The sequence below is a fragment of the Serratia sp. 22278 genome, from assembly GCF_052045405.1.
GTDB lineage: Bacteria > Pseudomonadota > Gammaproteobacteria > Enterobacterales > Enterobacteriaceae > Serratia > Serratia marcescens.
The window spans coordinates 723122-779845 of sequence record NZ_JBQEOW010000001.1; the positions used below are offsets into that span (position 1 = coordinate 723122).

56 protein-coding genes, 1 tRNA gene, 1 other RNA gene and 1 other annotated feature (2 of these 59 only partly in view) are annotated in these 56724 nt (G+C 59.1%); of the genes, 37 read left to right on the forward strand and 21 right to left on the reverse strand.

The window, feature by feature from the left end; genetic code table 11:
- Positions 1-464, forward strand: partial view of an ABC transporter substrate-binding protein gene (locus ACTJJ6_RS03640; RefSeq protein ID WP_028128169.1) — the 3' portion only. The gene continues 670 nt to the left of window position 1, outside the view; the window shows 464 of its 1134 coding nt (coding positions 671-1134); its start codon lies beyond the left edge, outside the window; its stop codon occupies positions 462-464.
- Between the two features lie 37 nt (positions 465-501).
- Here the strand turns inward: ACTJJ6_RS03640 and ACTJJ6_RS03645 are convergent, their stop codons facing one another.
- Positions 502-1188 carry a MarC family NAAT transporter gene (locus tag ACTJJ6_RS03645; protein WP_016927970.1) on the reverse strand — a complete coding sequence of 229 codons (687 nt, stop codon included), beginning with the start codon at positions 1186-1188 and terminating at the stop codon, positions 502-504.
- A 107-nt stretch (positions 1189-1295) separates the two neighbouring features.
- Positions 1296-1493 (reverse strand): hypothetical protein, encoded by a 198-nt coding sequence (locus ACTJJ6_RS03650; RefSeq protein WP_050072186.1) that lies wholly within the window; start codon positions 1491-1493, stop codon positions 1296-1298.
- Between the two features lie 246 nt (positions 1494-1739).
- Here ACTJJ6_RS03650 and ACTJJ6_RS03655 point away from each other — a divergent pair, with 246 nt between their 5' ends.
- From ACTJJ6_RS03655 to ihfA, 9 genes are all read left to right on the forward strand, one after another.
- Positions 1740-2363, forward strand: a complete 624-nt coding sequence (locus ACTJJ6_RS03655; protein WP_143778918.1) for a hypothetical protein — start codon at positions 1740-1742, stop codon at positions 2361-2363.
- Positions 2364-2581: 218 nt separating this feature from the next.
- On the forward strand, positions 2582-4510 hold the full coding sequence (thrS, locus tag ACTJJ6_RS03660; protein ID WP_025159696.1) for a threonine--tRNA ligase: 1929 nt from the start codon (positions 2582-2584) through the stop codon (positions 4508-4510).
- 3 nt (positions 4511-4513) lie between these two features.
- Positions 4514-5065 carry a translation initiation factor IF-3 gene (infC, locus tag ACTJJ6_RS03665; RefSeq protein WP_048233542.1) on the forward strand — a complete coding sequence of 184 codons (552 nt, stop codon included), beginning with the start codon at positions 4514-4516 and terminating at the stop codon, positions 5063-5065.
- 98 nt (positions 5066-5163) lie between these two features.
- Entirely contained in the window at positions 5164-5361 is a 198-nt protein-coding gene (gene rpmI / locus ACTJJ6_RS03670; RefSeq protein ID WP_004931418.1) for a 50S ribosomal protein L35, read from the forward strand.
- Positions 5362-5404: 43 nt separating this feature from the next.
- Positions 5405-5761, forward strand: coding sequence for a 50S ribosomal protein L20 (gene rplT / locus ACTJJ6_RS03675; RefSeq protein WP_004931417.1), 357 nt, complete (start codon positions 5405-5407; stop codon positions 5759-5761).
- Positions 5762-5874: 113 nt separating this feature from the next.
- Positions 5875-5997: a sequence feature (Phe leader region), on the forward strand.
- A complete protein-coding gene (pheM, locus tag ACTJJ6_RS03680) occupies positions 5879-5923 on the forward strand; it encodes a pheST operon leader peptide PheM (RefSeq protein WP_121626058.1) in 45 nt (14 codons plus the stop codon). Its footprint overlaps the feature before it by 45 nt.
- Positions 5998-6183: 186 nt before the next feature.
- Positions 6184-7167: a phenylalanine--tRNA ligase subunit alpha gene (pheS, locus tag ACTJJ6_RS03685; protein ID WP_004931416.1), complete on the forward strand. Its 984-nt coding sequence runs from the start codon at positions 6184-6186 to the stop codon at positions 7165-7167.
- 14 nt (positions 7168-7181) lie between these two features.
- Entirely contained in the window at positions 7182-9569 is a 2388-nt protein-coding gene (gene pheT, locus ACTJJ6_RS03690; protein WP_016927965.1) for a phenylalanine--tRNA ligase subunit beta, read from the forward strand.
- Between the two features lie 4 nt (positions 9570-9573).
- Positions 9574-9870 carry an integration host factor subunit alpha gene (gene ihfA / locus ACTJJ6_RS03695; protein ID WP_004931414.1) on the forward strand — a complete coding sequence of 99 codons (297 nt, stop codon included), beginning with the start codon at positions 9574-9576 and terminating at the stop codon, positions 9868-9870.
- 187 nt (positions 9871-10057) lie between these two features.
- Here ihfA and ACTJJ6_RS03700 read toward each other — a convergent pair whose 3' ends face one another.
- Positions 10058-10189: a hypothetical protein gene (locus ACTJJ6_RS03700; protein WP_016927963.1), complete on the reverse strand. Its 132-nt coding sequence runs from the start codon at positions 10187-10189 to the stop codon at positions 10058-10060.
- A 232-nt stretch (positions 10190-10421) separates the two neighbouring features.
- On the opposite strand from ACTJJ6_RS03700, the gene ACTJJ6_RS03705 reads away from it, so the two are divergent.
- From ACTJJ6_RS03705 to ACTJJ6_RS03775, 15 genes are all read left to right on the forward strand, one after another.
- Positions 10422-10838 carry a DUF2502 domain-containing protein gene (locus ACTJJ6_RS03705; protein ID WP_261459490.1) on the forward strand — a complete coding sequence of 139 codons (417 nt, stop codon included), beginning with the start codon at positions 10422-10424 and terminating at the stop codon, positions 10836-10838.
- 179 nt (positions 10839-11017) lie between these two features.
- On the forward strand, positions 11018-12025 hold the full coding sequence (btuC, locus tag ACTJJ6_RS03710; protein WP_016927961.1) for a vitamin B12 ABC transporter permease BtuC: 1008 nt from the start codon (positions 11018-11020) through the stop codon (positions 12023-12025).
- Between the two features lie 45 nt (positions 12026-12070).
- Positions 12071-12622: a glutathione peroxidase gene (locus ACTJJ6_RS03715; protein WP_004931411.1), complete on the forward strand. Its 552-nt coding sequence runs from the start codon at positions 12071-12073 to the stop codon at positions 12620-12622.
- Positions 12623-12627: 5 nt separating this feature from the next.
- Positions 12628-13383 carry a vitamin B12 ABC transporter ATP-binding protein BtuD gene (gene btuD, locus ACTJJ6_RS03720; RefSeq protein WP_049300235.1) on the forward strand — a complete coding sequence of 252 codons (756 nt, stop codon included), beginning with the start codon at positions 12628-12630 and terminating at the stop codon, positions 13381-13383.
- Positions 13384-13779: 396 nt separating this feature from the next.
- Entirely contained in the window at positions 13780-14934 is a 1155-nt protein-coding gene (arnB, locus tag ACTJJ6_RS03725) for a UDP-4-amino-4-deoxy-L-arabinose aminotransferase (protein ID WP_440802130.1), read from the forward strand.
- Entirely contained in the window at positions 14921-15901 is a 981-nt protein-coding gene (gene arnC / locus ACTJJ6_RS03730) for an undecaprenyl-phosphate 4-deoxy-4-formamido-L-arabinose transferase (protein WP_015377702.1), read from the forward strand. The genes arnB and arnC overlap by 14 nt, the downstream gene beginning before the upstream one ends.
- Complete coding sequence (gene arnA / locus ACTJJ6_RS03735; protein ID WP_033641428.1) at positions 15901-17883, forward strand: bifunctional UDP-4-amino-4-deoxy-L-arabinose formyltransferase/UDP-glucuronic acid oxidase ArnA; 1983 nt, start codon at positions 15901-15903, stop codon at positions 17881-17883. The genes arnC and arnA overlap by 1 nt, the downstream gene beginning before the upstream one ends.
- Positions 17880-18785: a 4-deoxy-4-formamido-L-arabinose-phosphoundecaprenol deformylase gene (arnD, locus tag ACTJJ6_RS03740; RefSeq protein WP_016927957.1), complete on the forward strand. Its 906-nt coding sequence runs from the start codon at positions 17880-17882 to the stop codon at positions 18783-18785. The genes arnA and arnD overlap by 4 nt, the downstream gene beginning before the upstream one ends.
- The gene (gene arnT / locus ACTJJ6_RS03745) at positions 18782-20446 is read left to right on the forward strand and encodes a lipid IV(A) 4-amino-4-deoxy-L-arabinosyltransferase (RefSeq protein WP_193842729.1); all 1665 of its coding nucleotides are present in this window, start codon (positions 18782-18784) and stop codon (positions 20444-20446) included. Before arnD ends, arnT begins: the two co-directional genes overlap by 4 nt.
- Positions 20443-20787, forward strand: coding sequence for a 4-amino-4-deoxy-L-arabinose-phosphoundecaprenol flippase subunit ArnE (gene arnE / locus ACTJJ6_RS03750; RefSeq protein ID WP_004931404.1), 345 nt, complete (start codon positions 20443-20445; stop codon positions 20785-20787). The genes arnT and arnE overlap by 4 nt, the downstream gene beginning before the upstream one ends.
- Entirely contained in the window at positions 20784-21176 is a 393-nt protein-coding gene (arnF, locus tag ACTJJ6_RS03755; protein WP_016927955.1) for a 4-amino-4-deoxy-L-arabinose-phosphoundecaprenol flippase subunit ArnF, read from the forward strand. Before arnE ends, arnF begins: the two co-directional genes overlap by 4 nt.
- A gap of 171 nt (positions 21177-21347) precedes the next feature.
- Positions 21348-21812, forward strand: coding sequence for an NlpC/P60 family protein (locus ACTJJ6_RS03760; RefSeq protein WP_016927954.1), 465 nt, complete (start codon positions 21348-21350; stop codon positions 21810-21812).
- A 59-nt stretch (positions 21813-21871) separates the two neighbouring features.
- Positions 21872-22885, forward strand: a complete 1014-nt coding sequence (locus ACTJJ6_RS03765) for a lipoate--protein ligase A (RefSeq protein WP_033640505.1) — start codon at positions 21872-21874, stop codon at positions 22883-22885.
- 514 nt (positions 22886-23399) lie between these two features.
- Positions 23400-24131: an EAL domain-containing protein gene (locus tag ACTJJ6_RS03770; RefSeq protein ID WP_048323176.1), complete on the forward strand. Its 732-nt coding sequence runs from the start codon at positions 23400-23402 to the stop codon at positions 24129-24131.
- A gap of 256 nt (positions 24132-24387) precedes the next feature.
- Positions 24388-25830: a protein adenylyltransferase SelO gene (locus ACTJJ6_RS03775; RefSeq protein WP_049300237.1), complete on the forward strand. Its 1443-nt coding sequence runs from the start codon at positions 24388-24390 to the stop codon at positions 25828-25830.
- 33 nt (positions 25831-25863) lie between these two features.
- Here ACTJJ6_RS03775 and ACTJJ6_RS03780 read toward each other — a convergent pair whose 3' ends face one another.
- From ACTJJ6_RS03780 to ppsR, 9 genes are all read right to left on the reverse strand, one after another.
- Entirely contained in the window at positions 25864-26649 is a 786-nt protein-coding gene (locus ACTJJ6_RS03780; RefSeq protein ID WP_016927949.1) for a heme ABC transporter ATP-binding protein, read from the reverse strand.
- Positions 26642-27646 carry a FecCD family ABC transporter permease gene (locus ACTJJ6_RS03785; protein ID WP_016927948.1) on the reverse strand — a complete coding sequence of 335 codons (1005 nt, stop codon included), beginning with the start codon at positions 27644-27646 and terminating at the stop codon, positions 26642-26644. Before ACTJJ6_RS03785 ends, ACTJJ6_RS03780 begins: the two co-directional genes overlap by 8 nt.
- Positions 27646-28476: a heme/hemin ABC transporter substrate-binding protein gene (locus ACTJJ6_RS03790; RefSeq protein WP_049300238.1), complete on the reverse strand. Its 831-nt coding sequence runs from the start codon at positions 28474-28476 to the stop codon at positions 27646-27648. Before ACTJJ6_RS03790 ends, ACTJJ6_RS03785 begins: the two co-directional genes overlap by 1 nt.
- Entirely contained in the window at positions 28473-29510 is a 1038-nt protein-coding gene (locus ACTJJ6_RS03795) for a hemin-degrading factor (RefSeq protein ID WP_049300239.1), read from the reverse strand. Before ACTJJ6_RS03795 ends, ACTJJ6_RS03790 begins: the two co-directional genes overlap by 4 nt.
- A 66-nt stretch (positions 29511-29576) precedes the next feature.
- Positions 29577-31649 (reverse strand): TonB-dependent hemoglobin/transferrin/lactoferrin family receptor, encoded by a 2073-nt coding sequence (locus tag ACTJJ6_RS03800; RefSeq protein ID WP_440802137.1) that lies wholly within the window; start codon positions 31647-31649, stop codon positions 29577-29579.
- Positions 31650-31743: 94 nt separating this feature from the next.
- Positions 31744-31926 carry a hemin uptake protein HemP gene (gene hemP, locus ACTJJ6_RS03805; protein ID WP_016927944.1) on the reverse strand — a complete coding sequence of 61 codons (183 nt, stop codon included), beginning with the start codon at positions 31924-31926 and terminating at the stop codon, positions 31744-31746.
- Between the two features lie 171 nt (positions 31927-32097).
- Positions 32098-32583: a glutathione peroxidase gene (locus ACTJJ6_RS03810; protein ID WP_015377714.1), complete on the reverse strand. Its 486-nt coding sequence runs from the start codon at positions 32581-32583 to the stop codon at positions 32098-32100.
- A gap of 105 nt (positions 32584-32688) precedes the next feature.
- The gene (locus tag ACTJJ6_RS03815; RefSeq protein ID WP_440802142.1) at positions 32689-33735 is read right to left on the reverse strand and encodes a 3-deoxy-7-phosphoheptulonate synthase; all 1047 of its coding nucleotides are present in this window, start codon (positions 33733-33735) and stop codon (positions 32689-32691) included.
- 196 nt (positions 33736-33931) lie between these two features.
- The gene (gene ppsR / locus ACTJJ6_RS03820; protein WP_161544659.1) at positions 33932-34792 is read right to left on the reverse strand and encodes a posphoenolpyruvate synthetase regulatory kinase/phosphorylase PpsR; all 861 of its coding nucleotides are present in this window, start codon (positions 34790-34792) and stop codon (positions 33932-33934) included.
- 460 nt (positions 34793-35252) lie between these two features.
- Between ppsR and ppsA the strand changes: the two genes are divergently transcribed.
- Positions 35253-37631, forward strand: coding sequence for a phosphoenolpyruvate synthase (ppsA, locus tag ACTJJ6_RS03825; protein WP_028128172.1), 2379 nt, complete (start codon positions 35253-35255; stop codon positions 37629-37631).
- Between the two features lie 109 nt (positions 37632-37740).
- Here ppsA and rprA read toward each other — a convergent pair.
- Both rprA and ydiK read right to left on the reverse strand, forming a co-directional pair.
- Positions 37741-37850: antisense sRNA RprA (gene rprA / locus ACTJJ6_RS03830), an RNA gene on the reverse strand.
- 258 nt (positions 37851-38108) lie between these two features.
- Positions 38109-39209, reverse strand: coding sequence for an AI-2E family transporter YdiK (ydiK, locus tag ACTJJ6_RS03835; protein WP_049191420.1), 1101 nt, complete (start codon positions 39207-39209; stop codon positions 38109-38111).
- Between the two features lie 245 nt (positions 39210-39454).
- Here ydiK and ydiJ point away from each other — a divergent pair, with 245 nt between their 5' ends.
- Together ydiJ and menI are read left to right on the forward strand one after the other, a co-directional pair.
- Positions 39455-42511 carry a D-2-hydroxyglutarate dehydrogenase YdiJ gene (gene ydiJ / locus ACTJJ6_RS03840; RefSeq protein WP_028128173.1) on the forward strand — a complete coding sequence of 1019 codons (3057 nt, stop codon included), beginning with the start codon at positions 39455-39457 and terminating at the stop codon, positions 42509-42511.
- Entirely contained in the window at positions 42508-42924 is a 417-nt protein-coding gene (gene menI, locus ACTJJ6_RS03845; RefSeq protein ID WP_016927938.1) for a 1,4-dihydroxy-2-naphthoyl-CoA hydrolase, read from the forward strand. Before ydiJ ends, menI begins: the two co-directional genes overlap by 4 nt.
- 45 nt (positions 42925-42969) lie before the next feature.
- On the opposite strand, the gene ACTJJ6_RS03850 is transcribed toward menI, so the two are convergent.
- Positions 42970-43374 (reverse strand): hypothetical protein, encoded by a 405-nt coding sequence (locus ACTJJ6_RS03850; protein ID WP_004931369.1) that lies wholly within the window; start codon positions 43372-43374, stop codon positions 42970-42972.
- 526 nt (positions 43375-43900) lie between these two features.
- On the opposite strand from ACTJJ6_RS03850, the gene sufA reads away from it, so the two are divergent.
- The 7 genes from sufA (at position 43901) to ACTJJ6_RS03885 (ending at position 50819) form a co-directional block, all read left to right on the forward strand.
- Positions 43901-44272, forward strand: a complete 372-nt coding sequence (gene sufA, locus ACTJJ6_RS03855) for a Fe-S cluster assembly scaffold SufA (protein WP_004931368.1) — start codon at positions 43901-43903, stop codon at positions 44270-44272.
- Positions 44273-44286: 14 nt separating this feature from the next.
- Positions 44287-45783, forward strand: coding sequence for a Fe-S cluster assembly protein SufB (gene sufB, locus ACTJJ6_RS03860; RefSeq protein ID WP_025302644.1), 1497 nt, complete (start codon positions 44287-44289; stop codon positions 45781-45783).
- 43 nt (positions 45784-45826) lie between these two features.
- Positions 45827-46573 carry a Fe-S cluster assembly ATPase SufC gene (sufC, locus tag ACTJJ6_RS03865; RefSeq protein WP_016927936.1) on the forward strand — a complete coding sequence of 249 codons (747 nt, stop codon included), beginning with the start codon at positions 45827-45829 and terminating at the stop codon, positions 46571-46573.
- Complete coding sequence (gene sufD / locus ACTJJ6_RS03870) at positions 46548-47834, forward strand: Fe-S cluster assembly protein SufD (protein WP_049300241.1); 1287 nt, start codon at positions 46548-46550, stop codon at positions 47832-47834. The genes sufC and sufD overlap by 26 nt, the downstream gene beginning before the upstream one ends.
- Positions 47831-49057: a cysteine desulfurase SufS gene (gene sufS / locus ACTJJ6_RS03875; protein WP_176063286.1), complete on the forward strand. Its 1227-nt coding sequence runs from the start codon at positions 47831-47833 to the stop codon at positions 49055-49057. The genes sufD and sufS overlap by 4 nt, the downstream gene beginning before the upstream one ends.
- A 35-nt stretch (positions 49058-49092) precedes the next feature.
- Positions 49093-49509: a cysteine desulfuration protein SufE gene (gene sufE, locus ACTJJ6_RS03880; RefSeq protein WP_337055351.1), complete on the forward strand. Its 417-nt coding sequence runs from the start codon at positions 49093-49095 to the stop codon at positions 49507-49509.
- Positions 49510-49805: 296 nt separating this feature from the next.
- Entirely contained in the window at positions 49806-50819 is a 1014-nt protein-coding gene (locus ACTJJ6_RS03885) for a L,D-transpeptidase family protein (protein ID WP_004931356.1), read from the forward strand.
- A 143-nt stretch (positions 50820-50962) separates the two neighbouring features.
- Here the strand turns inward: ACTJJ6_RS03885 and ACTJJ6_RS03890 are convergent, their stop codons facing one another.
- The 5 genes from ACTJJ6_RS03890 to ACTJJ6_RS03910 all read right to left on the reverse strand — a co-directional run bounded on the left by ACTJJ6_RS03890 (position 50963) and on the right by ACTJJ6_RS03910 (position 55375).
- Positions 50963-51199 (reverse strand): major outer membrane lipoprotein, encoded by a 237-nt coding sequence (locus tag ACTJJ6_RS03890; RefSeq protein ID WP_004931354.1) that lies wholly within the window; start codon positions 51197-51199, stop codon positions 50963-50965.
- A gap of 308 nt (positions 51200-51507) precedes the next feature.
- Positions 51508-52920, reverse strand: coding sequence for a pyruvate kinase PykF (gene pykF / locus ACTJJ6_RS03895; RefSeq protein WP_049300243.1), 1413 nt, complete (start codon positions 52918-52920; stop codon positions 51508-51510).
- 393 nt (positions 52921-53313) lie between these two features.
- Positions 53314-53619: a hypothetical protein gene (locus ACTJJ6_RS03900; RefSeq protein WP_016927932.1), complete on the reverse strand. Its 306-nt coding sequence runs from the start codon at positions 53617-53619 to the stop codon at positions 53314-53316.
- Between the two features lie 121 nt (positions 53620-53740).
- A tRNA-Val gene (locus ACTJJ6_RS03905) sits at positions 53741-53817 on the reverse strand.
- Between the two features lie 181 nt (positions 53818-53998).
- Positions 53999-55375 (reverse strand): MATE family efflux transporter, encoded by a 1377-nt coding sequence (locus tag ACTJJ6_RS03910; protein WP_049300311.1) that lies wholly within the window; start codon positions 55373-55375, stop codon positions 53999-54001.
- A 239-nt stretch (positions 55376-55614) separates the two neighbouring features.
- On the opposite strand from ACTJJ6_RS03910, the gene ACTJJ6_RS03915 reads away from it, so the two are divergent.
- Complete coding sequence (locus tag ACTJJ6_RS03915; protein WP_016927930.1) at positions 55615-56265, forward strand: riboflavin synthase; 651 nt, start codon at positions 55615-55617, stop codon at positions 56263-56265.
- A 54-nt stretch (positions 56266-56319) separates the two neighbouring features.
- Entirely contained in the window at positions 56320-56613 is a 294-nt protein-coding gene (locus ACTJJ6_RS03920; protein ID WP_016927929.1) for an I78 family peptidase inhibitor, read from the forward strand.
- Positions 56614-56685: 72 nt separating this feature from the next.
- On the opposite strand, the gene cfa is transcribed toward ACTJJ6_RS03920, so the two are convergent.
- Positions 56686-56724: the end of a cyclopropane fatty acyl phospholipid synthase gene (gene cfa, locus ACTJJ6_RS03925; protein ID WP_004931341.1), read on the reverse strand. 1113 nt of this gene lie beyond the right edge of the window; only the last 39 of its 1152 coding nucleotides appear in the window; its start codon lies beyond the right edge, outside the window; its stop codon occupies positions 56686-56688.

A 56724-nucleotide genomic window follows, 5' to 3' on the forward strand; every position in this document is an offset into this window, starting at 1 on the left:
ACGTCGGCTGGGGCGCGTTGGTCGAGGCGGTCGGCGCGCGCAACATCGGCTCTGCGCTGTTGCCGGGCGCGACCGGCGACGTGGCGCTGGAAAAAGTGATCGCCATGAAACCGGACGCCTACATTGTTTCCGGCTCACAGTGGGCCAGCAAGACCAATGCCGCGGTGCCGTTCGGCTATGGCGTGACGCAGCAACAGGTGGATGAGGCCTTCAACCGCATGAAACAGCGCCCGGGGTTCTCACAGGTGTCGGCGGTGAAGGAAGGGCGGTTCTACGGCATCTACCATAACTTCTACAACCACCCGTACAACATCGTGGGGCTGGAGTATCTGGCGAAGTTTATCTATCCGGCGCAGTTCCCGGATCTGGATCCGGCCAAGACCTACAGCGAGATCCTCAGTCGCTTTACCGAAGTGCCGGAAGGCAAGGGCATTTTGGGCGCGCAGGCGCCGGCGGGGAAATAACGGCAACGGGCGCGACGATCGCGCCCGTTTTGTATGATCAGGCGGCCGGCGTATAGGTGGAGATGATCTCCAGCACGCCGTTGATAATGAACTGTACGCCCATGCACACCAGCAGGAACCCCATCAGGCGCGAGATCGCCTCGATGCCGCTTTTCCCCACCAACCGCATGATGGCGCCGGAACTGAGCAGGCAGGCCCACAGGATCACCGCGACCGTCAGGAAGATGGCGACCGGCGCCACGGCCAACACCCAGGGTTCAAAACCCAGCGAGTTCGCTTTGACGCTCGACGCCGAGCTGATGATCATCGCGATGGTGCCCGGCCCGGCGGTGCTCGGCATGGCCAACGGCACGAAGGCGATGTTGGCCGATGTCTTGTGGCGCAGCTCGTGCGACTTGCTCTCCACCTCCGGCGCGTCTTCGGGGCTCTGCTGCGGGAACAGCATGCGAAAACCGATGAAGGCGACGATCAGGCCGCCGGCGATGCGCAGGCCGGGGATCGAAATGCCGAAGGTGTTCATCACCACCTGCCCGGCGTAAAACGCCACCGTCATGATGCAGAACACATAAACTGAGGCCATCAGCGACTGCTGATTGCGCTCTTCGCGCGTCATATTGCCGGACAAGCCGAGCAGCAACGCCACCGTGGTCAGCGGGTTGGCCAGCGGCAACAGCAGCACCAAACCCAGTCCGATGGCCTGGAATAACTGCAAAATACCCGTCATAAAGTAGACTCCCTGTGCAACGTTCAGGCCGCCAAGCGGCGGCCCATGAGCTAAACAGCCTAGCCTGCCGCGTGCCTGGCGGCAATGGGGATAGCTCGTAACGTTAATTAACCGTCGGCCGGCGTTTCATCATTGCCGTTGCACTCGCCGGCGAGCTCAGGTTCATCCTCACATCCCAACGGCGCTTCGTTGACCGCAATCGCCCGCGGCGCCGAACGCACGCCAAAATGCATCAGCCCATGCAGCATCGCCAATACCGCGCATGCCACGACGAGGACCGCAAGTAACCGGTTCATGTTCTGCATAAGTCTCGATTGGAACGGACAGCTTTCAGGATAGCGGCTGGCGGCAGAACGCGCCACGCGAGGCGGCGGCATCACCGACAACGGCGACAAAATGGCCTGCGCTCAGAAAAAATGCGCAGTTTTTGTGTTTTATGGCCTTTTTCGCCGCAGTTGACCGGTAAAGGCCGACGTTGCGCACCAATTGCTACACCCCACAGGCTCAGCTGCCTACCATAGGCGCGCTTTAAAACGATAACGAGATTGATTATGCAAGACGAACTGAAACTTTTACTGGGGAAAATCAGCGCATTCGCGCTTTCCGCCGCCTTCATGGCGGCATTGGTCGGCCTGGTGTTTATCGATGTGCACTGGTTGCATAACTTCGTGCATGAAACCTCGCTGACCGAAGCGGCGCAGGAACTGTTGCTGCTCGCCATCTCCGGCGGTTTTTTCGCCGCGGCCCGGCGGCAGATGGAACGCCGCTCCGCCTGGATGCTGGTCGGCGGTTTCTTTCTCTGCATGCTGATCCGCGAGATGGACTTCGCTTTCGATGCGTTGTGGCACGGCGCCTGGGTGTGGTTCGCGCTGGCGGTCGCCTTGGCCTGCCTGTGGCATGCGGCACGGCATATTGCGGCTACGGTGCGCGGCCTGGCCTATTTCGCGACGCATCCCGGCTACGGCATGATGTGCGCCGGCCTGCTGTGCATTCTGGTGTTCTCACGCCTGTTCGGCATGAGCGCGCTGTGGCAAACGCTGATGCTGGACGGCTACAACCGGGTGGTGAAAAACATGGTGGAAGAGGGCTGCGAACTGCTGGGCTATGGCCTGTGCCTGTTGGCCACTCTCAGCTACATGAGAGGCGTTTTTGCGCCGGATGAAGCGAAAGTGTGAGGGCGGCGGCGCTTTATTTATCCGGAACAATTTTAGTGATACTATTCGCTTAGCCGAATGCGGCTGAGAAGGTATGCGTTCCATTCTGTATACCCAGTGAGGTTTCAATCTGGCAATTGTGGGCGAGATCTGAAACCTGGCTGACCAAACCCAAAACCCAATTTTCGTACTGCATGTGATCTGTCGTGTGGGTCACCACTGTAGATAAGGAATTATTAATGCCTGTTATTACTCTTCCTGACGGTAGTCAGCGTCATTTCGACCACCCCGTTTCCCCGATGGATGTCGCGCGCGATATCGGCCCTGGCCTGGCGAAAGCCTGTATCGCCGGCCGCGTCAACGGCGAACTGGTTGATGCCGGCGATCTGATAGAATCGGATGCGCAGCTGGCCATCATCACCATCAAAGACGAAGACGGTCTGGAAATCATGCGCCACTCCTGCGCGCACCTGCTGGGTCATGCGATCAAGCAGCTGTGGCCGGATACCAAAATGGCGATCGGTCCGGTGATCGACAACGGTTTCTATTATGACGTGGATATCGACCGCACCCTGACGCAGGAAGACCTGGATCTGCTGGAAAAGCGGATGCATGAGTTGGCCGATAAGGATTACGACGTCATCAAGAAGAAGGTCAGCTGGCAAGAAGCCCGCGACACCTTCGCCGAGCGCGGCGAAATCTACAAAGTGGCGATCCTGGATGAGAACATCAGCCATGACGATCGTCCTGGCCTGTATCACCACGAAGAATACGTCGACATGTGCCGCGGTCCGCACGTGCCGAACATGCGTTTCTGCCACCATTTCAAGCTGCAGAAAACCTCCGGCGCTTACTGGCGCGGCGACAGCAAAAACAAAATGCTGCAGCGTATCTACGGTACCGCCTGGGCAGACAAGAAGCAGCTGAACGCCTACCTGCAACGTCTGGAAGAAGCGGCCAAGCGCGATCACCGCAAGATCGGCAAACAGCTCGACCTGTATCACATGCAGGAAGAAGCGCCGGGCATGGTGTTCTGGCACAACGACGGTTGGACTATCTTCCGCGAGCTGGAAGCCTTCGTGCGCATGAAGCTCAAAGAGTACCAGTACCAGGAAGTGAAAGGTCCGTTCATGATGGACCGTGTGCTGTGGGAAAAAACCGGCCACTGGGAAAACTACAAAGACGCCATGTTCACCACCGCGTCGGAAAACCGCGAATACTGCATCAAGCCGATGAACTGCCCGGGCCACGTGCAGATCTTCAACCAGGGCCTGAAGTCGTACCGCGATTTGCCGCTGCGCATGGGCGAATTCGGCAGCTGCCACCGCAACGAGCCGTCGGGTTCCCTGCACGGCCTGATGCGCGTGCGCGGCTTCACACAGGATGACGCCCACATCTTCTGTACCGAAGAGCAGGTGCGCGCCGAAGTGAACGAATGCATCCGCATGGTGTATGACGTGTACGGCACTTTCGGTTTCGACAAGATCGCCGTCAAGCTGTCGACTCGCCCGGAAAAACGCATCGGCACCGACGACATGTGGACCCGGGCGGAAGAAGACCTGGCCGCCGCGCTGACCGAGAACGGCATTCCGTTCGAATACCAGCCGGGCGAGGGCGCTTTCTACGGACCGAAAATTGAATTTACCCTGCATGATTGTTTGGATCGCGCATGGCAATGTGGTACCGTGCAGCTCGATTTCTTCTTGCCGGGCCGTTTGGGCGCATCGTACGTTGGCGAAAACAACGATCGCGTCGTGCCGGTAATGATTCACCGCGCCATTTTGGGCTCCATGGAACGCTTCATCGGTATCCTGACCGAAGAATACGCCGGGTTCTACCCGACCTGGATCGCTCCGGTGCAGGTGGTGGTGATGAATATCACCGACAGCCAGTCTGATTATGTCCAGCAATTGACCAAAAAACTGCAGGATGCAGGCATTCGCGTGAAAGCGGACTTGAGAAATGAGAAGATTGGCTTTAAAATTCGCGAACATACTTTACGTCGAGTCCCTTACATGTTGGTGTGCGGCGACAAAGAGGTCGAAGCAGGCAAAGTTGCCGTTCGTACCCGCCGTGGCAAAGACCTGGGAAGCCTGGACGTAAACGAAGTCGTAGACAAGCTGCTGAAAGAGATTCGCAGCCGTAGTCTTCATCAACTGGAGGAATAAAGTATTAAAGGCGGAAAACGAGTTCAACCGGCGCGTCCTAATCGCATTAACAGAGAAATTCGCGCGCAAGAAGTTCGCCTAACCGGCGTCGATGGCGAGCAGATTGGTATTGTCAGTCTGAATGAAGCTCTTGAAAAAGCTGAGGAAGCGGGCGTTGATTTAGTAGAAATCAGCCCAAATGCCGAACCGCCAGTTTGCCGAATCATGGATTACGGCAAATTCCTCTACGAGAAGAGCAAGTCGACGAAAGAACAGAAGAAGAAGCAAAAAGTTATTCAGGTCAAGGAAATCAAATTCCGTCCTGGCACCGATGATGGCGACTATCAGGTCAAACTACGCAACCTGATTCGCTTTCTGGAAGATGGCGATAAAGCCAAAATCACCCTGCGTTTCCGCGGGCGTGAGATGGCGCACCAGCAGATCGGTATGGAAGTGCTTAACCGCGTCCGTAAAGACCTGTGTGAAGATATGGATCTGGCAGTGGTCGAATCCTTCCCTACGAAGATCGAAGGCCGCCAGATGATTATGGTGCTCGCTCCTAAGAAGAAACAGTAAGGCTTACAAGTAATGGAACCCGCGCGGCGCTTGCGCTGTGTGGGTTTTATTCGCCCAACTGATTCGTTGTTTAACAATGCGAAGTGGATTTAATTAAAATGCCAAAGATTAAAACTGTACGTGGTGCAGCCAAGCGCTTCAAAAAAACCGGCAGCGGTGGTTTTAAGCGTAAACATGCCAACCTGCGTCATATTCTGACCAAAAAAGCAACCAAGCGTAAACGTCACCTGCGTCCGAAAGGCATGGTGTCTAAAAACGATCTGGTCCTGGTTACCGCGTGCCTGCCGTACGCATAAGCCATTTTTTTTGAATTTAGAATAAGACTTTAGGAGAGAGCATATGGCTCGCGTAAAACGTGGTGTAATTGCACGCGCACGTCACAAGAAAATCATGAAGCAGGCGAAAGGTTACTACGGTGCCCGTTCGCGCGTATATCGTGTTGCCTTCCAGGCAGTAATCAAAGCAGGTCAGTACGCTTACCGTGACCGTCGTCAACGTAAGCGTCAGTTCCGTCAGCTGTGGATTGCACGTATCAACGCAGCTGCTCGTCAGAACGGTCTGTCTTACAGCAAGTTCATCAACGGCCTGAAAAAAGCGTCGATCGAAATTGACCGTAAGATCCTGGCTGACATCGCAGTCTTCGACAAAGTGGCCTTCGGCGCACTGGTTGAGAAAGCGAAAGCAGCTCTGGCGTAAGTCAGTTGAAGAGGGAGCTTGCTCCCTCTTTTAATCTTTGTTTTCAGCGACAAATATTGACTTTTATTGCCCGCCGCTATATCACTGGTGGACAATCATCGACAAGGTACCGCAATCATGCACGCAGCTATTTTTCGTTTCTTTTTTTACTTTAGCGCCTGATTTCAGGAGGCTTCGCGCGTAAGAAAAGAAACGAAAAGTAGCGCCTAAGCCTCCCTCGTGGAGGCTTTTTTGTTTTTGGCCATCGCCTCGCCTTGCACACTGCTGCGGCGAGGGGGCAGACACTCAGCCGGCCCTGTGCCGCGCAGGTGAGTCGCCTGGTCGACAACGCATTGAAAAGTCTTTGAAGATTGCTCAAAGGCGTGTTCGAATAATAGATAACAATTACTTAGGGCCATCCCGGCCAGAGGAAGAGGAAAGCAATGCCACATCTCGCAGAGCTGGTTGCCAATGCCAAGGCAGCCGTAGAAGATGCCCAGGATGTTGCCGCGTTAGATTTGGTGCGCGTCGAATATTTTGGCAAGAAAGGTCATTTCACCTTGCAGATGCAGTCTCTGCGTGACGTACCGGCGGAAGACCGTCCGGCGGCCGGCGCGGTGATCAACCAGGCCAAGCAAGAAGTGCAGGACGCCCTGAACGCGCGTAAGAATGCGCTGGAAAGCGCCGCGCTGAACGCGCGCCTGGCGGCTGAAACCATCGACGTCTCCCTGCCAGGCCGTCGCATGGAGAACGGCGGTTTGCATCCGGTGACCCGCACCATCGACCGTATCGAAACCTTCTTCGGCGAGTTGGGCTTTTCCGTTGCCACCGGCCCGGAGATTGAAGACGATTACCATAACTTCGACGCGCTGAACATTCCAGGGCATCACCCGGCGCGCGCCGACCACGATACCTTCTGGTTTGACGCCACGCGCCTGCTGCGCACCCAGACTTCCGGCGTGCAGATCCGCACCATGAAGAACCAACAGCCGCCGATCCGCATCATTGCGCCGGGCCGCGTTTACCGTAACGACTACGATCAGACTCACACCCCGATGTTCCACCAGATGGAAGGGCTGATCGTCGATAAAGACATCAGCTTCACCAACCTGAAGGGCACGCTGCACGATTTCCTGAACAACTTCTTTGAAGAAGACCTGCAGGTTCGTTTCCGTCCGTCCTACTTCCCGTTCACCGAGCCGTCCGCTGAAGTGGACGTGATGGGTAAGAACGGAAAGTGGCTGGAAGTGCTGGGCTGCGGCATGGTGCATCCAAACGTGCTGCGCAACGTGGGCATCGATCCGGAAGTCTACTCCGGCTTCGCCTTCGGCATGGGCATGGAGCGCCTGACGATGCTGCGTTACGGCGTCACCGATCTGCGCGCATTCTTCGAAAACGATCTGCGTTTCCTCAAACAGTTTAAGTAAGGCGGGAATATCACATGAAATTCAGTGAACTCTGGTTGCGCGAGTGGGTAAACCCGGCCATCAGCAGCGAAGCATTATCCGATCAAATCACCATGGCCGGCCTGGAAGTGGACGGCGTGGATCCTGTCGCCGGCGCGTTTAACGGCGTTGTGGTGGGTGAAGTGGTCGAGTGCGGTCAGCACCCGAACGCCGACAAACTGCGCGTCACCAAGGTCAACGTCGGCGGCGATCGCTTGCTCGACATCGTCTGCGGCGCGCCGAACTGCCGTACCGGCCTGAAAGTGGCGGTCGCCACCGTGGGCGCGGTGCTGCCGGGCGATTTCAAAATCAAGGCCGCCAAGCTGCGCGGCGAGCCTTCGGAAGGCATGCTGTGCTCATTCTCCGAGCTGGGCATTTCCGACGATCATGACGGCATCATCGAGCTGCCGCTGGATGCGCCGATCGGCACCGACATCCGTGACTACCTGAAACTGAACGACAACACCATCGAGATCAGCGTTACCCCGAACCGCGCCGACTGCCTGGGCATCATCGGCGTTGCGCGCGACGTGGGCGTACTGAACCAGGTGGCGCTGACCGAGCCGGATATGAGCCCGGTGGCTGCCACTATCGACGCCACGCTGCCGATCCGCGTTGACGCGCCGCAGGCGTGCCCGCGTTATCTGGGCCGCGTGGTGAAAGGCATCGACGTCAAGGCGCCAAGCCCGCTGTGGATGCGTGAAAAACTGCGTCGTTGCGGTATCCGTTCTATCGATGCCGTCGTCGACGTCACCAACTATGTGCTGTTGGAACTTGGCCAGCCGATGCACGCCTTCGATCTGAGCCGCATCGACGGCGGCATAGTGGTGCGCATGGCGGAAGAAGGGGAAACCTTGACGCTGCTGGACGGTAACGAAGCCAAACTGAACGCCGATACCTTAGTGATCGCCGATCATCAAAAAGCGTTGGCGATGGGCGGCATCTTCGGCGGCGAGCATTCCGGCGTCAACGGGGAAACTCAGGACGTGCTGCTTGAGTGCGCCTTCTTCAGCCCGCTGTCGATCACCGGCCGCGCGCGCCGTCACGGCCTGCACACCGACGCTTCTCACCGCTATGAGCGCGGCGTCGATCCGGCGCTGCAGTACAAAGCGATGGAGCGCGCCACGCGCCTGCTGCTCGACATCTGCGGCGGCCAGGCCGGCCCGATTATCGACGTGACCCACGAGAACGAACTGCCGAAGCGCGCCACCATCACGCTGCGCCGCGAGAAACTGGATCGCCTGATCGGCCACGTGGTGCCGAGCGAGCAGGTCAGCGACATTCTGCGCCGCCTGGGTTGCCAGGTGACCGAGCAGGGCGACAGCTGGCAAGCGGTCGCGCCGAGCTGGCGTTTCGATATGGAGATCGAAGAGGATCTGGTGGAAGAAGTGGCGCGCGTTTACGGCTACGACAACATCCCGGATGTGCCGGTCCGCGCCGATCTGGTGATGACCCAGCATCGCGAAGCCGATCTGACGCTGAAGCGCGTGAAGACCATGCTGGTCGATCACGGTTATCAGGAAGCGATCACCTACAGCTTCGTCGATCCGAAGGTGCAGGCGTTGTTGCACCCGAATGAAGAAGCGCTGATCCTGCCAAGCCCGATTTCGGTAGAAATGTCGGCGATGCGTCTGTCGCTGTGGACCGGCCTGCTGTCTGCGGTGGTGTATAACCAGAACCGCCAGCAGACGCGTCTGCGTCTGTTCGAAAGCGGTCTGCGCTTTGTGCCTGATAGTGCGGCAGATCTGGGTATCCGTCAGGATGTCATGCTGGCGGGCGTGATCGCCGGCCATACACACGATGAACATTGGGATCTGGCGCGCAAGCCCGTCGACTTCTATGATTTAAAAGGGGATCTGGAGTCTGTCCTCGAGCTGACCGGTAAATTATCCGAAATTCAGTTCCGGGCGGAAGCCAATCCGGCCCTGCATCCAGGGCAAAGTGCGGCGATTTATTTGCATGGCGAACGCGTTGGTTTCATCGGTGTGGTTCACCCGGAACTTGAACGTAAACTGGATCTTAACGGCCGCACCGTGGTGTTTGAACTGGAGTGGAACAAGCTTGCGAGCCGCGCCGTGCCTCAGGCGCGGGAGATTTCGCGCTTCCCGGCAAACCGCCGTGATATCGCCATTGTGGTGGCTGAAAACGTCCCCGCAGAAGATATTTTGGCCGAGTGTAAGAAAGTTGGCGCAAATCAGGTAGTTGGCGTAAACTTGTTTGACGTGTACCGTGGCAAGGGCGTGGCAGAAGGTGACAAGAGCCTGGCTATCAGTCTGGTATTGCAGGATACCGCTCGTACACTGGAAGAAGAGGAGATAGCCGCTACCGTTGCAAAATGCGTAGAGGCTCTAAAACAGCGATTCCAAGCATCCTTGAGGGATTGAACCTATGGCGCTTACTAAAGCTGAAATGTCAGAACACCTGTTTGAGAAGCTTGGGCTTAGCAAACGGGACGCCAAAGACCTGGTGGAACTGTTCTTTGAAGAGGTCCGTCGGGCCCTTGAGAATGGCGAACAGGTAAAACTGTCGGGTTTTGGCAACTTTGATCTGCGTGACAAGAACCAACGTCCGGGGCGTAACCCGAAGACCGGCGAAGACATTCCGATTACGGCGCGCCGCGTGGTGACCTTCCGTCCGGGGCAGAAGCTGAAAAGCCGGGTAGAAAACGCCAGCCCGAAAGGGTGAGTGACGTGACATCAAAAAAGGCCGCTTGCGCGGCCTTTTTCTTTTCTGAGACAAAATTCAGTTTATTCCTAATCGATAAGACAAGACGTCATTGAGCCGTTAAGTTGGCACGGCGAAAATCATCTCCCTTAATTGCAGAATATTCTCATATCTTATTTCGTATAATGCGTGGCTTTTATTTCCCGCTTCAATAACGGCCGTAATAATGGCCAGGGCCGTCGCCGCGATGGCCGCCGCCCCCGTGCGGGCCCCAGCAGCAGGCGCTAAGGGTTGAGGCGAGGGCGACCACGGCCAGCAGCATACCGATACGTTTAATCATCTTATTATCCTCCGGTGGGGATCCGTTTAATTATCATTGTCGTGCCGCTTAAGCGATGTCAGTTATTCGTTAAGCCTTGGCAGAGGCAATAATAATTAAAGGCGGCGGCAAACAGTGTCGGGATTGTGTAAGGCCGTCGAAAACGATCTGAAAATAGGCGCCGGTGAGATAGTCGCTAAATAAGCGCACTGATATAACCACTGCAGCAAGAAAAATAGAGTGAGAAGGCAAAATGAAAAAGATCCTGTTGCTGGTGTGTTTCCCGCTGTTGCTGCCGCTGGCGGCACAGGCCGATGTCTCCGTCGATATCAACGTGCCGGGCGTTTCCCTGCATTTGGGGGATCAGGACCGCCGTGGCTATTACTGGGATGGCTACGACTGGCGTCCCCCGCAGTGGTGGCATGCGCACCAGGGCCGCGGCCTGGGTGAGCGCAATGCGCGCGGTATGTACTGGGACGGCGGACGCTGGCAACCTTCGCCGCCGCGTGGCTATGCGCATCGTGAACCGGAACACAGCGGCAATCCATTCCACGGCGATCGCGATAGTCGCGACCACGACCGCCGTCATGACGATCGCGGTGACCATGACCGCCGCGATGACGGCCGCGGCCAACCTTATCCGCCGGGCAACGCCGGCCCGCATCGTTAATCCCTGAGTTTATCGGCGGCTGGTTTTGCCATCATTGCTGCGATGACGGGCAAGGCCAGCCGCTGCTTTCCTGAGCCACGATCCACGCAAGACTTCCCCTTGCGGCGTTAACCCCCTAATATTCGACTCAAACGTCAATTATCCGGCCACGACAGCGGCCGGCAGGGAACCGCCGCGCCATGCCAACCAGCCGTACCTTCACCTTACTGTTGCAACATCAACGCTACCGCGATAAACGCCAGCTCGGTCTGTTGGCGCTGGGCGTGGCGGTGGCGTTGCTGGTCAGCCTTTGCGCCGGCGACCAATGGATATGGCCGTCAGCGTGGTTCAGCGATCGAGCGCAACTGTTCGTTTGGCAACTGCGTTTGCCGCGCGCGCTGGCGGTGATGCTGGTCGGCGCCGCCCTGGCGGTGGCGGGCGCGGTGATGCAGGCGCTGTTTGAAAATCCTCTGGCGGAGCCCGGTCTGCTGGGCGTCGCTAACGGCGCCGGCGTAGCGTTGGTGCTGACGGTGTTGTTGGGGCACGGTTTGTTGCCGGTGGCGCTGATGAGCGCCGCCGCGATAGCCGGTGCGCTGGCGATGACCTTCTTGCTGCTGGGTTTCGCTCGCCGGCGACGTCTGACCAATGCAAGGCTGTTGCTGGTCGGCGTGGCGCTGGGCATCGTGTGCAGCGCGCTGATGACCTGGGCGGTCTATTTCAGCACCAGCCTCGATCTACGGCAGCTGATGTACTGGATGATGGGCGGTTTCGGCGGCGTCGACTGGCGCCAAAAGTGGCTGGTGCTGGCGCTGCTGCCGGTGTTGCTGTGGCTGTGTGGCCAGGGCCGAGCGCTCAATCTGATGGCGCTGGGCGAGGTGCAGGCGCGCCAGCTCGGGCTGTCGCTGCATTTGTGGCGTAACCTGCTGGTGCTGGCGATCGGCTGGCTGGTTGGCGTCAGCGTGGCGCTCGCCGGGGTGATCGGCTTCGTTGGGCTGGTGATCCCGCATATTTTGCGGCTCACTGGCCTGACAGACCAGCGTTATCTGCTGCCGGCCTGCGCGCTGGCGGGGGCCGGGGTGTTGCTGGTGGCCGATGTGATCGCTCGCGTTGCGCTGCTGGCGGCCGAGCTGCCGATCGGCGTGGTGACCGCCACGCTGGGGGCGCCGCTATTTATCTGGTTACTGACCCGGACAAAAGGCGTAAGGTAGTTTTCTTCATTCACCTGCCATTAAAAAACCAAAGGATGACAACCGATGAGCAAGCCAATCGACAACCTGCCGTTACAAACCATCGAAAATCAGACGACCACGCTGGGTGCCTATCAGGGCAAGGTGCTGCTGGTGGTCAACGTGGCCTCGGAGTGCGGCCTGACCAAGCAGTACGAAGGGCTGGAAGCGCTGTACGAAACCTATCGCGAACGAGGGCTGGAAGTCTTGGGGTTCCCGTCCAATGAATTCCTGGGCCAGGAGCCGGGCAGCAACGAAGAGATCCTGGCGTTTTGTCGCGGAACCTTCGGCGTGCAATTCCCCATGTTTGCCAAGATTGAGGTGAACGGCGAACACCGTCATCCGCTGTATCAAGCGTTGATTGCCGCACAGCCGGAGGCTGTCGCGCCGGAAGGCAGCGAGTTCCTGGCGCGGATGACCAGCAAGGGGCGTGCGCCGAAGCACCCCGGCGACATTCTGTGGAACTTCGAGAAATTCCTTATCGCGCGCGACGGCACGGTGATCCAGCGCTTCTCGCCTGACACCACACCTGAGGATCCGGCGCTGGTGGCGGCGGTGAAACAAGCGCTGGCAGGATAATACGGATGCTGCAACTCGTTGAGGTTGGGGTGGCGGGGCGCCTGGCGCCTTTTTCGGCACAGATTGACGGCGGGTTGCAGGTTCACCTGATCGGCCCAAATGGCGCAGGGAAGAGTACCCTGCTGGCGCGGGTGGCGGGCATGCTGCCGGGGCTGGGCGAAGTCTGCCTGGACGGACGCGCGTTAGCCGATTATCCGGGGAGCGAGCTGGCGCGCCGACGCGGTTATCTCAGCCAGCAACAGCCGCCGGTGTCGCTGATGCCGGTGTTTCAGTATTTGGCGTTGCACCGGCCTGCCGGCGCGGCGCAAACCGAAGTGGAGCACTCCATCCTCTATCTGTGCCAGCGGTTGAAGCTGGTGGATAAACTGTCACGCATGCTGACACAGCTTTCCGGTGGCGAATGGCAACGGGTGCGGCTGGCGGCGGTATTGCTGCAGGTATGGCCCAGCGTCAACCCGCACAGCCGATTGTTGCTGCTGGATGAACCGACCAATAGCCTGGATGTGGCGCAAAAGGTCGCGCTGGATCGCCTGCTGCGCGAATTCTGCCAAAGCGGGCGAAGCGCGCTGGTGTGCGCGCACGATCTGAATCATACCCTGCAGCAGGCCGATCGGGTTTGGTTGTTGCACGCAGGGCAGTTGGTCGCGCAGGGCATCACCCGTGAGGTGATGGCACCCGCACTGTTGTCGCAGATCTATGAAGTGGATTTCCACCTGCAATGGGTGGGGAACCAGCGTTGGATCATGACCCGCACGGCTTAATTCGTCCCGCGGCATAAATGTAAACGAAAACTAAACATAGTGAATATAAATAGCCGGGTAATCATCGGCTATTATTGTTCTGCCTCTCATTTTTTCGTGAGTTTTCTTGAAAAACGCCAATGACGTGCTACGCTTGATTCGGCAAAAATAAAATAAGTAAATAATTATTAATAAATATAATTACTTGATTTACATAATAAACTTAAATTAATGATGACGGCGCCTATCCATCAGTTCTCCTACTGATGACAATCCTCGTCTTAAGGTTTAGTTAAGCTTGCGGCCTTACATTGGCAGTTAATCCACGGAAACGATTCTTCTCTGGCGTTTAATATTCGTTAAACGAAAGGGATTTACAGTGTCATCAAAAGCAGTTCGATACGTTTGGGGTTAACTATGGATCAATTTTTGCCTTTCTCTCGTCCGGCCATCGGCGACGAAGAAATCGCCGCGGTAGAGAAAGTGCTGCGTTCCGGCTGGATCACCACCGGGCCGCAAAACCAGCAACTGGAAAATGACTTCTGTTCCACTTTCGGCTGTAAGCACGCCATCGCCGTCAGTTCCGCCACGGCGGGCATGCACATCACGCTGATGGCGCTGGGCATTGGCCCCGGCGACGAAGTCATCACCCCTTCGCAAACCTGGGTTTCCACCCTCAACATGATTGAGTTGCTGGGCGCCACGCCGGTGATGATCGACGTTGACCGTGATACGCTGATGGTCAGCGCCGCCGATGTCGAGGCTGCCATCACCCCCAATACCAAAGCGATTGTTCCAGTGCATTATGCCGGTGCTCCCCTGCAGATGGATGCGCTGCGCGCCGTGGCCGAACGCTACCGCTTACCGCTGATCGAAGACGCCGCCCATGCGGTCGGCACGCGCTACAACGGCGAATGGGTCGGCGCGCGCGGCACGGCGATTTTCTCTTTCCATGCGATTAAAAACGTGACCTGCGCCGAAGGCGGCCTGATAGCCACCGATGACGATGCGCTGGCGGATCGCCTGCGTTGTCTGAAGTTCCATGGTCTGGCCGTCGATGCCTTCGATCGCCAGCAGCTAGGCCGCAAACCGCAGGCCGAAGTGGTGGAGCCGGGTTACAAGTACAACCTGTCCGACATTCACGCGGCGATCGCCGTGGTGCAGCTGTCACGCTTCGCTGAGCTGAACGCACGGCGTAAGGCGCTGGCACAGCGCTACCTGAGCGCGTTGGAAGGCTCGCCGTTCCAACCGTTGGGCGTGCCGGATTATCCGCATGACCACGCCTGGCACCTGTTCATGGTCCGCGTCGATCCGGCGCGTTGCGGCATCGATCGCGACCAGCTGATGGAGCGCCTGAAAGAGGTTGGCGTCGGCACCGGGCTGCATTTCCGCGCCGCGCACACCCAGAAATTCTACCGTGAGCGTTATCCACAGCTTTCTTTGCCGAATACCGAATGGAACTCGGCGCGGCTGTGCACCTTACCGCTATTCCCTGACATGACCGACGCCGACGTGGATCGCGTGGTCAATGCCTTGTCTTCTGTTGTGGAGTCTTTACGTGTCTCGCGTTGAACCGATTAAAAAAGTGTCGGTAGTCATCCCGGTATACAACGAGCAGGAAAGCCTGCCGGCGTTGCTGGAGCGTACTACTGCCGCCTGTAAGCAGTTATCTCAACCTTATGAAATCATCCTCGTCGACGATGGCAGCAGCGACAACTCCGCTGACATGCTGACCGCGGCGGCGGAAAAGCCGGACAGCCACGTGATCGCCGTTTTGCTGAACCGCAACTACGGCCAGCACTCGGCGATCATGGCCGGTTTCAACCAGGTGACCGGCGATCTGGTGATTACGCTGGACGCCGATCTGCAGAACCCGCCGGAGGAGATCCCTCGTTTGGTCAGCGTGGCGGAAGAGGGCTATGACGTGGTGGGCACCGTGCGCGCCAACCGTCAGGACTCCTGGTTCCGCAAAAGCGCCTCGCGCGTGATCAACATGATGATTCAACGCGCCACCGGCAAGTCGATGGGGGACTACGGCTGCATGCTGCGCGCCTACCGTCGTCATATCGTTGAGGCGATGCTGCACTGCCATGAGCGCAGCACCTTTATCCCGATTCTGGCGAACACCTTCGCCCGCCGCACGACCGAGATCGACGTGCGTCACGCCGAACGCGAGTTTGGCGACTCCAAGTACAGCCTGATGAAGCTGATCAACCTGATGTATGACCTGATCACCTGCCTGACCACCACACCGCTGCGTTTGCTCAGCGTGGTCGGCAGCATTGTGGCGCTGTCCGGATTTGTGCTGGCGCTGGTGCTGATTGCACTGCGTCTGCTGCTCGGCCCTGAATGGGCCGCCGGCGGCGTGTTCACCCTTTTCGCCGTCCTGTTCACCTTTATCGGCGCCCAGTTTGTCGGCATGGGGCTGTTGGGTGAATACATCGGCCGCATCTATACCGACGTGCGTGCGCGTCCTCGCTATTTTGTTCAGAAAGTGGTCGGTGCACAGCATGACCACAATACTCAGGAAGAAGAATGATGAAAGCTATTGTATTTGCTTACCATGATATTGGCTGCGCAGGTCTGAAAGCGCTGACTGAGGCGGGTTATGACGTGCAGGCCGTGTTCACGCACACCGACGACCCTGGTGAGAACAACTTCTTCTCCTCTGTGGCCCGTTTGGGCGCCGAATTGGATCTGCCGGTCTATGCGCCGGAAGACGTAAATCACCCGCTGTGGGTTGACCGCATTCGCGCACTGCAGCCGGACGTGATCTTCTCGTTCTATTACCGTCACATGCTGAGCGACGAGATCTTGTCGCTGGCGCCGCAGGGCGGTTTCAACCTGCACGGCTCGCTGCTGCCGCGTTACCGCGGCCGCGCGCCGGTGAACTGGGCGCTGGTGAATGGCGAAACCGAAACCGGCGCCACGCTGCATAAAATGGTGAAACGCCCGGACGCCGGCGACATCGTCGGTCAGCAGAAAGTGACCATCGCAGACAACGACACCGCGCTGACGCTGCACAAAAAAGTGCTGGAAGCCGCGCAGGTCGTGTTGAAAGAGCAACTGCCGAAACTGAAGAACGGCACCGCCACCTTCACCCGGCAGGATGAGTCTCAGGCCAGCTACTTCGGCCGTCGCACCGCGGCGGACGGCGAGATCCTGTGGCACAAATCCGCTAAAGAGATCAATAACCTGGTGCGCGCAGTCACGGAGCCGTACCCGGGCGCGTTCAGCTACCTCGGCCAGCGCAAACTGATTGTCTGGCGCTCTCGCGTGCTGGACACCCAACACGATAAACAGCCGGGCACCGTGCTGAGCACCTCGCCGCTGGTCATCGCCTGTGGCGAAGGCGCGCTGGAGATCGTCGCCGGTCAGAACGACAGCGGTCTGTACGTGCAGGGCAGCCGCCTGGCGCAGGAAATGGGCATCGTCACCGACGTGCGTTTGGCCGCCAAGCCGAACGCCGTAATGAAACGCCGCACCCGCGTGCTGATCCTCGGGGTTAACGGCTTCATCGGCAACCACCTGACCGAGCGCCTGCTACGCGACGACCGCTACGACATCTACGGTCTTGATATCGGTTCTGACGCCATCAGCCGCTTCCTCGACAACCCGCGTTTCCACTTTGTGGAAGGCGACATCAGCATCCACTCCGAGTGGATCGAGTATCACATCAAGAAATGCGACGTGGTGCTGCCGCTGGTGGCGATCGCGACGCCGATCGAATACACCCGTAACCCGCTGCGCGTGTTCGAGCTGGACTTCGAAGAGAACCTGAAGATCGTTCGCGACTGCGTGAAATACAACAAGCGCATCATCTTCCCGTCCACCTCAGAAGTGTATGGCATGTGCGACGACAAAGAGTTCGACGAAGACCATTCGCGTCTGATCGTCGGGCCAATCAACAAGCAGCGCTGGATCTATTCGGTCTCCAAACAGCTGCTGGATCGGGTGATCTGGGCTTACGGCGCCAAAGAAGGCCTGAAGTTCACGCTGTTCCGTCCGTTCAACTGGATGGGGCCGCGTCTGGATAACCTGGACGCTGCGCGCATCGGTTCTTCCCGCGCCATCACTCAGCTGATCCTCAATCTGGTGGAAGGTTCGCCGATCAAACTGATGGACGGCGGCGCGCAGAAACGTTGCTTCACTGACATCAACGACGGCATCGAAGCGCTGTTCCGCATCATCGAGAACCGCGACGGCCTGTGCGACGGCCAGATTGTCAACATCGGCAACCCGACCAACGAAGCGAGCATTCGCGAGCTGGCGGAAATGCTGCTGGAAAGCTTCAACAACCACCCGTTGCGCGACCGCTTCCCGCCGTTTGCCGGCTTCAAGGACGTAGAGAGCAGCAGCTACTACGGCAAAGGTTACCAGGACGTCGAGCACCGCACGCCGAGCATCAAAAACGCTCACCGTCTGCTGGGCTGGCAGCCGACCATCGAGATGAAGCAAACCGTCGCCGATACGCTGGACTACTTCCTGCGCACTACCGTTCAGGAAGGGAACGGTGCATGAAGAAAGTCGGTCTGCGGGTTGATGTAGATACCTTCAGCGGCACCCGTGAAGGGGTGCCGCAGTTGCTGGACCTGTTCGAAAAGTACGACATTCAGGCCAGCTTCTTCTTCAGCGTGGGACCGGACAACATGGGGCGCCATCTTTGGCGCCTTTTGCGTCCGAAATTTCTGTGGAAAATGCTGCGTTCGAACGCCGCCTCGCTGTACGGCCTGGATATTCTGCTGGCCGGCACCGCCTGGCCGGGGCGCAATATTTCGCGCGCGTTGGGGCCGCTGATGAAGCGCACCGCCGAAGCCGGCCATGAAGTCGGGCTGCACGCCTGGGATCACCAGGGCTGGCAGGCCAAGGTCGGCAAGTGGAGCGAGGCGCAGCTGACCGAGCAGGTGCAGCGGGGCGTCGACGCCCTGAGCGCCTGCACCGGCCAGCCGGTGAAATGCTCCGCCGTGGCGGGCTGGCGCGCCGATACGCGCGTGCTGGAGGTCAAGCAGCGCTTCGGCTTCCATTACAACAGCGATTGCCGCGGCACCCATCCGTTTCGTCCGGTGCTGAGCGATGGGCGTCACGGTACGGTGCAGATCCCGGTCACGTTGCCGACCTTTGACGAAGTGATCGGCAGCGAAGTCAGCATGGCCGACTTCAACGACTACATTCTGCGCGCTATCGAGAACGATCGCGGCGTGCCGGTGTACACCATTCACACCGAAGTGGAAGGCATGTCGCAAGCGGCGATGTTCGAACAGTTATTGCAACGCGCACAGCGGCAGGGCATCGAATTCTGTCCGCTGAGCGCGCTGTTACCGCAAGATTTGGCGTCACTGCCGTTGGGCCGCATCAAGCGCGCTCCTTTCCCCGGCCGCGAAGGTTGGCTGGGCTGTCAAACCGATGTGAAGGACGTTACATGAAGGCGCTAAAAGGATCCTGGGCCATTCTGCTGGCCGTTTTTTTTGCTCTGGTTTACCTGATCCCGCTTAACGGCCGCCTGCTGTGGCAGCCGGATGAAACGCGTTATGCCGAGATCAGCCGTGAAATGCTGCAACGCGGCGATTGGGTGGTGCCGCATCTGCTGGGGCTGCGTTATTTCGAGAAGCCGGTAGCGGGTTACTGGTTCAATAACATCAGCCAGTGGCTGTTTGGCGAAAACAACTTTGCGGTGCGCTTCGGCTCGGTGTTCAGCACCGGCATGACCGCATTGCTGGTGTTCGCGCTGGCGATGCTGATGTGGCGCAATGCGCGCCGCGCCAGCCTGGCGATGTTGATGTTCCTGTCGATGGTGCTGGTGTTCAGCATCGGCACTTACAGCGTGTTGGATCCGATGATTTCGCTGTGGCTGGCGGCGGCGATGGTCAGCTATTACCTGACGCTGCAGGCCTCCTCGGTCAAGGGCAAGCTGGGCGCTTACGCATTGCTGGGCTTGGCCTGTGGCATGGGCTTTATGACCAAGGGCTTCCTGGCGCTGGCGGTGCCGGTGATCGCGGTGATCCCGATCGTCATTCAGCAACGCCGCATCAAGGATCTGCTGTGCTATGGCCCGGTGGCGATCGTGACCGCTACGCTGCTCAGCCTGCCGTGGGCGCTGGCTATCGCGCAACGCGAACCCGATTTCTGGAATTATTTCTTCTGGGTCGAGCATATTCAGCGTTTCGCCGAAGATAATGCTCAACACAAAGCGCCGTTCTGGTATTACCTGCCGGTTCTGCTGGCGGCGGTGCTGCCTTGGCTGGCGCTGCTGCCCGGCGCGCTGCTCAAAGGTTGGCGCGAGCGCGTACAGCGTCCGGAGCTGTTCTTCCTGCTGAGCTGGGCGCTGATGCCGCTGATCTTCTTCAGCATCGCCAAAGGCAAGCTGCCGACCTACATTCTGCCGTGCATGGCGCCGCTGGCGCTGCTGATGACCGCCTATGCGGAAGACTATGCCGCCACGCTGCGCGCCAAGCTGTTCAAGGCCAATGCCTGGTTGAACGGCCTGTTCGGGCTGATTGGCATCGTGGTGCTGGTGGTGTTGAGCTCCGGTCTGCTGCCGAAAGCGCATCTGTTTACTCCCCAGGAGTGGCCGAAAGTGGTGCTCGGCCTGATCGCCTTCGGCGGCTGGCTGCTGTTCGCATTGGTTTCTGCGCGCGATAACGGCCGCCAATGGCGCTGGGCGGCGGCTTGCCCGGTGCTGCTGTGCCTGGTGATCGGTTACGCCATTCCGCAACAGGTGACCGATTCCAAACTGCCGCAAAACTTCGCCCGCGCCACGATGGCCGAACTGAGCGACAGCCGCTATGTGTTGAGCGACAGCGTCGGATTGGCGGCCGGTCTGGCCTGGGAACTGAAGCGCAGCGACGTGCTGATGTACAGCCAGAAAGGCGAGGTGGCCTATGGTCTTGAGTACCCGGACGCCAAGGGGCACCTGATCAGCGATGCCGACTTCCCGCAGTGGCTGGCGCAGGCGCGCAAGCAGGGCAATGTGTCGCTGGTGTTGCAGCTGTCCCGTGATGAAGCGCTGCCGCAGGAGCTGCCGGTCGCAGACAAGGTGGATCGTATGAACCGCCTGGTGCTGATGTGGTATAAACAGCAACCATGATCGGTTTTTTGTTGGTGATAGTGGTCAGCCTGCTCACCTGTGGTGGGCAGCTGTGCCAGAAACAGGCGGCGCACTGCTGGGAACGGGCAGACGAGGCGCGGCTGAAACAGACGCTGCGCTGGTTGGCGCTGGCGGTGTTGCTGTTGGGGCTGGGCATGGCGGTGTGGCTCAATGTGTTGCAACGCCTGCCGCTCAGCCTGGCTTACCCGATGCTCAGTCTGAACTTCGTGATGGTGACGCTGGCGGCGCGCTGGCTGTTTCATGAGCCGACGACCGTTCGCCACTGGTGCGGCGTGGCGTCGATTATGCTGGGGATCCTGCTGATGAGCGTGCATTCATGAAGGGCTATGCCTGGGGCGCCGCCAGCGTACTGCTGGTGACGCTGGCGCAGTTGCTGATGAAGTGGGGCATGGTGCAGATCCCGCTGATGTCGTTCGCCGACGTCTCGTTGGCGCTGATCGGCGACAACGGGTTGCCGCTGCTGGCGGTGGGCGGCGGCATCTTCGGTTATGCGCTGTCGATGCTGTGTTGGTTCTTTGCGCTGCGCCATCTGCCGTTAAACCGCGCTTATCCTCTGCTGAGCGTCAGCTATGCGCTGGTTTACCTGGCGGCGGTGATCCTGCCGTGGTTTAACGAGTCCGCTACGCTGCTGAAAACGTTGGGCACGCTGTTTATTCTGTTCGGCGTCTGGCTGATTAACAGCAAACCCGAGACAAAATCGCCGGAATAGCGCCAAAACCGGCGATCCCGCCATTATCTCCCTTATGGCGCTTGCCTTTTTCATCGTGCGGGAGATAAATTAACGCCAAATGGCGCTCTCCTTACGTGATGCCGGCTTTGCCTCGCAGGCGGTGGTGTACCGGATGGCATAATGCGGCGACGTGTTCAATGAAGGGATATTATGCGGATGCGTGTGTGGTTTTTATTAGCCAGTTTGATCCTCGCCGGGTGTAGCAGCCATGCGCCGCCGCCCAGCGGCCGCCTGGCGGACTCTATCGTGGTGGTGGCCCAGCTCAACGAACAGTTGCGCCAGTGGTACGGCACGCCATACCGTTACGGTGGTCTGGATCGCGGCGGCGTAGATTGTTCCGGCTTTGTTTACCGCACGTTCCGCGATCGTTTCGACATGCAACTGCCGCGTTCGACCGAAGAACAGACCTCCCTGGGCACCAAGGTTTCACGTGATGAGCTGATGCCGGGCGATCTGGTGTTTTTCAAAACCGGCGGCGGTGAGAACGGCCTGCACGTCGGCATTTACGATACCAACGACCAATTTATCCACGCGTCGACCAGCCGCGGGGTGATCCGCTCCTCGCTCGATAACGTCTACTGGAAGCGGGTGTACTGGCAGGCGCGACGCATTTAGCCTTAACCCGTTGATTTGGTGTATCATGGCGGCATCTCGTGTTTTGAACGGTGCCTGCCATGAACAGCCTGCGTTTACTGATCTCCGACTCCTACGATCCCTGGTTCAACCTGGCGGTGGAAGAGTGCATCTTCCGCGAAATGACCACGCAAAAGATTCTCTTCCTGTGGCGCAATGCCGAAACGGTGGTGATTGGCCAGTCGCAAAACCCTTGGAAAGAGTGCAATACCCGGCGTATGGAGCAGGACGGCATTCGGTTGGCGCGGCGCAGCAGCGGCGGCGGGGCGGTATTTCACGATCTGGGCAATACCTGCTTCACCTTTATGGCCGGCAAACCGGGCTACGACAAGAGTGTCTCGACCGACATCATTCTGCAAGCGCTGCGGCAGTTGGGCGTCACAGCCGGCGCGTCGGGGCGCAACGATCTGGTGATGGAAACCGCCGACGGGCCGCGAAAAATATCCGGATCGGCCTATCGAGAAACGCAGGATCGCGGTTTCCACCATGGCACGCTGCTGCTGAATGCCGATCTGGAACGGCTGGCGGACTACCTCAATCCGGATCCCAAAAAACTGCAGGCCAAGGGCATCACCTCGGTGCGTTCGCGCGTCGCCAATCTGGCGGAGTTTTTGCCGGGCATCAGCCATGAGCTGGTGTGTGAGGCGATCGTTCAGGCCTTCTTCGCCCACTATGGCGAGACGGCCGAGCCGGAGATCATTTCGCCGGATGTATTCCCCGAACTGCCCGATTTTGCCGCGCAGTTCGCCAAACAGAGCAGCTGGGAATGGAATTTTGGCAAGGCGCCGGCGTTCAGCCACTTGCTCAACGAGCGCTTTGTCTGGGGCGGCGTAGACCTGTTCTTCGATGTGGAGAAGGGGGCGATCGTTCGCGCGCAGGTATTCACCGACAGCCTGAATCCCGCCCCGCTGCAGCGGTTGGCGGAAATGCTGGTGGGCTGCGCGTATCGAAGCGAGCCCGTTGCCGCTTGCTGTGACCGACTGATGGCGGACTATCCTCAGCAGGCGGCCGAATTAGCCGAGCTGCGGCAATGGCTGAGCGAAACGATCCGCTAGCGCGCGCAGGCCAGGTGATGAAGGGATGAGCGTGCTCATCCCTTTTTTTATTGCTGAAATCGACGTTTTGCATGGCGGTAGCGCAGATTTTCTGAAAATCAAGGTGGGCATTTTTTTACGTTTTCAATGCCGCGAATAACGGGCGGAATTGATGCGTTATTAAATTTAATCAGTCGTCGTTAACGGCAGGAAAAATTGGCGTTAAGGAGGAAAGATTATTTTACTTTATTTAGGATTTTTCTTAAATAAAACAAAGGAGATAAGTCAAATTTAGCCATAAATCCATTCAACTTAAGTCAAATACCATTTTGCATAACGCGTTTGGCGCCCGCCATGGCATAAGTCAGGCTGCTTTTCTTTGCGCCTTGCACGATTGTCGTATAGCTTTAATCTATCAATTAAATGATATTTCATGGGTATTTACATTGATATTTCCGATTAATCCCAGAGGGATTGATCGATAAAATATATTGATATACGATGATACGCTAGCCATTCATCCTGTGGCATTAAAATGAACATCCAACTCGAAGCTGACTTTATTAGTAGCTATGTTTTTCAACCTGTTTACTCAATGGAGGGCGGGCTGTTGGCGGTGGAAATGTTGAGCCGTTTCAACAGTCTAGATGGTGATTTAGCCATGCCGGCCGAAATTGGGATTAATTTATTGGCGCCTGAACAAAGGATTGAGTTATTTAATGAGCAACTGAAACTTGCGGAGCAGCATGCGGCTTGGTTTACCGGTAACAACGTGCAGTTGACCATCAATATCGAAGAAACCATCGTTGAGCTTATTCTTTCCGATTCGGCGTTGTGCCAAAGGATCGGGCAATATCCTTTTATTGCATTTGAAATCAGTGAGAGTTTTCCGAATCTTTCGGCCGGCAAGAACAACCCGAGCGTGCGGCGATTAAGCGAAATGTTTACGCTGTGGCTCGATGATTTCGGTTCCGGTAAGGCCACGTTGACTGCGTTGTACGACGGTTTGTTTGACTACGTAAAGATAGACAAACGTTTTTACTGGCAGCTGTTTACCCATCAGGGGTATGACGTGGTCATTGACTCGTTGTTAAAGAATATCAACCTGTTATGTAAAGGCGTGATCGTCGGAGGAATAGAGAAAAAAGAGTATTTTAATAAACTCAGATACGCCGGTGTTTTAGGCCTGCAAGGTTTTTTATGGCCCAGCGTTGGTGTGGATAATCTGCAGGCTTTGCTGACGATGCCCAGCGAGTTCAATAATTAAGAAGTGATATAAAAAACTACACCCTATGAGGTCAATAATGCGCGGAGTGAGGTTACCGTGATCCCGCCGTCGTTATTCACCTCGTTTTGGGCTGATAACCGCGTTTGTCCGCCAGCGTTAAACCGCGTTCCCCCCGCCAAGCGGAAGCGCCAAACTCCCTGCATCCGTCCTGACGGCAGGCGGATGCGTTCTCCCTGCATTCCTTCGGTGTTAATCCGCCCGTTCACGCTCTACACTACGCTGAAACGGAGGGCCTATGCCGCAGTTCGATAACGCTTACTACCAACAGTTACCTGGTTTCTACACCGCTCTGAATCCAACGCCGCTTAAGGATGCGCGCCTGCTGTACCATAGCGAGCCGCTGGCGCGTGAACTGGGGCTGGATGAAAGCTGGTTTGCTCAGGATAAAACCCCGATTTGGGCGGGAGAAACGCTGCTGCCGGGCATGCAGCCGCTGGCGCAGGTGTACAGTGGCCACCAGTTCGGCGTGTGGGCCGGGCAACTGGGAGATGGCCGCGGCATTTTGCTGGGCGAACAGCGCCTGGCGGACGGCAGCCACCGCGACTGGCACCTGAAGGGCGCCGGGCTGACGCCGTATTCGCGCATGGGTGATGGCCGCGCGGTGCTGCGTTCGGTGATCCGCGAGTTTCTGGCCTCTGAGGCGCTGCACCATCTGGGGATCCCCACCACCCGAGCGTTGACCATCGTCACCAGCCAACAACCGGTATATCGCGAGCAGCCGGAACGCGGCGCCATGCTGATGCGGGTGGCGGAAAGCCATGTGCGCTTCGGCCACTTCGAACACTTTTATTACCGTAAACAGCCGGAGCAAGTGCGGCAACTGGCGGATTTCGTCATCGCCCATCACTGGCCACAGCTGCAGGATCAGGCTGAGCGTTACCTGCTGTGGTTTACCGACGTGGTCGAACGCACGGCGCGTTTGATCGCCCATTGGCAAACCGTCGGTTTCGCCCACGGCGTGATGAACACCGACAATATGTCGATTCTCGGCATCACCATCGATTACGGCCCTTATGGCTTCCTGGACGACTACCAGCCCGGCTATATCTGCAACCACTCCGATCACCAGGGGCGTTATGCCTTCGACAATCAGCCGGCGGTGGCGCTGTGGAACCTGCATCGCCTGGCGCAAACCCTGTCGGGGCTGATGACCACCGAGCAGCTGCAGCAGGCGCTGGCGGCGTATGAGCCGGCGCTGATGCGCGCCTACGGTGAACAGATGCGCGCCAAACTCGGCTTCTTCACGCCGACGGCGCAGGATAATGACGTGCTCACCGGTTTGTTGAGCCTGATGGCGCAGGAAGGGCGGGACTATACCCGCACGTTCCGCTTGTTGAGTGAGACCGAACAGCAGCAGGTGCAGTCGCCGTTGCGCGACGAGTTTATCGACCGTGCGGCGTTCGACGCCTGGTATCAGCAGTATCGTCAACGTTTGCAACAGGAACAGGTCAGCGATGCGGAACGGCAACGGGCGATGAAGGCGGTGAACCCGCGCCTGATCCTGCGCAACTATCTGGCGCAGCAGGCGATTGAGGACGCAGAGAAAGACGACGTGGGCCGTTTGCAGCGGTTGCATCAGGCTCTGCTGAGGCCGTTCGACGATGCGCCGGAGTATGACGATCTCGCCGCGCTGCCGCCGGACTGGGGCAAACATCTGGAGATTTCCTGTTCCAGCTGAGATGAAAAAGGGCGCCTCATGGCACCCTTGATGTTATTGACGTAGATAGACCTGCGGCAGCGACGCTTCGGGATGATGCACCACGCCGAGATCGGCCTGATACCAGCGGGTGAGAATGTCGGCCTGCAGCACTTCCTGCGGCGTGCCGCTCGCCACCAGGCGGCCCTGATGCAACAGCAGGATCCGATCGGCGTACAGCGCGGCCAGATTGAGATCGTGCAGCACGCAGCAGACGCCCAGCGGCTGTTGGCGCGTCAGCGAGCGCAGCAGGCGCAGGGTGTGCTGCTGGTGATACAGGTCCAGCGCCGAGGTCGGCTCGTCGAGGAACAGCCAGGCGGGGGACGGTTGCGGCTGCCACAGCTGCGCCAACACCCGCGCCAGCTGCACCCGTTGTTGTTCGCCGCCGGAAAGCTGACGGTAGTCGCGCTGCGCCAGCGCCAGGCAGTCGGTTTGTTCCATCACCTGTTGGAGCGCCTGATGCTCGTCGCGTTTGCCGTGCGGCGCTCGCCCCATGCTGACCACTTCTTCCACGCTGAAGGGAAACGCCAGATCGCTGTACTGGCGCATCACGGCCCGGACTTTGGCCAACTGCTGCGGCGCCCAGTGTTCCAGCGGGCGGTCGAGCAGCCGGCATTCGCCGCAGTCCGGCGTCAGATAGCCGGTCAGCAAGCGCAACAGCGTCGATTTTCCGGCGCCGTTAGGGCCGATAATCGCCACCATCTCACCGCTGGCGAGGCTGAGTGAAACGTCGTTGATCAGGCGGCGCGTACCGAGGCTGTAGCGCAGCTCTCGGGCCGTCAGGCAGGCGGCGTTATCCACCGGTTCGCTCCCGCTGGCGCATCACCAGCCACAAGAAGTAAGGACCGCCGATCAGGCTGGTCATCAACCCCACCGGCATTTCGGCCGGCGCCACCAGCGTGCGCGCCAGCGTATCGCTGACCAGCAACAGGCAGGCGCCGCCCAGCGCGGAGCAGGGCAGCAGCCAGCGGTGATCGCCGCCGAGACGCATGCGCACCAGATGGGGCACCACCAGACCGACGAAACCGATCACGCCGCTCATCGCCACCGCCGCACCGATCAGCAGCGCGCTCAGCAACAGCAGCTGCAGCTTGGCGCGCTGGACGTTCACCCCGAGATAGTGGGCCTCTTCATCCCCCAACTGCAACAGGTTCAGCCGGCGCGCCTGCAGCAGCGTCAGCAGCGCCGTAGGCAGGATCAGCGAGGCCGAAACCGCCAGCGTCGGCCACTGCGACTGGCTGAGGCTGCCCATCATCCACAGCGAGAACTGGCGCAGCTGTTGATCGCTGCTGACGTAAGAGAGCACGCCGATGGCCGCCATGCACAGGGCGTTGATGGCGATGCCCGCCAGCAGCAGCCGCGACAGATTGCCGTGCCCGCTGCGGCTGATGCCGTAGATCAACAACGATACCAGCAGGCTGCCGAGGAACGCCGCCAGCATATGGCCGTACAGCGCGATCGTCACCGGCAACGCCAGCGGCATCACGATGAACAGGGCGACAAACAGCGCGCCGCCGCTGCTGATGCCCAGCAGGCTCGGATCCGCCAGCGGGTTGCGGAACAGCCCCTGCATCACCGCGCCGGACACCGCCAATGCGCAGCCGATCACTACCGCCAGCAGCACGCGCGGCAGACGAATGTTCAGCCAGATGTGCCAGGCGGCGTCGCTGAAGGGTTCGCGCCACAGGGTGCGAAACGACAGCGTCAGCGCGCCCAGGTTGGCGGCGACCAGCGCCAGCAGCGTCAGCAGCACCAGCAGACCGATGATGGCCAACTGAGGCGAGGTGCGACAGCGCATTACTTTTGCTCCGCCGCGTGGCGCAGCTTGGCCAGCGCCGCCGGCGTTTCCAGACCGAAACCCAGCAGCGCCATGTCATCGACGATCAGTACGCGACGCTGCTTGCCCGCCGGCGTCAACGCCAGGCCCGGCAGCGTCCACAGCTGCTGTTCGCCGCCGAGGGTGCGCACGCCGTCGGTGGTGACCAGCAACAGATCCGGCGCGCTGGCGATGACGCCTTCCTGCGACAGCGGACGGTAGCGGTCAAAGCCCTGCATGGCGTTTTTCAGTCCGGCGGCGGCGATCACCGCGTCGGCGGCGGTGTGTTGCCCGGCGGCCATCGGCGTAATGCCGCCGTGGCTCATCACAAACAGCACCTTGACCGGCAGCGGAGAGGTGTCGACCGCTGCCAGCTGCTGTTGATAGCGCTCGCTCAGCTGTTTGCCTTGCTCAACGCGTTGCAGCGCGGCGGCGATCGTAGCGATTTTCTGCGGCACCGCCTGCAGGGTGGTGTCACCCGGCACGCTGACCACTTTGACGCCGCTGTCCGCCAGCTGTTTGAGCACCAGCGCCGGTTGCGCCAGCTCGGTCGTCAGCACCAGCGTCGGTTTGAGCGCCAAAATGCCTTCGGCATTCAGCTGGCGCATGTAGCCGACGTCCGGCAGCGTTTTCACCGCCGCCGGGTGCAAGCTGGTGCTGTCACGGGCGATCACGTCGTCGCCGGCGCCGAGCGCGAAGGCGATTTCCGTCACGTCGCCGCCGATCGAGACGATGCGCGGCGCCGCCGCCGCGGTGAGCGGCAGCGCCAGCGTCATCATCAGCGCCAGGCGGCGGATCAAGGAAGATTTCATGCGGCGATGTCCTTGGCGGCGAGCGCGGCAACCTGCTCGCGCCACTGGGTTTGTTCCGGCTGGCCTTCGGTGCGTTGGCCATACAGCTGCGCGATCTGCGTGCCGTCGGCGGCGAACAGCTCCAGGCTGGTGACGATGCCGTCCTTGGTCGGTTTGCGGGTGATCCAGCTTTCGGCGATGGCGTCTTCGATCAGGTGCAGCGTGAAGCGGCGATTGAACACGTTGATCCAACCTTCCTGCGGCATCAAACGTTCGATCTGGCCGGTGAAGATCTGCACGCAGCCGCGGTTGCCGACGAATATCATGATCTCGTTTTGTTGCTGCTGCGCTGCTTCCAGCAGCTGCGACAGCGCGCTGTTGTCCACCTGATAGGCCAGATCGTCGCCGACGGCGCGGAACGCCTGCTGGCGCGTGAGTTTATTGCGGCTCAGCAGCTGGAAGAACTGGTGAACGTCAGTCATCGCGCGCCATTCAGCGTCGATTTTGGCATGATCTTGCGTTGTTTCATCAACGGTGTTCGCCTCGACGGGCTGCAGCGTCAGCGCCGGGTTTTCTTCGCTCAGATGGCGTTCCACCAGCGCCATCCAGGCCGGCAGATCGGTTTCCTCGGTGGTGTAGACCTTGTGCAGCGCATCGCCCTGTTGGTCGAAGAACTGGATGCTGTGGCGCACGCCGCGTTTGTTGGTTTCGCTCATGGCGAAAACGCTGGTCCAGTGGTTGAGGAACAGACGCAGATCCAGCTCGCGCGGGTTGAGGATCAGCCCGGCGTGGCCGTTAAGGTGCTGGTTGCGGTAGCGGCCCATCTGCTCATGCACCGCATAGCTGTTGCGGGTGATGGACTTGGTGACGCCGACCTGCTCAAGCTCGGTCAGCAGGGTGCGCGCGTCGGCCTGCAGGCGGCGGGCGTCGTGGCCGACGCGGGCGTGCGTCAGCTCCGCTTCGCTGACGCCAAGGATCGCCGCCAGATCGCGGGCGTATTTGCCGGGGTGATCGATTTTAGCCTGTTGGTAGCGTTCGTATAGGGTGTTGCTCATGCCGGATTCTCCTGCGCTGTAATGCGAACGGCGGACAATCGGGTTGTCCGCCAGATAGTCAAATGATTACCACTGGTAGCTGACCAGCAGTTTGGCGTTGCGGCCATCCTGCGGGATGCCCTGCGGCGAGTAATATTCTTTGTCGAAGGCGTTACCCAACACCACGGTGGTGGTCATGCCCTGCAGAAGGTCGCGTCCCTTGTAGCTCAGATAGAAGTCGTTGACGCCATAACCGGCTTGTTCGGCCGTGCCTGTCTCCACGCGCGTCGCGCGTTCGGCGAAGGTGGCGACCCAGCCGGCAGACAGACCGGTTTCGCCCAGCGGCACGTCCAGCGAGCTGGTGACGGTGTCCGGATTGATGCTGCTTAACCAGTCACCGGTCGCTTCATTTTTGCCACGGGTGCGGTTGTAAGCCAAATCCCAGCCGAACCAGGGGGTTTTATAGCTGAGCGTAGCGTCCCATCCCCAGATTTTGGCGCGATCGACATTGGTCGAGAAGGTGGTGCAACTGATGCAGTAAGGGCCGCGCGGACCGCGTCCCAGTTCCATCGTGACATCGGTGGTGATGTAGTCCTTGGCTTTGGTATCGAAATAGCTGGCTTTGAACTGCAGGCTATCATCGGCCAGCATCAAATCATCGAAACGCAGACCAAACCCGTACTCTTGAGTCTCGTTGGTTTCCGGCTTCAAATTCGGGTTAGGCACCCAATAGTTGGTGATGGTGGTTGGTCCCATTGGAATTGAGAAGTGCTTGGAGTCGTTGTACATCTCACCCATCGTTGGCGCGCGGAACGCCTGAGAATAGGAGCCGAACAGCATCAGCCAGTCGGTAGGCGTAATGCTGACTGCGCCGCGTGAGGACCATTTGTTCGCATCCACATCGGCATAGCCGTCGCTTGAGCCCTTGTAATTGTCATAGCGGGTGCCGGCGAGCAGGGTGACGGGCAGATCGCGCAGCGTGATTTCGTCCTGCAGCCAGCCTGAAGCGAAGTTGATTTTTGCGTGCGGGAAACTTTCGGTAGCGCCGCCCGGCGTTTGCTCCTGTTTGTAGGCCTCGGTGCCGTAGGTCAGCAGATGTGAAGCGAAAGTATCCGCAAACAGGCGCGTGCGGTTTTCAAGTTTGGCGCCTTTCGTGGTTTGTTTACGCGCTTCATCCTCGCTGCCATTGGCGTGAGCGTTAATTTTCACGTCTGAATAATACACTTTCGCTTCCGCATCCAGCCAATCCTGGCCGATCGGCTTCAGTTTGTAACTCAATGCCGCATCGCGTTGAATCGTCGAACGATCGGTCATTAAGTTTCCACTGGAGCTGGCTGGGGTTTGCGGGTTTTTCGGCTCCTGGGCGCTGTTGTTGTAGTAGCGCAGGTTGCCGCTTAGCGACTGGCTATCGTCGATCTTCCAGGTGCCTTTAGCCAGCACGTTGCTGATGGTTTCGTCGTTAGGCGCATCGAAGCCGTTGCCCTGACGAAGATCGCCGACGTCGCGGGTGCCGAACGACAGCAGGCCGTCGAGGTTATCGGTCTTGCCGTAGGCGCTGGCGCCCATGCCCAGGCTGTGGTCGCCGGTGCCGGCGGTGCCGTAGACGCGGAACCCGCTATCCTGGCCCGGCAGCAGCAGATCGGCGGCATCGACGGTCTCATAAGACACTACGCCACCCAACGCGCCGCTGCCGTACAGCAACGCGGAGGGGCCGCGCACGATTTCAATGCGTTTCACTAACGCAGGATCCAAAAAAGTGCCGTTAATATGGCCGGTATCGGTCCCCTGGCGGATGCCGTCAACTAACGTCAGCACGCCACGTCGGTCGTAACCGCGCATCATGAGATCCTGCCCATTGCTGCGCCCGGAACCCGTGACGGTAATGCCCGGCACGCGGCGCAGCATATCGGCGGCGGTGCCTGCAGTTTGACTTTCCGGCGAGTTGCCTTCGATGACCGTGACCATCATCGGCGCTTCAAAGCTGCTGCGTTGGTTGCCGGTGGCGACCACGGTCATGGTCTCGTCGGCGTTTTTGGCCACTGCCGCGTTGGAAGAAGTTGTTGTGCTGGTGTTTTGTGCCAAGGCCACCGTAGGCAGAGCGCAGGCAATCGCCAGACTCAACGCGGAAAAACGCAGCCGGGTGGAAAATGTCAGAGGCATGGTGCAACTCTCCGTATGTAATAAAACATATCAATAGATTTGCTGGCTGCCTGGATCAAACGATCGGGGTGGCTGGCGTTTGAGGGTTCTGTGGTTATTTGGTCAGGATCAATTTCCCGGCTTTGGTCTGCCGCAGCTGATAGCGCTGGCCCTGATGGGTAATGAACGCGATGCCGTCGGCGCCGAGCAGCTGTGCGCTGTCGTAGCTGGGCGGCGCGTTTGCGCTGTGCTCGGTCGGGGCCGCGGCGGCGGGGGTTGGCGTGTTGGCAGTATCCATCATCATTGTGCTTATAAAACAGGTTATTAAATGGTAATTAATATCAAACTGAGAATCATTATCATGTGAAGGAAAGGTTACATCAAGGAAAATTTTCTTACCGATGGAACCTTTTTGTCGAACGGACATCCGGCGGCGGGCCGAGCGCACTCGGCCCGTAAAAAAGGGGCGTTATTTCAGCAGGGTTTCGATGCGGTCAAACAGGCGTTCGGGCTTGGTGATCGGCGCAAAGCGCGTCACGCGCTGGCCGTCGGCGGTGAGCAGGAACTTGGTGAAATTCCATTTGATGCGGCGGCTGCCCAGAATGCCGGGCGCCAGGCGTTTCAGCTCATTGAACAGCGGGTGGGCGCCGGGGCCGTTAACGTCGATCTTGCTGAACAGCGGGAAACTGACGCCGTAGTTGAGGCTGCAAAAATTGGCGATCTCCAGCGGACTGCCCGGCTCCTGAGAACCAAACTGGTTGCAGGGGAAGCCGAGCACCATCAGGCCGCGCTCGCGATAGTATCGCCACAAATTTTCCAGCCCGCGGTATTGCGGGGTGAAGCCGCACTTGCTGGCGGTGTTGACCACCAGGTAAGCGCGCGCCGGGAAATCGCCCAGCGTTTTTTGCTCGCCCTGCAGCGTGACGCAGGGAATGGATAACAGAGAGTGAATCATGCCGGGGCTCCCAGTGCGTTTCGGCGGGTGCTAAAGCGTTGCAATCAGTATAGATGAGCGGGACAGAAGGGAGAAAGCCGGGGCGAGGCCCCGGTCTATGTTGCGTCAGAAACGGCTATCGACCGCATCCGCCAGCATCGCCAGCAACTGTTCGCTGTCGGACCAGCTCAGGCAAGGATCGGTGATCGACTGACCATAGGTCAACGGTTGGCCGGCGACGATCTTTTGCGTGCCTTCCACCAGGAAGCTTTCCGCCATCACGCCGGTGATGGCGGCAGAGCCGGCGCGGATCTGCTGGCAGACGTTGTCGGCCACTTCCAACTGGCGGCGGTGCATTTTCTGGCAGTTGCCGTGGCTGAAGTCGATCACCAGGTGCTCCGGCAGATCGAATTCACGCAGGCTGTCACAGGCGGCGGCGATATCGCTGGCGTGGTAGTTCGGCGTTTTGCCGCCGCGCATGATGATGTGGCCGTACGGGTTGCCGCTGGTCTGGTAGATGGTCATCTGGCCATGTTTGTCCGGCGACAGGAACATGTGCCCGGCGCGCGCCGCGCGAATGGCGTCGATGGCGATGCGGGTGTTGCCGTCGGTGCCGTTTTTGAAGCCGACCGGGCAGGAGAGCGCCGAGGCCATTTCACGGTGGATCTGGCTTTCGGTGGTGCGTGCGCCGATGGCGCCCCAGCTGATCAGATCGGCGATGTATTGGCCGACGACCATGTCCAGGAATTCGGTGGCGGTCGGCAGGCCGAGCTGGTTCACTTCCAGCAGCAGGCGGCGTGCCATTTCGATGCCGCGGTTGACCTGGAAGGTACCGTCCAGCGCCGGATCGGAGATCAGGCCTTTCCAGCCGACGACGGTGCGCGGTTTTTCGAAATAGGTGCGCATTACGATCTCCAGGCGATCCTGGTAGCGCTCGCGCAGGGCGTTCAGCCGGCCGGCGTAATCGACGGTGGCGTCGAGATCGTGGATCGAGCAGGGGCCGATCACCACCAGCAGGCGGCGGTCTTCACCGGTGAGGATTTTTTCAATGCGTTTACGTGACGATGTCACGTTATCGGCGATGGCCGCCGAGATCGGCAGCTTGTCCGCCAACGCTTGCGGCGTGACGAGGCTGTCGATGCGCGCGGTCCGCAGTTCATCTGTTTTGTGCATGTTGTTCCCTGGAAACTGTTCTTCTCTGCGGCAGGAGTGCCGGGAAGTGATGGCGATCACAATAACGCAAAAAGCGCTGAATTCAACCGTAGAGATTGTGTTCTGTTGATCAAAGCCGCGAAAAAAAGCACAAAAAAATCAGCTGCTGCTGAAATAAACGGCAGGCGGCGGGGCACGGGGCCCCGCGAGGGAAAGATCAGAACATGCGGCGGCTCATGCCAAGGATGTCGAGGATTTTGGTGGAGATCTCTTCGACCGAATAGTTGGTGGTATTGAGGTAGCGGATCTGATTTTTGCGGAACAGCGCCTCGACCTCGGCGAGCTCCATGCGGCACTGGCGCAGTGAGGCGTAACGGCTGTTTTCGCGCCGTTCTTCGCGGATCGCCGCCAGGCGTTCCGGATCGATGGTCAGGCCGAATAATTTATGCTGAAACGGTTTCAGCGAGGCCGGCAGGTGCAAATTGTCCATATCGTCGGCGATAAACGGATAGTTGGCGGCGCGGATGCCGAACTGCATCGCCAGATAAAGGCTGGTGGGGGTTTTGCCGCAGCGCGACACGCCGAGCAGGATCACCTGCGCCTGATCGAGATTGCGCAGCGAAATGCCGTCGTCATGCGCCAGGGTATAGTCGATGGCGGCAATGCGCGCGTCGTACTTGCCGAGGTTGCTGGCGGTCAGACCGTGGGTGCGGTTCGGCACCGGCGTTGGCTCCACGTCCAGCTCACCCTGCAGCGGGCCGACCAGCGCCTGCACGATATCCTGACAGAAGCCTTGGCTTTGCACGATCACATCGCGCACTTCCGGCGAGATGATGGAGTAAAACACCAGCGGCCGCACACCGGTTTCATTATAGATATCATCGATTTGTTGGCGAACTGCGCGTGCGCGCGCCTCGGTTTCGACAAACGGCAAGGTGTAAGTGGTCGCCGTGACCGGGAACTGCGACAGCACCGCGTGCCCCAGCACTTCGGCGGTGATCGCCGTACCATCCGAAATATAAAAAACGCTTCTTTCCACCCGAGGCTCCTTACCTGAAAACGGTGTTCCTGCTGTCATCACTGCCAATATCATGAGCCGCAGACGATCCGCGGGTAAAGGGGCGAGGGAAAAAATTGTGACGGCGGGGCGGTAAAGCGTCTTGCGGCGGCGCGCGAAAAAAAAGCGCGCGTTGGCGGCGATAGAAATCGCGGCGCAGCGACGCTTTTCGAGCCGAAACGTAAATTTGCCGCTATTTTCACCAAAAACGATAGCGTTTGCGTGGTCATTAAAACAGAATTTTAAAAAGAGCGTAATTTGTTGAGAACTAAGCTTTTCGTGCGATTGGGAACGGTTCCCAGGCAAATCAGCCGGTTAGGACATTCTCTTAAAAACCACTTTCTTCAGTGGGTTGATCGATTCACCTTTCCATTTTCCCCGGATCAGTGTGCTAGTCTGATTCGGCTCCGTGTTAGCGGCGCCGTAAAGCAAGCGAATTAAATCCGTCTTTACCCTACTGATAGCAATAAGGATTGTCTCGATGTCCAACAATGGCCCAGACTTGCGTAATGTGCTTTGGTACAACCAGCTTGGCATGCACGACGTTGACCGTGTCGGCGGCAAAAATGCCTCCCTCGGTGAAATGATCACCAATCTTTCCGATTTGGGCGTGGCCGTGCCTAACGGTTTTGCCACCACCGCACAGGCGTTTAACGATTTCCTCGAACAAAGCGGTGTTAACCAGCGCATCTATCAGCTACTGGATCAGACCGACGTTGACGACGTTGCCCAACTGGCCAAGGCCGGCGCCCAGATCCGCCAATGGGTGATCGACACGCCGTTCCACGCCGAGTTCGAGCGTGAAATTCATCAGGCTTACCAACAGCTCGCCGACGGCGAACCGGAAGCTTCCTTTGCGGTGCGCTCCTCCGCCACGGCGGAAGACATGCCGGACGCCTCCTTCGCCGGCCAGCAGGAAACCTTCCTCAACGTGCAGGGCATCGACGCCGTAATGGTGGCGATCAAGCACGTGTTCGCGTCACTGTTCAACGACCGCGCCATCTCTTATCGCGTGCACCAGGGCTACGATCACCGCGGCGTGGCGCTGTCGGCCGGTGTACAGCGCATGGTGCGCTCGGATCTGGCCTCCTCGGGCGTCATGTTTACTATCGACACCGAGTCCGGCTTTGATCAGGTGGTATTCATCACCTCCGCTTTCGGCTTGGGTGAAATGGTGGTGCAGGGCGCGGTGAACCCGGATGAGTTCTACGTGCACAAACCGACGCTGCAAAACGGCAAGCCGGCGATCGTGCGCCGCAACCTGGGTTCGAAAAAGATCCGCATGGTATACGCGCCGTCGCAGGATCACGGCAAGCAGGTGCGCATTGAAGACGTGCCGGAAGCGCAGCGCAGCCGTTTCTCGTTGACGGATGACGAAGTGCAGGCGTTGGCGCAGCAGGCGATCCTGATCGAAAAACATTACGGCCGCCCGATGGATATCGAGTGGGCGAAAGACGGCCATACCGGCAAGCTGCTGATCGTGCAGGCGCGCCCGGAGACCGTACGCTCCAACGAACAAACCATGGAGCGCTACCAGCTGAACGGCACCAGTCCGGTGTTGGTGGAAGGCCGCGCCATCGGTCACCGCATCGGCGCCGGTCCGGTGAAAGTGATCCACGACATCAGCGAAATGGATCGCATCCAGCCGGGCGACGTGCTGGTCACCGACATGACCGACCCAGACTGGGAACCGATCATGAAGAAAGCCGCCGCGATCGTCACCAACCGCGGCGGGCGCACCTGTCACGCGGCGATCATCGCCCGTGAGCTGGGCATCCCGGCGGTGGTGGGCTGCGGCCACGCCACCGACGTGCTGAAAGACGGCCAGAAAGTCACCGTATCCTGTGCGGAAGGCGACACCGGCTTCGTTTACAGCGACATGCTGGATTTCAGCGTGCAGAGCTCCGAAGTGACCGAGCTGCCGGATCTGCCGCTGAAGATCATGATGAACGTCGGCAACCCGGATCGCGCTTTCGACTTTGCGCGTTTGCCGAATGAAGGCGTGGGCCTGGCGCGGCTGGAATTTATCATCAACCGCATGATTGGCGTGCACCCGCGCGCGCTGCTGGAGTTCGATCAGCAGACGCCGGCGCTGCAAAACGAAATTCGCGCGTTGATGCAGGGTTACGACCACCCGGTCGAGTTCTACGTTGGCCGCCTGACAGAAGGGATCGCGACGCTGGGCGCCGCCTTCTGGCCGAAGCGTGTGATCGTGCGGCTGTCCGACTTCAAATCCAACGAGTACGCCAACCTGGTGGGCGGCGATAAGTATGAACCGCACGAAGAGAACCCGATGCTGGGCTTCCGCGGCGCCGGCCGTTACGTGGCCGACAGCTTCCGCGATTGCTTCGCGCTGGAGTGCGAGGCGGTGAAACGCGTGCGTAACGACATGGGGCTGACCAACGTCGAAATCATGGTGCCGTTCGTGCGCACCGTGGCGCAGGCGGAAGCGGTGGTGGCCGAGTTGGCGCGTCAGGGGCTGAAACGCGGCGAAAACGGGCTGAAAGTGATCATGATGTGCGAGATCCCGTCCAATGCGCTGTTGGCGGATCAGTTCCTCGAGCACTTCGACGGCTTCTCCATCGGCTCCAACGACATGACTCAGCTGGCGCTGGGGCTGGATCGCGATTCCGGCGTGGTGTCGGAACTGTTCGACGAGCGCAACGAGGCGGTGAAAGCGCTGCTGTCGATGGCGATTCAGGCGGCCAAGCGCCACGGCAAATACGTCGGCATCTGCGGCCAGGGTCCGTCTGACCATGAAGACTTCGCTGAGTGGCTGATGGAGCAGGGCATCGACAGCCTGTCGCTCAACCCGGACACTGTGGTGCAGACCTGGATCAATTTGTCGAAAAAGAAATAATGTCTCGGCCTCGCTGAGGCATTAACGTCAGGCCGCAGTTAACGCTGCGGCCTTTTTATTTCTGAATGTAAATAACGGCGCGTAAAATAATCAATTCGACGAAAAAAGAATAAAAAAAAGCCCACCGTAGGAGATGGGCAAAGACTACACACAGCAATTCACATGTATGGCATTACATTGTTCAGAAAGGTTGCTTTAAAATCAGTGATTTGAAGCAATAGATGGCCATAATACTAGATTTTTGAACGCGACTAGTCATTAAGAATCATCCTAATCGATAGCGGCATCACATTTTATTTGCGGTAGTTATCTCTTTTTTCCGTTTGCAACAAACAGGGATTTACATTGCACCTTTCATTCGCCGTACTGAAATCAATATAGGGCGGCATTATATTGGGCGGAGATATTACTCGAATGAGGTAGGAATAATGGCAGGCGTGAAAAGTTCCGCCCGACGATGCGGGCGGAAGGGGGGAATTAGCGTTTTTCCAGATCTTCGATGACTTGCTCCGGTGCGGAGGTCGGCTCCGGCGCTTCATCCATCCAGGCGGTCAACAGGCGATAAGATACCGCCAACACCACCGGGCCGATGAACAGGCCAATCATGCCGAAGGCCAGCAAACCGCCGATAACGCCGGACAGGATCAGCAGCAGCGGCAGGTCTGCGCCCATGCGGATCAGCACCGGGCGCAGCACGTTATCCAGCGTGGCCACCACGCAGCTCCAGACCAGCAGCACGGTGCCCCAGGTGGTGTCGCCGTGCCAGTACAGCCAGATGATGGCCGGCACCAGCACCAACAGCGGCCCCAATTGCGCCACGCAGCAGATAAAGATCAGCATCGTCAGCAGAGTGGCGGCAGGAATGCCGCTTACCGCCAGACCGATGCCGCCCAGCACCGACTGCACCAACGCCGTCACCACCACGCCCAGCGCGACGGCGCGGATCGCCTGGCCGCCCAGCAGCACCGCCGCATCGCCGCGTTTGGAACCGAGGCGCACCGCAAAGTGACGGATACCCAGCGCCACCTGCTCGCCGCGCGCATACAACAAGGCGCTGAACAGCAGCATCAGCGCGCAGTGCAGCAGCAGACGACCGATATGCGCCGCCTGCGCCACGAACCAGGTGGCGGTTTGGCCGAAGTACGGCTGCACCTTCGCCAGCAGCGCAGCGCCGCCGGCGTTAACCAATGTGTGGTAGCTGGTATAGAGCCTGTCGCCGATCATCGGCACGGACTGCAGCCAGGCGAGATCGGGAATGTGCAGCTTGCCGGGCGAACTGGCCCAGGCGATCAGCGGTGCGCTGTTATCCACCACGCTGCTGATCAGCAGGGAAATAGGCAGAATGAACAGCAGGATCAGCAGCAGGGTCATGACCAACACCGCCAGCGAGCGGCGGCCCCACAGCAGCTTTTGCAGTTTGAGCAGCAACGGCCAGGTGGCGATCACCACCATGCCCGCCCAAGCGAAGCCGAGAATAAACGGTTGGATCACCCAAAAACAGGCAACGATCATGATGGCGATAAACAGCACGCCGAAAATAATTCGCGGTAAGTCGTAACGCGATTGCGGGAGTGGCATCAGTGGGTTCTCATCCTGGTCAATTAAATCCCTGGCACCGGCGAATCGGGGTGCCTGTCGGTCGGTTTATCACCGCCGGGCGGCCGCCTGTGGCGGCGCTCGCAGGGCGGTAATAATGTGAATGCCTTCACTAAACGAGTATGTTAGTTTTTAGTGTCACTAAAAAATAGGGTGGGTCTGAATTAAAGGCCCGATTCAGCGTACATCAGCGCATAAAAAATAGACGGACAGGGTCAAAAAAGCGAATGATCCCACAGATTTCTCAGGCGCCCGGCCTCGTTCAACGGGTGCTCGACTTTTTGGAAGCACTGAAGCAAAACGGATTTAACGGCGATACCGCCACCAGCTATGCCGACCGGCTGACGATGGCCACCGACAACAGTATCTATCAGCTGCTGCCCGATGCGGTGGTGTTCCCCCGTTCCACCGCCGATGTGGCGCTGATCGCCCGTCTGGCCGGAGAAGAGCGCTTCAATACGCTGACCTTCAGCCCGCGCGGCGGCGGCACCGGCACCAACGGCCAGTCGCTCAATACCGGCATCGTGGTCGATATGTCGCGCCACATGAACCGCATTCTGGAGATCAACGTCGAACAAGGCTGGGTGAAAGTCGAAGCCGGCGTGATCAAGGATCAGCTGAATCAATACCTGCGGCCGTTCGGCTACTTCTTCTCGCCGGAACTGTCCACCAGCAACCGCGCCACGCTGGGGGGCATGATCAACACCGATGCTTCCGGCCAGGGCTCGCTGGTGTACGGCAAAACCTCCGATCACGTGTTGGGCCTGCGGGCGGTGCTGCTGGGCGGCGAGATGATCGATACCCGCGCCATGCCGACAGCGCTGGCGGAAACGATTGCTCAGGAAGAGACCGCCGAAGGGCGCATCTACCGCACGGTGCTCAACCGCTGCCGCGAGCAGCGCGCGCTGATCCTGGAGAAATTCCCCAAGCTCAACCGCTTCCTCACCGGTTACGATCTGCGCCACGTGCTGAGCGACGATCTGCAAACCTTCGATTTGACGCGCATCCTGACCGGCGCCGAGGGCACGCTGGCGTTTATCACCGAGGCGCGGCTGGACATCACGCCGCTGCCGAAAGTGCGCCGCCTGGTCAACGTGAAGTACGACTCCTTTGACTCTGCGCTGCGCAATGCGCCCTTTATGGTCGAGGCCAAGGCGCTGTCGGTGGAAACCATCGATTCCAAGGTGCTGAACCTGGCGCGTGAAGACATTGTTTGGCACTCGGTGAACGAACTGATCGCCGACGTGCCGGATAAAGAGATGCTCGGGCTGAACATCGTCGAGTTCGCCGGCGACGATCGGGCGCTGATCGACGGCCAGATGGAAGCCCTGTGCCAACGGCTGGACGAATTGATCGCGCAGCGGCAGGGCGGCGTGATCGGCTACCAGATCTGCGGCGATCTGGCTGGCATCGAGCGCATTTACAACATGCGCAAGAAGGCGGTCGGGCTGCTGGGCAACGCCAAAGGGCGCGCCAAGCCGATTCCGTTCGCCGAGGACACCTGTGTGCCGCCGCAACATCTGGCGGACTATATCGTCGAATTTCGGCAACTGCTCGATGACCACAATCTGAGCTATGGCATGTTTGGTCACGTTGACGCCGGGGTGCTGCACGTGCGCCCGGCGCTTGACATGTGCGACCCGCAGCAGGAAGTGCTGATGAAGCAGATCTCCGATCGGGTGGTGGCGCTGACCGCCAAATACGGCGGCCTGCTGTGGGGGGAGCACGGCAAGGGGTTCCGCGCGGAATACAGCCCTGAATTCTTCGGGGAAACGCTGTATGAAGAGCTGCGCCGCATCAAGGCGGCGTTCGATCCGGATAACCGCCTGAACCCAGGCAAGATCTGTTCGCCGCTGGCGGTGGATGCGCCGATGATGCAGGTGGATGCGGTCAAACGCGGCACCTTCGATCGCCAGATCCCGGTCGAGGTGCGCACCTCGTTCCGCGGCGCGCTGGAGTGTAACGGCAACGGCCTGTGCTTCAACTTCGATGTGCGCAGCCCGATGTGCCCGTCGATGAAGATCAGCGGCAACCGTATTCATTCGCCGAAAGGGCGGGCGACGCTGGTGCGCGAGTGGCTGCGTCTGTTGGCCGAGCAGGGCGTCGATCCGTTGGCGCTGGAGAAACAGCTGCCGCAGCAGCGCCTCAGCTTGCGCGGTCTAATCGAGAAAACCCGCAACAGCTGGCATGCCGGCAAGGGCGAGTACGACTTTTCGCACGAAGTGAAAGAGGCGATGTCTGGCTGTCTGGCCTGCAAGGCCTGCTCCACCCAGTGCCCGATCAAAATTGACGTGCCGGGGTTCCGTTCGCGCTTCCTGCAGCTCTACCACACCCGCTATCTGCGCCCGGTAAGCGACTATATGGTCGCCGGCGTGGAGAGCTATACCCCGTTGATGGCCCGCGCGCCGAAGGTGTTCAACTTCTTCTTCCGCCAGCCGTGGCTGCGAGAGATGAGCCGCAACGCCATCGGCATGGTCGATCTGCCGCTGTTGTCCAGCCCGACGCTGCGTCAGCAGCTGTCCGGCCACCGCGCGACCACGCTGACGCTGGAGCAGCTGGAAGGGCTGAGCGCCGAGCAGCGGGCAGAACACGTGTTGATCGTCCAGGATCCGTTCACCAGCTATTACGACGCCAAAGTGGTGGCGGACTTTGTCCGGCTGGTGGAGAAGCTCGGTTATAAACCGGTGCTGCTGCCGTTCTCGCCGAATGGCAAGGCGCAGCATGTGAAAGGTTTCCTGACGCGGTTTGCCCGCACCGCGCGCAAAACCGCCGATTTTCTCAACCGCGTGGCGCAGCTCGGCATGCCGCTGGTGGGCGTCGATCCGGCGCTGGTGCTGTGTTACCGCGACGAATACCGCGAGATCCTCGGCGCCGAGCGCGGCGATTTCCAGGTGCAGCTGGTGCATGAATGGCTGCAGCAGCGGATCGCGGATCGCGCCGAACAGCCGGCGACCGGCGAGCCGTGGTATCTGTTCGGCCACTGCACCGAAACCACCGCGCTGCCGGCCAGCGGCCAACAGTGGGCGGCGATCTTCGCCCGCTTCGGCGCCAAACTGGAGAACGTCAGCGTCGGCTGCTGCGGCATGGCGGGCACTTACGGCCATGAAGCCAAGAACCTGCAAAACTCGCTCGGCATTTATGAGCTATCATGGCATCCGACGCTACAGCGTTTGCCGCGGCAGCGCTGCCTGGCGACCGGCTATTCCTGCCGCAGCCAGGTGAAACGCATCGAGGGCAATGGCGTGCGCCACCCATTACAGGCACTTCTGGAGATGATTGAGTGAAATTGTGGAAACGTGAAACGTCGCTGGAGCAGCTGAACCGCGCCGGTGACGGCTGCATGGTCAGCCATGTGGGCATCGAGTTTACCCAGCTGGGCGAGGACTTCCTCGAGGCCACCATGCCGGTCGATGGCCGCACCCGGCAGCCGTTCGGGCTGTTGCACGGCGGGGCGTCGGTGGTGCTGGCGGAATCGATGGGATCGATGGCCGGTTACCTGTGCAGTGAGGGCGAGCAGAAAGTGGTGGGGCTGGAGATCAACGCCAACCACCTGCGCGCGGTGTTCGATGGCCAGGTGCGCGGGGTGTGCCGCGCGCTGCACGTTGGCCGCCGTCATCAGGTATGGCAAATCGAGATCTTCGACGCGCGCGATCGGCTGTGCTGCACTTCGCGTCTGACCACGGCGGTCATCGACTGATCCCCGCCGGTTTCCGCAGGCGCTCGGCCTGCGGAGCCTTTCGCTTTACAGTTGAAACGGCACGCGTTTGACGAAGTCCTTCTGAAACGCGTTCGCCTTCTCCCAGGTGCCTTCCATTGCGTATTTTTGGCAGATCAGCGTCAGCGTATGGCGCGCGAAGTGGTAACTTTGCACCCGAAACAGCTGGCAACGCTGCGGATTGTTGATCTCGACGATCAGCCGGTTGTGCAGCTTGCTGAGCGCGTGCAGGTAGCTGTCGTCGTCACCGTTCTCCAGACACAGATTGGCCATGGTAAGGCTGACGCTGTTGTACCGCTTCAGGTGGTCGATATTGCATTCCGGGCGCCGTAGCGCCGCTTCGGCCATGTAAAAGTCCACCGTGGCGTCGCGCACGCTGAATTTGTAGTCATCAATCTTGCCCAGCAACCATGCGTTGATCGAAAGAGTCATTGGCTTCGCGCTCAAATTACAATTGAATGATAATCATTATCATATAAACTGCCGCGTTGCCGATCAATCCCCGGCGTGGCGTTTTTTCATTGCGTGAGGTGTAAAAGGCTGCCGATGACCCAACTTGAGCCTGAGCGACTAAACTTTAACCTGAGGGGGCGCGCTTGCGCTGCGCCACGAAATGCCGATAAACGCACATTTACGACAGACAGAATGCAGAAATAGGTATTTTCTATGAATGTTTAGATCGGCAATGCACCGCGGCGCTGTAACGCTGACGGGCCACCGGGGAGTGCGGTACGGTGATGCAGGATAAAGAACAAATTCATAGGGATAGCATGTACACCTTGCCGCCAGACGCCGCAAGCCGCCACGGATGTCCCGCTGGCTTGCCGCACGCCGCAGCGAAAAACCGCGCTCGCGGCGGATACCCCCGCAAAACAAACGGTTGAAGTGATAATCGTTATCACTAACATATAAGCAACCCAGATTGGCTGTGGCCAAACACGAGTGTGAGGTAGACCCTATGCAAACGGAAAATGTCGGCACTTTTTCTCTGGATGAAAATGTCTGGCAAGGCATTTCGCTCAGCGACAGCGCCGTACGACAAATAACCAAACTGATGCAGCAGGATCCGCAGGTGAAAGGGCTGCAGCTAGGGGTGAAACAATCCGGCTGCGCCGGCTTTGCCTATGTGCTGGATCTGACCCGCGAACCCGCCGATGACGATCTGCTGTTTGAGCGCGACGGCGCCAAACTCTACGTGCCGCTGAAGGCCATGCCGTTCATCGATGGCACCACGGTAGATTACGTCCGCGAAGGGCTGAATCAGATATTCAAATTCAACAACCCTAAAGCTCAGCATGCCTGCGGGTGCGGCGAGAGCTTTGGCGTTTGAGCGATGCAATCAACATGACACGAAGCAATGTAGAAATGCCTAATGAAGTGCAGGCTTGGGTCAGCGAAGGTCGCTACAAAGAAGGTTTCTTCACCCAGCTGGCAACCGATGAGTTGGCCAAAGGCATCAACGAAGAGGTGGTGCGCGCCATCTCGGCCAAGCGCAACGAACCCGAGTGGATGCTGGAATTCCGCCTCGAGGCCTACCGCGCCTGGCTGCAGATGGAGGAGCCGCACTGGCTGAAGGCCAATTACGAACGCCTGAACTACCAGGACTACAGTTACTATTCGGCGCCGTCCTGCGGCAGCTGCGACGATGCCTGCGGTTCGCAACCCGGCGCCGAGCAGCAACCGGGCGCGGCGACGGAAAAAGATTACCTGACCAGCGAAGTGGAGCTGGCGTTCAATCAGCTCGGCGTGCCGGTGCGCGAGGGCAGCGAGGTGGCGGTGGACGCCATCTTCGACTCGGTCTCGGTCGCCACCACCTACCGTGAAAAACTGGCGGAGAGCGGGGTGATCTTCTGCTCGTTCGGCGAAGCGATCCAGGAATACCCGGATCTGGTGCGTCAGTACCTGGGGCGCGTAGTGCCGTCCAACGATAACTTCTTCGCTGCGCTGAACGCCGCGGTGGCCTCCGACGGCACCTTCGTCTATGTGCCGAAAGGCGTGCGCTGCCCGATGGAGCTGTCGACCTATTTCCGCATCAATGCCGCCAAAACCGGCCAGTTCGAGCGCACCATCCTGATCGCCGACGAAGGCAGCTACGTCAGCTATATCGAAGGCTGTTCCGCCCCGGTGCGCGACAGCTACCAGCTGCATGCGGCGGTGGTGGAAGTGATCCTGCATAAAGACGCCGAAGTGAAATACTCGACGGTGCAAAACTGGTTCTCCGGCGGCGAGAGCAAGGGCGGTATTCTCAACTTCGTCACCAAGCGCGCGCTGTGCGAAGGCGCCGGTTCGAAAATGTCCTGGACCCAGTCGGAAACCGGCTCGGCCATCACCTGGAAATACCCGAGCGTGATTTTGCAGGGCGATAACTCGATCGGCGAATTCTTCTCGGTGGCGCTGACCAGCGGCCATCAGCAGGCGGATACCGGCACCAAGATGATCCACATCGGCAAAAACACCAAGTCGACCATCATCGCCAAAGGCATCTCCGCCGGCCACAGCGAGAACACCTATCGCGGCCTGGTGAAAATCCTGCCGGGGGCGGAAAACGCCCGTAATTTTACCCAGTGCGACTCGATGCTGATCGGGCCGGACAGCGGCGCCCACACGTTCCCTTACGTTGAAGCGCGCAACAACAGCGCGCAGCTGGAGCACGAAGCCACCACCTCGAAGATCGGCGATGACCAGCTGTTCTACTGCCTGCAGCGCGGCATCAGCGAGGATGACGCCATTTCGATGATCGTCAACGGTTTCTGCAAGGACGTTTTCTCCGAGCTGCCGCTGGAGTTCGCCGTCGAGGCGCAAAAACTTCTGGCCATCAGCCTGGAACACAGCGTGGGTTAATCGCCGCATTTTTAGCGCCGTCGGCGCTATCTGAGGACACAGCATGTTAAGCATCAAGAATTTGAAAGTCAGCGTGGAAGGCAACGAGATCCTCAAGGGATTGGATCTGGAGATCAAACCGGGCGAAGTGCACGCCATCATGGGGCCGAACGGCTCGGGCAAGAGCACGCTGTCCGCCACGTTGGCCGGGCGTGAAGAATATGAAGTGACCGAAGGGGAAGTCACCTTCAAAGGCAAGGATCTGCTGGAGCTGGATCCGGAAGATCGCGCGGGCGAGGGCGTGTTTCTGGCCTTCCAGTACCCGGTGGAGATCCCCGGCGTCAGCAACCACTTCTTCCTGCAGACATCGGTCAACGCGGTGCGCAAATACCGCGAACAGGAGCCACTGGATCGCTTTGACTTCGCCGATTTCATCGAAGAGAAAATCGCGCTGCTGGACATGCCGGCCGATCTGTTGACCCGTTCGGTCAACGTCGGCTTCTCCGGCGGCGAGAAAAAACGCAACGACATTCTGCAGATGGCGGCGCTGGAACCGGATCTGTGCATTCTCGATGAAACCGACTCCGGCCTGGACATCGATGCGCTCAAGATCGTCGCCAACGGCGTCAACTCGCTGCGGGACGGCAAGCGCGCCTTTATCATCGTCACCCACTACCAGCGCATTCTGGACTATATCCAGCCGGATTACGTACACGTGCTGTCGCAGGGGCGCATCGTCAAATCCGGTGATTTCTCGCTGGTGAAACAGTTGGAGGAGCAGGGCTATGGCTGGCTTACCGACCAACAGTAATTCAAACGCGCTGCAGCAGCTGTATCGCCTGTTCGAAGGCCGCGGCGGCGAGCGTTCGCCGCATGCGCTGGCGCACTGGCAGCAGGCGCTGCGCCTCGGCTGGCCGACGCGCAAGCATGAAAACTGGAAATACACGCCGCTGGAGAGCCTGCTGGAGCAGCAATTCCTCGAACCGCAGCCCGCCCCGGTGAGCGCAGAGCAGCTCGATGTGCTGGCGCTCGGCATCGATGCCTGTCGGCTGGTGTTTATCGACGGCCGCTACAGCGCCGCGCTGAGCGATGGCGACTTGGGCGATTACCAGTTCGAGTTGACCGCTTATGGCACGCCTCAGGCGTTGCCGGAGCCGATCCAGCCAGAGATTTTTCTGCACCTGACCGAAAGCCTGGCGCAGGAAACCAGCCTGATTCGCTTGCCGGCCGGCAAGATCCCTGCACGCCCGCTGTATCTGCTGCACATCAGCAGCGGACGCGGCGCAGCCGGGGAAGTGAACACCGTGCATCACCGCCATCATCTGGAGATCGGGCGCGGGGCTGAGGCGGAAGTGATCGAACACTACGTCAGCCTGGGCGAGGCCGCACACTTCACCGGCGCGCGCCTGACCGCCAATGTGGCGGACAACGCCGGGCTGTTGCACTGCAAGCTGGCGTTTGAGAGCCAGCCAAGCTACCACTTTGCCCACAACGATCTGGTTATCGGCCGCGACGCGCGGGTGAAAAGCGACAGCTTCCTGCTGGGCGCCGGCCTGACGCGGCACAACACCAGCGCGCAGTTGAACGGCGAAGGCGCGAATCTGGTGATCAACAGCCTGGTGCTGCCGGTGGGCAAAGAGATTTGCGACACCCGCACCTATCTGGAGCACAACAAGGGCTATTGCGAAAGCCGGCAGCTGCATAAAACCGTGGTCAGCGATCGCGGCAAGGCGGTGTTCAACGGCATGATCAAAGTGGCCAAGCACGCGATCAAAACCGACGGCCAGATGACCAACCATAACCTGCTGTTGGGCAAGGTGGCAGAAGTGGATACCAAGCCGCAGCTGGAGATCTACGCAGACGACGTCAAGTGCAGCCACGGCGCCACCGTGGGGCGCATCGATGAAGAGCAGCTGTTCTATCTGCAGTCGCGTGGCATCGACAAGCACGCGGCGCAGCAGATGATCATCTTCGCCTTCGCCGCCGAGCTGACCGAAGGCATCGCCAACGACACCATCCGGGAACGGGTGCTGGCTCGCATCGCCCAGCGCCTGCCGGGGGAGGCTGCATGAGTTATCCGATTGAACGCGTACGCGGCGATTTCCCGCTGTTGGCGCGTGAGGTGAACGGCCAACCGCTGGCCTATCTCGACAGCGCCGCCAGCGCGCAGAAACCGCAGGCGGTGATCGACCGTGAGCTGGGGTTCTACCGCCACGGTTATGCGGCGGTGCATCGCGGCATCCACACCCTGAGCGCCGAGGCGACTCAGCAGATGGAAGCGGTGCGGGAACAGGCGGCGCGCTTTATCAATGCCGCCTCGGCGGAAGAGATGGTGTTCGTCAAGGGCACCACCGAAGGCATCAACCTGGTGGCCAACAGCTTTGGCCGCCACCTGCTGCAGCCGGGCGATGCGATTCTCATCACCGAGATGGAGCACCACGCCAACATCGTGCCGTGGCAGATGCTGGCGCAAGAGCGTGGGTTGCAGCTGCGGGTGTGGCCGCTGCAGCCGGACGGCACGCTGGATCTGGCGCGGTTGCCGGAACTGGTCGACGCGTCCTGCAAACTGCTGGCGCTGACCGAGGTCTCCAACGTGCTGGGCACCGTCAACCCGGTGCGTGAGATCATCGCCCGCGCCAGAACCCTGGCGCCGGATCTGACGGTGCTGGTGGACGGCGCGCAGGCGGTGATGCACCAGCGCGTCGATGTCCAGGCGCTGGACTGCGATTTCTACGTGTTTTCCGGCCATAAGCTGTATGGCCCTTCCGGCATCGGCATGCTGTATGGCCGCCAGGCGTTGTTGCAGCAGATGCCGCCGTGGGAAGGGGGCGGCTCGATGATCCGGCAGGTCAGCCTGACGGCGGGCACCACCTTCGCCGATCCGCCGTGGCGCTTCGAGGCCGGTTCGCCGAACACCGCCGGCATCATGGGGCTGGGCGCGGCGTTTGATTACGTCGAAGCTTTGAGCCTGAATGCGATCCACGATTATGAACAGTCGCTGATGCATTACGCGCTCGAGGCGCTCAAGCAGGTGCCAACGCTGAAAATCTATGGTCCGGCGCATCGCGCCGGGGTGATCGCCTTTAATTTGGGGGAACACCACGCCTATGACGTCGGCAGCTTCCTCGATCAGTACGGTATCGCCATTCGCACCGGCCATCACTGCGCGATGCCGCTGATGGCGTTTTATCAGGTGCCGAGCATGTGCCGCGCTTCGCTGGCGTTATATAATACCCGCGAAGAGGTGGACCGGCTGGTGGCCGGGCTGCAACGCATTCATCAGCTATTAGGTTAGGCCGGGGCGCGTCCCCGGCGTACAAAAGGATCCCCATGGCGAATTTGCCGGACAAAGATAAATTGGTGCGTAATTTCTCCCGCTGTCTGAACTGGGAGGAGAAATACCTGTACGTGATTGAACTCGGCGCCAAATTGCCGCCGCTGGACGAGGCCGAGCGGCAGGCCGGCAACCTGATCTCCGGCTGTCAGAGCCAGGTGTGGATCGTGATGCGCCGCGATGAGCAGGGGCAGGTCGAGTTTCACGGCGACAGCGACGCGGCGATCGTCAAAGGGCTGCTGGCGGTGGTGTTCATTCTTTATCGTCAATTGACGCCGCAGCAGATCGTCGATCTCGATGTGCGGCCGTTTTTCACCGAGCTGGCGCTCAGCCAACATCTGACGCCTTCGCGCTCACAGGGGCTGGAGGCGATGATCCGCGCCGTTCGCAGTAAAGCGGCGCAGCTGGCCTGACCTATAACGCCCTCATCCTCAAGACTCATTGATATCTTCGCTTTGTCAATGAGTCTTTACAATTCACGGTTTTCCCCCGAACAACGCGCCCAATTCAGTGATATTTCAGCAGCTTATCTGTTGACGTTTCGTTGACAATCAATGACGGCGATTACGTTATAACGTGTTGATTTTTAGAGGACTTATTGCCTTTGATACCAGCGTTGCTAGTATTAATCAGGTATTGTCTGATTTACCCACCACCAGGTGCTCGTTAGCCTTGTGGGCGAACCGTCATAAAAAATATAGGGATGATAATGAAACGTGCGTTGAGTTTAATGGGCATGGTCTTCGCCACCGTATTGGCCGGCACGCAGGCCGCCAGTGCGACCGAGTACCCGCTGCCGCCGCCGGACAGCCGTCTGATCGGCGAAAACACCACTTATACCGTGCCAAACGACGGCCGCCCGCTGGAAGCCATCGCCGCTGACTACAAGATCGGTCTGCTGGGCATGCTGGAAGCCAACCCTGGCACTGACCCGTTCCTGCCCAAGCCGGGTACGGTGCTGACCATTCCGACCCAAATGCTGCTGCCTGACACCAAGCGTGAAGGGATCATCGTCAACCTGGCCGAGCTGCGCCTTTATTACTACCCGAAAGGCGAGAACAAAGTGATCGTCTATCCGATCGGCATCGGCCAGACCGGGATGCACACGCCGCTGGAGGTGACCTCCATCAGCCAGAAGATCCCTAATCCGACCTGGACGCCCACCGCCAACATCCGCAAGCGCTATCAATCCCAGGGCGTGACGCTGCCTGCGGTGGTGCCGGCCGGCCCTGAAAACCCGATGGGGCTGTTCGCCCTGCGTCTGGCGATGGGGCGCGGTGAATACCTGATCCACGGCACCAACGCCAACTTCGGTATCGGCATGCGCGTCAGCTCCGGCTGCATTCGTCTGCGTCCGACGGACATCGAGGCGCTGTTCAACATGGTGCCGCGCGGCACGCGGGTGCAAGTGATCAACGATCCGGTGAAGATTTCCGTCGAGCCGGACGGCAAACGCTATGTGGAAGTGCACCAGCCGCTGTCGCGGGTAGAAAGTGATGATCCGCAGACCATGCCGATCGCGTTGTCTAAAGCGGAGAAAGCCTTTGCGGCCGATGGGCAAACCGATCGCGCCGTATTCGATAGCGCGGTTGTACGCCGTTCTGGCATGCCGGTGCTGGTCAACGTAGGGGAGAGCCCGTCGGCGGTGAGTTTGACGCCTGCAGCGGCTCCTGCGGCGAATAAGAGCCCATTCAAGGCAGCGCCAATCAGTTCGGTGAACTAAGTTTGCAGGATTGAGCGGTCGAAGAGGGGTTCAGCGTGCTGAACCTCTTTTTTTTGCCTGCCGTGCAGGCAACATCCAGTGCTGACGGACAGACAAAAAAAAACGGCGCACAATGTGCGCCGTTTTCAATAACCAAAGCTATCTTACTTTTTGTAAGCGTGAGCTTGGTTGTCCAGACGCTGGTTAGCGCGTGCTGCGTCGTCTTTAGCAGCTTGAACGTCAGAACGCATTGCGTTCACGTCGTTGCTCAGCTGATCAACTTTAGCGTTCAGAGTCTGAACGTCAGAAGACAGTTGATCGATTTTAGCGTTGCTAGAGCAGCCAGCCAGCAGAGTGGAACCCAGGATTACCGCGCCCAGTACCAGTTTAGTACGATTCATTATAACACCCTCTAGATTGAGTTAATCTCCATGTAGCGTTACAAGTATTACACAAACTTTTTTCGAAAGAGAATAATTTTTTAGTGTTGAGGTGCTTTATTTTGATCGTTCGCTCAAACTTGCATCTGGTTTTACAAATTAGTTAAAAAAACGAGGGAAAACAGCCGGCTTCCATGGGACTACTCCGATTCTTTATTAGCTAAATAATGAGCGGATCGCGGTTGCGTTTTGAGAAAAATAGTTTACTGCTGATAAAAAAAACGCCGCAAAGCGGCGTTTTGATCAAGACAATTATGTCACGTTTTATATTACAGCACGTGTACCGAGGCCGTGTTGGTGGTGCCGCTTGGCACCAGCGCGCCGGAAACCATCACCACGACGTCGCCTTTCTGCGCCAGGCCGCTGGCTAGGGCGGCTTCTTTACCGATGCGGTAGAAGTCGTCGGTAGAGGCGATTTCCTTGACCATCTGCGGAATGACGCCTTTGCTCAGCACCAGCTGATGCGCGGTAGTTTCATTGGTGGTCAGCGCCAGGATCACCGCGTTCGGGAAGTATTTACGCACGGATTTCGCCGATTTGCCGCCGCTGGTGGCGACCACGATCAGCGGCGCGTCCAGTTTCTCGGCGGTTTCAACCGCGCCGCGGCACACCGCTTCGGTGATGCGCAGCTTGCGGCGATCGTTCAGGGAGTCGATGCGGCTAGGCATCACGCGATCGGTGCGCTCGCAGATGGTCGCCATGATGTTGACCGCTTCCAGCGGGTATTTGCCCTTGGCGCTCTCGCCGGACAGCATGACGGCATCGGTGCCGTCCAGGATGGCGTTGGCGACGTCGCCGGCTTCCGCGCGGGTAGGGCGCGGGTTTTTGATCATGGAATCGAGCATCTGGGTGGCGGTGATGACCACTTTACGCGCGCGGTTGCATTTCTCGATCATCATCTTCTGGGCGAAGATCACTTCTTCTACCGGGATCTCGACGCCCAGATCGCCACGGGCAACCATGATGCCATCGGACGCTTCGAGGATTTCGTCGAAGTTGTTCAGGCCTTCCTGGTTTTCGATCTTGGAGATGATCTGGATCTGCTCGCCGCCGTGGGCTTTCAGGTGCTCGCGGATCTCCAGCACATCGGAGCGTTTGCGGATGAAGGATGCCGCCACGAAGTCGACGCTTTGCTCGCAGCCGAAGATCAGGTCGCGTTTGTCTTTTTCGGCCAGCGCAGGCAGCTGGATGGACACGCCCGGCAGGTTGACGCCCTTGTTCTCGCCCAGGTCGCCGTTGTTCAGCACCTTGCAAATGACTTCGTTCTCGGTCACGTTGGTGACTTCCATGCCGATCAGGCCGTCGTCAACCAGCACGGTGTTGCCGATCTTCAGGTCGGCGGCGAAGCCGGCGTAGGTGACCGCTACGCGATCGCTGTTGCCGATCACGCTCTGGTCGGTGGTGAAGGTGAAGGTTTGGCCGGCGACCAGCGAGGCGTCTTTACCGCCTTCCAGTTTCATGGTGCGAATTTCCGGGCCTTTGGTATCCAGCAGGATGCCGGCGTTGATACCGGTTTTCGCCATCACGGCGCGCATGTTCTTGATGCGGTTGCCGTGCTCTTCATAGTCGCCGTGAGAGAAGTTGAGACGCATCACGTTCATGCCCGCATTAAGCAGGTTGGTCAGCATTTCTTCCGATTCGGTTTTTGGACCGATGGTACAAACAATTTTGGTCTTTTTCATGGCGGAGTTTTCTACAAGTTGTGATGGATAAAAAAACGAATTTGACCGGCGTTGTTTACGCCGATAGGGAATTTGAGCCGTGCCTGGTGGTGAAAAACATAGTTAAGGATAGGTGACGACAGTTGAAGTGGGGCGGAAAAATTCAGCCCGCGCGGGGGCGCGGAGATGCTGCGCAACGGGGTGAGATCACATCGTGTTGTTATTGCGTTTTCGCAGATCAAGGGCTGAAACCATTCAACTGATAGACGTTGCGCATTATAAAGGCTAAGCGGCGGGAAACAAAATAAAAAACCGCGGCGGTGTGGCGGATATGTCAAAACGGGGGCAAATGTGGCGCAAATGCAACGCGTTGCGCACCGCTTGTTGCGCAAATAACCTTGCTGTAAATATGGCTTAGCGCGTTTGCGGGATTTCCAGCAGCACGCCAGCGCTCAGGCAGAAGCAGCCGCTGGCGACGTTGGCCGGCAGGGTTAGGCTCTCGCCGGCACGTACTATCCGGGTGTCGCCGCCGAGGGTGAACTCGAATTCGCCGGATATCACCCGGGTTTGCCGCGCGTGCGCGGGCTTTTGCAGTTGGCCGAAGGCGCCGGCCTCGAAACGCACTTCCGCCGCCGGCGAACCGTCGCTCATCACGCCTTCACGGCGGGCAAGGCCATTGTCGAGCGGTAAAAAGGCGGTTTTGGCGGTGAAGGTGGTCATGTGGCGTTCCTGATGGCTGATGGCGGTAGTTCGGCGCAATCGACATGAAAAATCGAACGGTCGGGCAGAGACGAAACAACGGGAAGTATAACGCGATAGGGGAAGAGATGAATCAGCAATATGGTGCGTCCGAGTGGACTCGAACCACCGACCCCCACCATGTCAAGGTGGTGCTCTAACCAACTGAGCTACGGACGCATCTTTTCCTGTCTGTCATGGCTGACAGCGGGGACGAATATTAACGAGCTACCTGCGTGCTGGCAAGGGGAAAAGCGCAATTTTATTCGGTATTTCACGCGATTGCTGAGGTTGTGCGCAGTCCGGCGTTTTTTTCCGCAAACCGCGACCCGGCCGGGGAGGAAACCGGCCGGGCGCGGGTTCAGCGCGTGGATCGCTGCAGAATGACGGCGGTCGGCTGTTTCTGCAGCCAGCGCATGCGCAGCGCCATCATGATGGCGGCGAAGGTCAGGCCGATGATAAAGCCGATCCAGAAACCGCTTGGCCCCATCGCCGGCACCACCGCATCGGTTAACGCCAGCAGATAGCCGCTCGGCAGGCCCAACACCCAATAAGCGATAAAGGTGATGAAGAAGATCGCGCGGGTATCTTTATAACCGCGCAGCACGCCGCTGCCGATCACCTGGACCGAATCCGAGATCTGGTACAGCGCCGCCAGCAGCATCAACTGCGAGGCCATCGCCACCACCGCCGGGCTGTCGTTGTACAGCAGGGCGATCGGTTCGCGGAAAGTGGCGGTAAACAGCGCGGTGCAAACGGCCATGGTGATACCGACGCCGATGGCGGAGTAAGCGGCGACGCGCGCGCCTTCGACCGAACCTTCCCCCAGACGATAACCGACGCGGATGGTGGCGCCGACGCCCAGCGACAGCGGCAACACGAACATCAGCGCGCTGAAGTTAAGCGCGATCTGGTGGCCGGCGACCGCGACGATCCCGAGCGGCGACACCAGCAGCGCCACCACGGCGAACAGGGTGACTTCGAAGAACAGCGCCAGCGCCACCGGCATGCCGATGCCGATCAGGCGCTTCAGCGCCGCCCAGTCCGGGCCGCCGAGATCGCCTGCCTGGCGCTTGATGTCGCGCTGCGACGGCGCGCGCTTCACGTACCAGCGCATCATCAGGAACATGATCCAGTAGACGCTGCCGGTGGCGACGCCGCAGCCCACGCCGCCCAGCTCCGGCATGCCGAACTTGCCGTAGATGAAGATGTAGTTGATCGGGATATTCACCAGCAGGCCGAGGAAGCCGATCACCATGCCGGGCTTGGTTTTGGACAGCCCTTCACACTGGTTGCGCATCACCTGGAAGAACAGGTAACCCGGTGCCCCCCACATGATGGCGTGCAGATAACCGACGGCTTTATCCGCCAACTGCGGATCGATGTTGTGCATCATGTCGATGACGAACTTGCAGTTATACAGCACGACGATCAACAGCACGGACACGCCGGAGGCCAGCCAGAAGCCCTGACGCACCTGATGGGCGATGCGATCGCGACGGCCGGCGCCGTTGAGCTGGGCGATCACCGGGGTCAGCGCCAGCAGCAGGCCGTGGCCGAACAAAATGGCCGGCAGCCAGATCGAGGTGCCGACCGCCACCGCCGCCATGTCGGTGGCGCTGTAAGCGCCGGCCATGATGGTATCCACCACGCCCATGGCGGTTTGCGATATTTGCGCGATGATGACTGGGATAGCGAGAGCCAATAAACTACGCGCTTCAATTAAGTACTTCTGCACGCATACACCTTTTCTATTTATATATGTGGGAGGGAGGGCTGCCGCGAGAGGACAACAATTAAAATAGCGGAATTTTGTCAAAAAGATTGTACCTGCTCGGCGCCGTTAAGCAAACGCCGCAGATAAAGAGTTATTAAATGCGCAGCCATTCGTTTTTTGCCGTCGCGGATTTGGTTTTCAGCGCCAACTGGGGCAAACTGCCGGTAGCGTTTTAACCTATTTAGCAAGAAGAGGCACATATGTTCACCGGTATCGTACAAGGCACCGCGCCGTTGGTCGCCATTGATGAGAAACCCAATTTCCGCACCCACGTGATCGAAATGCCTGCCGAGCTGCTGCCGGGGCTGGAGCTGGGCGCGTCGGTGGCGCATAACGGCTGCTGCCTGACCGTCACCGCGGTGGAAGGCAACCGCGTCAGCTTTGATTTGATCAAGGAAACGCTGCGCCTGACCAACCTCGGCGATCTGGCGCTGGGCGACATCGTCAATATCGAGCGCGCGGCGAAATTCAATGATGAAATTGGCGGTCATTTGATGTCCGGCCATATTATCTGCACGGCGGAAGTGGCCAAAATTTATACCTCGGAAAATAACCGCCAGGTATGGCTGCGCATGCCGAATGCGGAATTGATGAAATATGTGCTGCACAAAGGTTTCATCGGCATCGACGGCATTAGCCTGACCATCGGTGAAGTGGTGAATAACCGTTTCTGCGTGCACCTGATCCCGGAAACGCTGGATCGCACCACGCTGGGTAAGAAACGCCTCGGCGACAAGGTGAACATCGAGATCGATCCGCAAACGCAGGCGGTGGTGGACACCGTCGAGCGCGTGCTGGCCAATCGGGAAGCGACGTTGGCCGCGGCGATGGCGCCGGCGCACAAAGACTGACAGCGATTCTGGCGTGACCGCCGGCATCGAATCATAAGCAGAGAGGAGAAACGCGTGAAGTTTTATGGGAAAACGTTGTTGTTAACCGCGTTGCTGGCGCTGAGCGCCTGCAGCAGTTCGCCTGAGCAGGGCGCTGGCGCTCAAATGGCCGATGCGGACGATACCTGTGGCGCATCGCAGTATCAAAACTTCGTCGGCAAACCGATGACCTCGTTGGAAGGCGTGCGGATCGACGCCAAGGTGCGAGCGATTCCGTACAACTCTGCCGTCACCATGGATTTCAACCTGCGCCGCCTGAACTTCCTTGGCGACAGCGACGATAAAATCATCCGCGTTTACTGCGGCTAAGCCGCCTGGTTAGAAAGAACAAAAAAGCCCCGGCGATGAGGTTGCCGGGGCTTTTTTTATTAGGGGGAGCGTTCAGCGTGCGACGCGGATGCCGCCTTCCACGCCTTTCGG

Bases quoted from the DNA above. Each gene is read 5' to 3' on its own strand.
- ACTJJ6_RS03785 (WP_016927948.1), bottom strand. From the start codon at position 27,646: ATGCGCTGTCGCACCTCGCCTCAGTTGGCCATCATCGGTCTGCTGGTG.
- ACTJJ6_RS03645 (WP_016927970.1), bottom strand. From the start codon at position 1,188: ATGACGGGTATTTTGCAGTTATTCCAGGCCATCGGACTGGGTTTGGTG.
- ACTJJ6_RS03775 (WP_049300237.1), top strand. From the start codon at position 24,388: ATGCCGCAGTTCGATAACGCTTACTACCAACAGTTACCTGGTTTCTAC.
- pheS (WP_004931416.1), top strand. From the start codon at position 6,184: ATGCCACATCTCGCAGAGCTGGTTGCCAATGCCAAGGCAGCCGTAGAA.
- ACTJJ6_RS03810 (WP_015377714.1), bottom strand. From the start codon at position 32,583: ATGATTCACTCTCTGTTATCCATTCCCTGCGTCACGCTGCAGGGCGAG.
- hemP (WP_016927944.1), bottom strand. From the start codon at position 31,926: ATGGATACTGCCAACACGCCAACCCCCGCCGCCGCGGCCCCGACCGAG.
- sufA (WP_004931368.1), top strand. From the start codon at position 43,901: ATGCAAACGGAAAATGTCGGCACTTTTTCTCTGGATGAAAATGTCTGG.
- sufB (WP_025302644.1), top strand. From the start codon at position 44,287: ATGACACGAAGCAATGTAGAAATGCCTAATGAAGTGCAGGCTTGGGTC.
- arnF (WP_016927955.1), top strand. From the start codon at position 20,784: ATGAAGGGCTATGCCTGGGGCGCCGCCAGCGTACTGCTGGTGACGCTG.
- sufD (WP_049300241.1), top strand. From the start codon at position 46,548: ATGGCTGGCTTACCGACCAACAGTAATTCAAACGCGCTGCAGCAGCTG.
- pykF (WP_049300243.1), bottom strand. From the start codon at position 52,920: ATGAAAAAGACCAAAATTGTTTGTACCATCGGTCCAAAAACCGAATCG.
- ACTJJ6_RS03850 (WP_004931369.1), bottom strand. From the start codon at position 43,374: ATGACTCTTTCGATCAACGCATGGTTGCTGGGCAAGATTGATGACTAC.
- ACTJJ6_RS03770 (WP_048323176.1), top strand. From the start codon at position 23,400: ATGAACATCCAACTCGAAGCTGACTTTATTAGTAGCTATGTTTTTCAA.
- ACTJJ6_RS03815 (WP_440802142.1), bottom strand. From the start codon at position 33,735: ATGCACAAAACAGATGAACTGCGGACCGCGCGCATCGACAGCCTCGTC.
- ACTJJ6_RS03715 (WP_004931411.1), top strand. From the start codon at position 12,071: ATGAGCAAGCCAATCGACAACCTGCCGTTACAAACCATCGAAAATCAG.
- ACTJJ6_RS03885 (WP_004931356.1), top strand. From the start codon at position 49,806: ATGAAACGTGCGTTGAGTTTAATGGGCATGGTCTTCGCCACCGTATTG.
- ppsR (WP_161544659.1), bottom strand. From the start codon at position 34,792: ATGACAGCAGGAACACCGTTTTCAGGTAAGGAGCCTCGGGTGGAAAGA.
- sufC (WP_016927936.1), top strand. From the start codon at position 45,827: ATGTTAAGCATCAAGAATTTGAAAGTCAGCGTGGAAGGCAACGAGATC.
- ppsA (WP_028128172.1), top strand. From the start codon at position 35,253: ATGTCCAACAATGGCCCAGACTTGCGTAATGTGCTTTGGTACAACCAG.
- arnE (WP_004931404.1), top strand. From the start codon at position 20,443: ATGATCGGTTTTTTGTTGGTGATAGTGGTCAGCCTGCTCACCTGTGGT.
- ihfA (WP_004931414.1), top strand. From the start codon at position 9,574: ATGGCGCTTACTAAAGCTGAAATGTCAGAACACCTGTTTGAGAAGCTT.
- ydiJ (WP_028128173.1), top strand. From the start codon at position 39,455: ATGATCCCACAGATTTCTCAGGCGCCCGGCCTCGTTCAACGGGTGCTC.
- ACTJJ6_RS03900 (WP_016927932.1), bottom strand. From the start codon at position 53,619: ATGACCACCTTCACCGCCAAAACCGCCTTTTTACCGCTCGACAATGGC.
- pheT (WP_016927965.1), top strand. From the start codon at position 7,182: ATGAAATTCAGTGAACTCTGGTTGCGCGAGTGGGTAAACCCGGCCATC.
- sufE (WP_337055351.1), top strand. From the start codon at position 49,093: ATGGCGAATTTGCCGGACAAAGATAAATTGGTGCGTAATTTCTCCCGC.
- ACTJJ6_RS03765 (WP_033640505.1), top strand. From the start codon at position 21,872: ATGAACAGCCTGCGTTTACTGATCTCCGACTCCTACGATCCCTGGTTC.
- ACTJJ6_RS03795 (WP_049300239.1), bottom strand. From the start codon at position 29,510: ATGAGCAACACCCTATACGAACGCTACCAACAGGCTAAAATCGATCAC.
- arnT (WP_193842729.1), top strand. From the start codon at position 18,782: ATGAAGGCGCTAAAAGGATCCTGGGCCATTCTGCTGGCCGTTTTTTTT.
- ACTJJ6_RS03760 (WP_016927954.1), top strand. From the start codon at position 21,348: ATGCGGATGCGTGTGTGGTTTTTATTAGCCAGTTTGATCCTCGCCGGG.
- thrS (WP_025159696.1), top strand. From the start codon at position 2,582: ATGCCTGTTATTACTCTTCCTGACGGTAGTCAGCGTCATTTCGACCAC.
- ACTJJ6_RS03800 (WP_440802137.1), bottom strand. From the start codon at position 31,649: ATGCCTCTGACATTTTCCACCCGGCTGCGTTTTTCCGCGTTGAGTCTG.
- ACTJJ6_RS03700 (WP_016927963.1), bottom strand. From the start codon at position 10,189: ATGATTAAACGTATCGGTATGCTGCTGGCCGTGGTCGCCCTCGCCTCA.
- rplT (WP_004931417.1), top strand. From the start codon at position 5,405: ATGGCTCGCGTAAAACGTGGTGTAATTGCACGCGCACGTCACAAGAAA.
- ACTJJ6_RS03915 (WP_016927930.1), top strand. From the start codon at position 55,615: ATGTTCACCGGTATCGTACAAGGCACCGCGCCGTTGGTCGCCATTGAT.
- arnD (WP_016927957.1), top strand. From the start codon at position 17,880: ATGAAGAAAGTCGGTCTGCGGGTTGATGTAGATACCTTCAGCGGCACC.
- arnA (WP_033641428.1), top strand. From the start codon at position 15,901: ATGAAAGCTATTGTATTTGCTTACCATGATATTGGCTGCGCAGGTCTG.
- sufS (WP_176063286.1), top strand. From the start codon at position 47,831: ATGAGTTATCCGATTGAACGCGTACGCGGCGATTTCCCGCTGTTGGCG.
- btuD (WP_049300235.1), top strand. From the start codon at position 12,628: ATGCTGCAACTCGTTGAGGTTGGGGTGGCGGGGCGCCTGGCGCCTTTT.
- arnB (WP_440802130.1), top strand. From the start codon at position 13,780: ATGGATCAATTTTTGCCTTTCTCTCGTCCGGCCATCGGCGACGAAGAA.
- ACTJJ6_RS03790 (WP_049300238.1), bottom strand. From the start codon at position 28,476: ATGAAATCTTCCTTGATCCGCCGCCTGGCGCTGATGATGACGCTGGCG.
- ACTJJ6_RS03705 (WP_261459490.1), top strand. From the start codon at position 10,422: ATGAAAAAGATCCTGTTGCTGGTGTGTTTCCCGCTGTTGCTGCCGCTG.
- rpmI (WP_004931418.1), top strand. From the start codon at position 5,164: ATGCCAAAGATTAAAACTGTACGTGGTGCAGCCAAGCGCTTCAAAAAA.
- ACTJJ6_RS03650 (WP_050072186.1), bottom strand. From the start codon at position 1,493: ATGCAGAACATGAACCGGTTACTTGCGGTCCTCGTCGTGGCATGCGCG.
- btuC (WP_016927961.1), top strand. From the start codon at position 11,018: ATGCCAACCAGCCGTACCTTCACCTTACTGTTGCAACATCAACGCTAC.
- ydiK (WP_049191420.1), bottom strand. From the start codon at position 39,209: ATGCCACTCCCGCAATCGCGTTACGACTTACCGCGAATTATTTTCGGC.
- ACTJJ6_RS03890 (WP_004931354.1), bottom strand. From the start codon at position 51,199: ATGAATCGTACTAAACTGGTACTGGGCGCGGTAATCCTGGGTTCCACT.
- ACTJJ6_RS03655 (WP_143778918.1), top strand. From the start codon at position 1,740: ATGCAAGACGAACTGAAACTTTTACTGGGGAAAATCAGCGCATTCGCG.